General features: G+C 70.4%; 53 protein-coding genes (2 of these 53 only partly in view). 14 read left to right on the top strand and 39 right to left on the bottom strand.

From position 1 onward, the window contains the following. On the top strand, positions 1-628 hold the 3' portion of the coding sequence (locus AB0I12_RS24170) for a disulfide bond formation protein DsbA (RefSeq protein ID WP_359933591.1). Its footprint begins 185 nt before the window's first position; 628 of the gene's 813 nt are visible here — the last part of the coding sequence; its start codon lies beyond the left edge, outside the window; its stop codon occupies positions 626-628. Beyond that, positions 625-1266: a maleylpyruvate isomerase family mycothiol-dependent enzyme gene (locus tag AB0I12_RS24165; RefSeq protein ID WP_359933589.1), complete on the top strand. Its 642-nt coding sequence runs from the start codon at positions 625-627 to the stop codon at positions 1264-1266. The genes AB0I12_RS24170 and AB0I12_RS24165 overlap by 4 nt, the downstream gene beginning before the upstream one ends. A gap of 71 nt (positions 1267-1337) precedes the next feature. On the opposite strand, the gene AB0I12_RS24160 is transcribed toward AB0I12_RS24165, so the two are convergent. After that, entirely contained in the window at positions 1338-2858 is a 1521-nt protein-coding gene (locus AB0I12_RS24160) for an alkaline phosphatase D family protein (protein WP_359933587.1), read from the bottom strand. 132 nt (positions 2859-2990) lie between these two features. Here AB0I12_RS24160 and AB0I12_RS24155 point away from each other — a divergent pair, with 132 nt between their 5' ends. After that, positions 2991-3851 carry a hypothetical protein gene (locus tag AB0I12_RS24155; RefSeq protein ID WP_359933586.1) on the top strand — a complete coding sequence of 287 codons (861 nt, stop codon included), beginning with the start codon at positions 2991-2993 and terminating at the stop codon, positions 3849-3851. Here the strand turns inward: AB0I12_RS24155 and AB0I12_RS24150 are convergent. The 3 genes from AB0I12_RS24150 to dapA are packed head-to-tail and all read right to left on the bottom strand — an operon-like array spanning position 3811 to position 7494. Further along, on the bottom strand, positions 3811-4842 hold the full coding sequence (locus AB0I12_RS24150; RefSeq protein WP_359933584.1) for a LacI family DNA-binding transcriptional regulator: 1032 nt from the start codon (positions 4840-4842) through the stop codon (positions 3811-3813). The two genes, AB0I12_RS24155 and AB0I12_RS24150, sit on opposite strands and share 41 nt — an antisense overlap. A gap of 46 nt (positions 4843-4888) precedes the next feature. Further along, positions 4889-6583 (bottom strand): ribonuclease J, encoded by a 1695-nt coding sequence (locus tag AB0I12_RS24145; protein ID WP_359933582.1) that lies wholly within the window; start codon positions 6581-6583, stop codon positions 4889-4891. Continuing rightward, a complete protein-coding gene (dapA, locus tag AB0I12_RS24140) occupies positions 6580-7494 on the bottom strand; it encodes a 4-hydroxy-tetrahydrodipicolinate synthase (RefSeq protein WP_359933580.1) in 915 nt (304 codons plus the stop codon). Before dapA ends, AB0I12_RS24145 begins: the two co-directional genes overlap by 4 nt. 248 nt (positions 7495-7742) lie before the next feature. On the opposite strand from dapA, the gene AB0I12_RS24135 reads away from it, so the two are divergent. Beyond that, positions 7743-8249, top strand: a complete 507-nt coding sequence (locus AB0I12_RS24135; protein WP_359933578.1) for a hypothetical protein — start codon at positions 7743-7745, stop codon at positions 8247-8249. 2 nt (positions 8250-8251) lie between these two features. On the opposite strand, the gene AB0I12_RS24130 is transcribed toward AB0I12_RS24135, so the two are convergent. Further along, positions 8252-9064, bottom strand: a complete 813-nt coding sequence (locus AB0I12_RS24130; RefSeq protein ID WP_359933576.1) for a metal-dependent hydrolase — start codon at positions 9062-9064, stop codon at positions 8252-8254. A gap of 177 nt (positions 9065-9241) precedes the next feature. Here AB0I12_RS24130 and argG point away from each other — a divergent pair, with 177 nt between their 5' ends. Continuing rightward, positions 9242-10675: an argininosuccinate synthase gene (gene argG, locus AB0I12_RS24125; protein WP_355690058.1), complete on the top strand. Its 1434-nt coding sequence runs from the start codon at positions 9242-9244 to the stop codon at positions 10673-10675. Positions 10676-10784: 109 nt separating this feature from the next. Here argG and AB0I12_RS24120 read toward each other — a convergent pair whose 3' ends face one another. The 6 genes from AB0I12_RS24120 to paaA are packed head-to-tail and all read right to left on the bottom strand — an operon-like array spanning position 10785 to position 14923. Continuing rightward, positions 10785-11399, bottom strand: a complete 615-nt coding sequence (locus tag AB0I12_RS24120; protein ID WP_359933574.1) for a hypothetical protein — start codon at positions 11397-11399, stop codon at positions 10785-10787. A 26-nt stretch (positions 11400-11425) separates the two neighbouring features. After that, complete coding sequence (paaE, locus tag AB0I12_RS24115; RefSeq protein WP_359933572.1) at positions 11426-12511, bottom strand: 1,2-phenylacetyl-CoA epoxidase subunit PaaE; 1086 nt, start codon at positions 12509-12511, stop codon at positions 11426-11428. Next, a complete protein-coding gene (gene paaD, locus AB0I12_RS24110; RefSeq protein WP_359933570.1) occupies positions 12512-12991 on the bottom strand; it encodes a 1,2-phenylacetyl-CoA epoxidase subunit PaaD in 480 nt (159 codons plus the stop codon). It abuts the gene before it with no gap. Further along, complete coding sequence (gene paaC, locus AB0I12_RS24105) at positions 12985-13719, bottom strand: 1,2-phenylacetyl-CoA epoxidase subunit PaaC (protein WP_359933568.1); 735 nt, start codon at positions 13717-13719, stop codon at positions 12985-12987. Before paaC ends, paaD begins: the two co-directional genes overlap by 7 nt. Next, positions 13716-13997, bottom strand: a complete 282-nt coding sequence (gene paaB, locus AB0I12_RS24100; protein ID WP_359933566.1) for a 1,2-phenylacetyl-CoA epoxidase subunit PaaB — start codon at positions 13995-13997, stop codon at positions 13716-13718. Before paaB ends, paaC begins: the two co-directional genes overlap by 4 nt. Next, positions 13994-14923, bottom strand: coding sequence for a 1,2-phenylacetyl-CoA epoxidase subunit PaaA (gene paaA, locus AB0I12_RS24095; RefSeq protein WP_359933564.1), 930 nt, complete (start codon positions 14921-14923; stop codon positions 13994-13996). Before paaA ends, paaB begins: the two co-directional genes overlap by 4 nt. Before the next feature lie 165 nt (positions 14924-15088). Here paaA and AB0I12_RS24090 point away from each other — a divergent pair, with 165 nt between their 5' ends. From AB0I12_RS24090 to AB0I12_RS24075, 4 genes are all read left to right on the top strand, one after another. Further along, complete coding sequence (locus tag AB0I12_RS24090) at positions 15089-16276, top strand: DUF418 domain-containing protein (protein ID WP_359933562.1); 1188 nt, start codon at positions 15089-15091, stop codon at positions 16274-16276. 18 nt (positions 16277-16294) lie between these two features. Beyond that, a complete protein-coding gene (locus AB0I12_RS24085) occupies positions 16295-16897 on the top strand; it encodes a GNAT family N-acetyltransferase (protein ID WP_359933560.1) in 603 nt (200 codons plus the stop codon). Positions 16898-16903: 6 nt separating this feature from the next. After that, on the top strand, positions 16904-17461 hold the full coding sequence (locus AB0I12_RS24080) for a winged helix-turn-helix domain-containing protein (protein ID WP_359933558.1): 558 nt from the start codon (positions 16904-16906) through the stop codon (positions 17459-17461). A gap of 104 nt (positions 17462-17565) precedes the next feature. Next, on the top strand, positions 17566-19272 hold the full coding sequence (locus AB0I12_RS24075; RefSeq protein WP_359933556.1) for an alpha/beta hydrolase: 1707 nt from the start codon (positions 17566-17568) through the stop codon (positions 19270-19272). 370 nt (positions 19273-19642) lie between these two features. On the opposite strand, the gene AB0I12_RS24070 is transcribed toward AB0I12_RS24075, so the two are convergent. From AB0I12_RS24070 to AB0I12_RS24010, 13 genes are all read right to left on the bottom strand, one after another. Beyond that, the gene (locus AB0I12_RS24070) at positions 19643-22141 is read right to left on the bottom strand and encodes a tetratricopeptide repeat protein (RefSeq protein WP_359933554.1); all 2499 of its coding nucleotides are present in this window, start codon (positions 22139-22141) and stop codon (positions 19643-19645) included. Between the two features lie 123 nt (positions 22142-22264). Beyond that, positions 22265-22708: a hypothetical protein gene (locus AB0I12_RS24065; RefSeq protein ID WP_359933552.1), complete on the bottom strand. Its 444-nt coding sequence runs from the start codon at positions 22706-22708 to the stop codon at positions 22265-22267. A 1-nt stretch (position 22709) separates the two neighbouring features. Then, positions 22710-23456: a 4-hydroxy-tetrahydrodipicolinate reductase gene (gene dapB, locus AB0I12_RS24060; RefSeq protein WP_359933550.1), complete on the bottom strand. Its 747-nt coding sequence runs from the start codon at positions 23454-23456 to the stop codon at positions 22710-22712. A gap of 48 nt (positions 23457-23504) precedes the next feature. Then, positions 23505-25325 carry a hypothetical protein gene (locus tag AB0I12_RS24055; protein ID WP_359933548.1) on the bottom strand — a complete coding sequence of 607 codons (1821 nt, stop codon included), beginning with the start codon at positions 25323-25325 and terminating at the stop codon, positions 23505-23507. Positions 25326-25361: 36 nt separating this feature from the next. After that, a complete protein-coding gene (locus AB0I12_RS24050; RefSeq protein ID WP_359933546.1) occupies positions 25362-26354 on the bottom strand; it encodes a dipeptide ABC transporter ATP-binding protein in 993 nt (330 codons plus the stop codon). Next, positions 26351-27352: an ABC transporter ATP-binding protein gene (locus AB0I12_RS24045; RefSeq protein ID WP_359933544.1), complete on the bottom strand. Its 1002-nt coding sequence runs from the start codon at positions 27350-27352 to the stop codon at positions 26351-26353. The genes AB0I12_RS24050 and AB0I12_RS24045 overlap by 4 nt, the downstream gene beginning before the upstream one ends. Further along, positions 27349-28245: an ABC transporter permease gene (locus tag AB0I12_RS24040; protein ID WP_359933542.1), complete on the bottom strand. Its 897-nt coding sequence runs from the start codon at positions 28243-28245 to the stop codon at positions 27349-27351. Before AB0I12_RS24040 ends, AB0I12_RS24045 begins: the two co-directional genes overlap by 4 nt. Next, entirely contained in the window at positions 28238-29164 is a 927-nt protein-coding gene (locus tag AB0I12_RS24035) for an ABC transporter permease (RefSeq protein ID WP_359933540.1), read from the bottom strand. Before AB0I12_RS24035 ends, AB0I12_RS24040 begins: the two co-directional genes overlap by 8 nt. Next, complete coding sequence (locus AB0I12_RS24030) at positions 29161-30744, bottom strand: ABC transporter substrate-binding protein (protein ID WP_359933538.1); 1584 nt, start codon at positions 30742-30744, stop codon at positions 29161-29163. Before AB0I12_RS24030 ends, AB0I12_RS24035 begins: the two co-directional genes overlap by 4 nt. 284 nt (positions 30745-31028) lie before the next feature. After that, complete coding sequence (locus AB0I12_RS24025) at positions 31029-32792, bottom strand: ABC transporter ATP-binding protein (protein WP_359933536.1); 1764 nt, start codon at positions 32790-32792, stop codon at positions 31029-31031. Continuing rightward, positions 32789-34555 (bottom strand): ABC transporter ATP-binding protein, encoded by a 1767-nt coding sequence (locus tag AB0I12_RS24020; protein ID WP_359933534.1) that lies wholly within the window; start codon positions 34553-34555, stop codon positions 32789-32791. Before AB0I12_RS24020 ends, AB0I12_RS24025 begins: the two co-directional genes overlap by 4 nt. A 52-nt stretch (positions 34556-34607) precedes the next feature. Next, positions 34608-36311 carry an ABC transporter ATP-binding protein gene (locus AB0I12_RS24015; protein WP_359933532.1) on the bottom strand — a complete coding sequence of 568 codons (1704 nt, stop codon included), beginning with the start codon at positions 36309-36311 and terminating at the stop codon, positions 34608-34610. A 150-nt stretch (positions 36312-36461) separates the two neighbouring features. After that, positions 36462-37073, bottom strand: coding sequence for a helix-turn-helix domain-containing protein (locus AB0I12_RS24010; protein ID WP_359933530.1), 612 nt, complete (start codon positions 37071-37073; stop codon positions 36462-36464). A 77-nt stretch (positions 37074-37150) separates the two neighbouring features. Between AB0I12_RS24010 and AB0I12_RS24005 the strand changes: the two genes are divergently transcribed. After that, positions 37151-37786, top strand: a complete 636-nt coding sequence (locus tag AB0I12_RS24005; RefSeq protein WP_359933528.1) for a hypothetical protein — start codon at positions 37151-37153, stop codon at positions 37784-37786. After that, positions 37783-38931, top strand: coding sequence for a cytochrome P450 (locus AB0I12_RS24000; protein ID WP_359933526.1), 1149 nt, complete (start codon positions 37783-37785; stop codon positions 38929-38931). Before AB0I12_RS24005 ends, AB0I12_RS24000 begins: the two co-directional genes overlap by 4 nt. On the opposite strand, the gene AB0I12_RS23995 is transcribed toward AB0I12_RS24000, so the two are convergent. The 4 genes from AB0I12_RS23995 to AB0I12_RS23980 form a co-directional block, all read right to left on the bottom strand. Then, positions 38921-40234 carry a pitrilysin family protein gene (locus AB0I12_RS23995; RefSeq protein WP_359933524.1) on the bottom strand — a complete coding sequence of 438 codons (1314 nt, stop codon included), beginning with the start codon at positions 40232-40234 and terminating at the stop codon, positions 38921-38923. The genes AB0I12_RS24000 and AB0I12_RS23995 overlap by 11 nt on opposite strands. After that, the gene (locus tag AB0I12_RS23990; RefSeq protein ID WP_359933789.1) at positions 40231-42444 is read right to left on the bottom strand and encodes a polyribonucleotide nucleotidyltransferase; all 2214 of its coding nucleotides are present in this window, start codon (positions 42442-42444) and stop codon (positions 40231-40233) included. Before AB0I12_RS23990 ends, AB0I12_RS23995 begins: the two co-directional genes overlap by 4 nt. A 272-nt stretch (positions 42445-42716) precedes the next feature. After that, positions 42717-42995: a 30S ribosomal protein S15 gene (gene rpsO, locus AB0I12_RS23985; protein ID WP_359933522.1), complete on the bottom strand. Its 279-nt coding sequence runs from the start codon at positions 42993-42995 to the stop codon at positions 42717-42719. A gap of 113 nt (positions 42996-43108) precedes the next feature. Next, a complete protein-coding gene (locus AB0I12_RS23980; protein ID WP_359933520.1) occupies positions 43109-44077 on the bottom strand; it encodes a bifunctional riboflavin kinase/FAD synthetase in 969 nt (322 codons plus the stop codon). Between the two features lie 122 nt (positions 44078-44199). Between AB0I12_RS23980 and AB0I12_RS23975 the strand changes: the two genes are divergently transcribed. Beyond that, positions 44200-45213, top strand: coding sequence for an SGNH/GDSL hydrolase family protein (locus AB0I12_RS23975; protein ID WP_359933518.1), 1014 nt, complete (start codon positions 44200-44202; stop codon positions 45211-45213). 40 nt (positions 45214-45253) lie between these two features. On the opposite strand, the gene AB0I12_RS23970 is transcribed toward AB0I12_RS23975, so the two are convergent. From AB0I12_RS23970 to rimP, 9 genes are all read right to left on the bottom strand, one after another. Continuing rightward, a complete protein-coding gene (locus AB0I12_RS23970) occupies positions 45254-46150 on the bottom strand; it encodes an NAD-dependent protein deacetylase (RefSeq protein ID WP_359933516.1) in 897 nt (298 codons plus the stop codon). Positions 46151-46172: 22 nt separating this feature from the next. After that, the gene (locus tag AB0I12_RS23965; protein ID WP_359933515.1) at positions 46173-47030 is read right to left on the bottom strand and encodes an LLM class flavin-dependent oxidoreductase; all 858 of its coding nucleotides are present in this window, start codon (positions 47028-47030) and stop codon (positions 46173-46175) included. Positions 47031-47041: 11 nt separating this feature from the next. After that, a complete protein-coding gene (locus AB0I12_RS23960; protein ID WP_359933513.1) occupies positions 47042-47812 on the bottom strand; it encodes a class I SAM-dependent methyltransferase in 771 nt (256 codons plus the stop codon). A gap of 21 nt (positions 47813-47833) precedes the next feature. After that, entirely contained in the window at positions 47834-48724 is an 891-nt protein-coding gene (gene truB, locus AB0I12_RS23955) for a tRNA pseudouridine(55) synthase TruB (protein WP_359933511.1), read from the bottom strand. 8 nt (positions 48725-48732) lie between these two features. Then, positions 48733-49170, bottom strand: coding sequence for a 30S ribosome-binding factor RbfA (gene rbfA, locus AB0I12_RS23950; RefSeq protein ID WP_355480019.1), 438 nt, complete (start codon positions 49168-49170; stop codon positions 48733-48735). Positions 49171-49277: 107 nt separating this feature from the next. Further along, positions 49278-52442 carry a translation initiation factor IF-2 gene (infB, locus tag AB0I12_RS23945; protein WP_359933509.1) on the bottom strand — a complete coding sequence of 1055 codons (3165 nt, stop codon included), beginning with the start codon at positions 52440-52442 and terminating at the stop codon, positions 49278-49280. A 181-nt stretch (positions 52443-52623) separates the two neighbouring features. Continuing rightward, a complete protein-coding gene (locus AB0I12_RS23940) occupies positions 52624-52908 on the bottom strand; it encodes a YlxR family protein (protein ID WP_359933507.1) in 285 nt (94 codons plus the stop codon). 44 nt (positions 52909-52952) lie between these two features. Continuing rightward, complete coding sequence (nusA, locus tag AB0I12_RS23935; RefSeq protein ID WP_359933505.1) at positions 52953-53945, bottom strand: transcription termination factor NusA; 993 nt, start codon at positions 53943-53945, stop codon at positions 52953-52955. Position 53946: 1 nt separating this feature from the next. Next, entirely contained in the window at positions 53947-54468 is a 522-nt protein-coding gene (gene rimP, locus AB0I12_RS23930) for a ribosome maturation factor RimP (RefSeq protein WP_359933503.1), read from the bottom strand. A gap of 153 nt (positions 54469-54621) precedes the next feature. Here rimP and AB0I12_RS23925 point away from each other — a divergent pair, with 153 nt between their 5' ends. Both AB0I12_RS23925 and AB0I12_RS23920 read left to right on the top strand, forming a co-directional pair. Then, positions 54622-55173: a cell division protein FtsK gene (locus AB0I12_RS23925; RefSeq protein WP_359933501.1), complete on the top strand. Its 552-nt coding sequence runs from the start codon at positions 54622-54624 to the stop codon at positions 55171-55173. After that, positions 55170-55583 carry a ferritin-like domain-containing protein gene (locus AB0I12_RS23920; protein WP_359933499.1) on the top strand — a complete coding sequence of 138 codons (414 nt, stop codon included), beginning with the start codon at positions 55170-55172 and terminating at the stop codon, positions 55581-55583. Before AB0I12_RS23925 ends, AB0I12_RS23920 begins: the two co-directional genes overlap by 4 nt. A 189-nt stretch (positions 55584-55772) precedes the next feature. Here the strand turns inward: AB0I12_RS23920 and AB0I12_RS23915 are convergent, their stop codons facing one another. Both AB0I12_RS23915 and hisH read right to left on the bottom strand, forming a co-directional pair. Next, positions 55773-57164, bottom strand: a complete 1392-nt coding sequence (locus AB0I12_RS23915) for an alkaline phosphatase PhoX (RefSeq protein WP_359933497.1) — start codon at positions 57162-57164, stop codon at positions 55773-55775. A gap of 92 nt (positions 57165-57256) precedes the next feature. Then, positions 57257-57368 carry the final stretch of an imidazole glycerol phosphate synthase subunit HisH gene (gene hisH, locus AB0I12_RS23910; RefSeq protein ID WP_359933495.1) on the bottom strand. 530 nt of this gene lie beyond the right edge of the window, so only the last 112 of its 642 coding nucleotides appear in the window; the start codon falls outside the window, past its right edge; it ends in the stop codon at positions 57257-57259.

The following is a 57368-nucleotide window of genomic DNA, read 5'->3' as shown; positions in this document are numbered from 1 at the left end:
CCTGTACGTCGATCCCGTCTGCCCGTACACGTGGGTCGTGGCGTGCTGGCTCCGCGAAGTCGCCCAGCGCCGTACCCTCGATCTCCATTACCACGTGATGAGCCTGCTGATGCTCAACGAGCACCGCGCCGTCGACGAGACCTACCGCGCCAAACTCGGCGAGATGACCGGTCCGTCGAGAGTCGCGACCGCGGTGGTCGCACACTGCGGACCAGACGCCTTCCGGGCCTGGCACAGCGCGTTCGGCGAGCGGATCTTCGACCACTGGCGTTATCCGTCGACCGCCGAGTACCGGGCCGCCTCGACCGAGGCGCTCGTCGCCGCCGGGCTGCCGGTCACGCTCGCCGACGCGGCCGATTCCGCGACGTACGACGCGGCGCTGCGCCGCAGCCACGACGAAGGCACCCTGCCGGTCGGCATCGACGGCGGCACACCCGTCCTGCACCTCGACGGGGCCGCGTTCTTCGGGCCTGTTCTCAACGCGGTCCCCCGCGGCGACGACGCCGTACGCCTGTTCGACGGCATTCGCCTGCTCACCGGCTGCCGCGACTTCTTCGAACTCAAGCGGACCCGCACCAGCCCGCCGGACGTGCGCTACCGGCCCACCGACGGAAAGGCGCGGTCATGAACGACGACGAACTCTGGGCCGCGATCGACACGCAAAGAGCCCGTACAGCCGACCTGCTCGCGACACTGACCGCCGACGACTGGGCGCACCGCTCGCTCTGCGAGGGGTGGACCGTCCGCGACGTCGCCGGCCACTTGACCCTGCAGCAGATGACGCTCGGCGCCGCCCTCCGCCTCGCACTCAAGCATCCCGGCATTCACAGCATGAACTGGATCATCCAGGCCTCCGGACGCGACCAGGCAGCGCTGCCGACCGAGCGGATCATCGGCGAGATCCGCGGCATGATCGGCTCCCGCAGGCACAACTTCGGCGTCACTCCGCGGGAGACACTCATCGACATCGTCGTCCACGGGCAAGACATCGCCATACCCGTCGGCCGGTCGCTCCCGGTCCCGCCGCACGTCGCTGCCACGGCGGCCACGCGCGTCTGGGAATGCCGCGGCAGCCGGATGTCGAGGGTCTTCAAGTCGCTGCCGTACGACGGACTCCGTTTGGTTGCCGACGACATCGACTGGAGCGTCGGCGACGGGCCGGAGCTGCGCGGCCCGATGCTGTCGTTGCTCCTGCTGCTCACCGGGCGCCGCGTCGTCCTGCCGCAACTCGACGGTCCGGGCGCGGAGGTCCTGCACGGCGTGTGACGTCGTACCCGCCGGCCCCGGTGGGCGGCATCCCGCACAAGCGCCGGAGCCGGTGGGTACGACTGGCCTTCTCAGGCCGGGGTGATGTCCTTGGTCCAGAGAACCTTGCCGAACAGGTTGCGCAGCGAGACCGTGAACACGCCGGTCCGCGGGTCGATCGACGTGTGACCGAAGAACTGGTTGCCGCCGGCCGGCGACTGGTTCGCGAAGTCGGCCGCCTTCGAGAACACGACCTCCGGCCCGAAGGTGCTGTCCAGGGCGTTCGGACCGAAGGTGCCGGCGTTGATCGGACCGGCCACGATCTCCCAGAACGAGTCGAAGTCGGTGAACGCCGCCCGCGACGGGTCGTAGTGGTGCGCCGCGCAGTAGTGCACGTCGGCGGTCAGCCAGATCGCGTTGCGGACCTTGCGCTTCTTGAACTGGCTCAGCACCCAGGCGATCTCGTGCTCGCGGCCGCCGGGCGCGCCGGGCAGGCCGTTCGCGACCGCCTCGATCAGGTTTCCGTCCGGCACCAGCAGACCGAGCGGCATGTCGCTGGCGATCACCTTCCAGGTCGCCCGCGACGCCGCCACCTCACGCACCAGCCAGGCGGCCTGCTCGGCACCGAGCATCGCCACCGGCCCGGCGGTCGACGGCACCGGGTTCGCGCCGCGGTACGTACGCATGTCCAGGCAGAACACGTCGAGCAGCGGACCGTAGCTCACCTTGCGGTAGATCCGGTCCCGGCCCGCGGCGTGCTCCATCGGCAGGTACTCGAGGAACGCCTTCTTCGCCCGCGCCGCGAGCACGTCGACGCGCCGCTCGGTGTAGCGGTCGTCGGTGAGGATCTCCCCCGGATACCAGTTGTTCAGCGTCTCGTGGTCGTCCCACTGCGCGATCAGCGGTACGTCGGCGTACAGCGAGCGCACGTTGCCGTCGAGCAGGTTGTACTTGTACCGGCCGCGGTATTCGGCGAGCGTCTCGGCGACCTTCGCGACCTCCTCGGTCACCACGTTCCGCCAGACGGTGCCGTCGGCAACTTTCAGCTCGGCCTGGATCGGGCCGTCGGCGTAGATGTTGTCGCCGGAGTGCAGGAAGAAGTCCGGCCGGGTGTCGTGCATCGCCTTGTACGCGACCATGCCGCCGAGGTCCGGGTTGATGCCGTACCCCTGCCCCGCGGTGTCGCCGGTGAACACGAACGACACCGGCCGGTTCCGGCCCGGCGTACCGAACGAGCCATCGAGCGTCTGCCCGATCCGGCCGTTCTCGTCCTCGAAGCCGATCCGGTAGTCGTAGCGCTGACCGGGGCGCAGGCCACGCAACGGCAGCCGCGCGGTGAAGTCCTCGGCGGCGTCCGTCTTCGGGCCGCGCAGGCAGATCGCCTTGTCGAAGCGGCCGTGGCTGGTCAGCTGGACGACCAGCCGGCCCGGGCGGTCGGAACGCGACCACACGACGGCCGAGTTCGGCGTCACGTCGGCGCTCGCGACACCCGAGGGCAGCGCGGCGCGGTCAGGGCGGACGAGATTCGGTGCCGCGGACGCGACGCCCGGCAGGGCCAACGACGCACCGGCGACGGAAGATGCGGCCAAGAGCTGGCGGCGACTCAGTTTCATGTCCCGAAGGTGCGCTCCACGAGTGACCGCCGGGTGACAGCCTGGCCAACTCCACGGCAAATCACCCACCGGCCGCGATCGCAGGCCCGCGGACCGCAACGACCAGACCGCGCGGATCCGTAGGCTGCAGGCATGTGGTGGGGTCTGCTGTGTGCGCTGGCAGCCGCGGTCGCCTACGGCGTGGCCTCGGTGCTGCAGGCTGCCGCTGCCAGGTCGGACACCTCCGAGAACATCAGCACCCACGGACTGGTCCGGATCGTCGCGCAGTGGCGGTTCCTGGCCGGCATCGCCCTGGACGCCGTCGGCTTCGCCCTGCAGTTGGCTGCACTGCAGGTTCTCCCGCTGTTCCTCGTCCAGTCCGCGCTCGCGGCCAGTCTGGCGGTGACCGCGCTCGCGGCCTGGCCCCTGGGCGTCCGGCTGGGCCGCGTCGAATGGGCCGCCGTCGGGGCGGTCTGTGTCGGGCTGGGATTGCTGGGGATCTCGGCCAGCACCGAGGGCAACGCCACGGTCGGCCGCGGGTTCGAGATTGCGCTCGCCGGACTGGTGATCCTGCTCGCCGTCGCCAGGGTCGCGAGCCGACTGGTCCCGCGGCGGCTCCGCGCCGCCGTGCTGGGCCTGATCGCCGGACTGGGCTTCGGCGTGGTCGCCATCTGCGGCCGGATCATTCCCAGCCTGCGCCCGGCGGACCTGCTCACCGAGCCGGCCACGTACATCGCGATCGTCAGCGGTGCGATGGCCATGCTCGGGTACGCCGCCGCGCTGCAGAGCGGCGGGGTGACAACCGCGACCGCGATGCTCGTCGTCGGCGAGACGTTCTTCCCGGCGATCGTCGGGCTGCTCGTGCTGGGCGATCGGCCGCGGCCCGGCTACGAGGCCGTGGCCGCGTGCGGCTTCGTGCTCGCGGTCGCCGCCGCGCTGGTGCTGGCCCGGTTCGGCGAACCCGGGCAGGTGGTCACCGCGGAGGCGGGATCTCCCCCGAGCCACGGATCGTGAGCTTGACCGGGACACGGACCGTGCGGCCGGGGCGGTGCGGTTCCGGGAGACGCTCGGTCATCAGCTGGATCGCCGTCCGGGCCATCACGTCGGCCGACTGTGCGACCGCCGTCAGGCCGGGGCTGAGCAGGTCGCCGAGCTGCAGGTCGTCGAACGACACCAGCGCCACCTTGTCGCGGCGGCCGGCCAGACCGCGCAGGACCTCCGCGGTCGTCATGTTGTTCGCCGAGAGCAGCGCGGTGGCCGGCTCGGGGCGGTCGAGGACGGCCGACAGCGTGATGCCGATGCCTTCGGTGGTCGGCTCGGACAGGTGGACGAGGTCCTCGTCGACACCGATCCCGTGCCGGGCCATCGCCGCCCGATAGGCCACCACCCGCTCCCGGGCGGTGAAGATCCGCTCGTCGTCGCCAAGGTACGCGATCCGCCGGTGGCCCTGCCGGACCAGGTGGTCGATCGCCTGGTCGATACCGCCCGCATTGTCGGCGAGCACGGCGTCCGCCTCGATGCCGTGCGCGGGCCGGTCGATCGTGACGACCGCCATCCCGGCGTCGACGTGCGGAGCGAGGTAGTCCTGGGTCTCCCCGATCGGCGCCATGATCAGCGCGTCCGGGCGCCGGGCGACGAACTCCAGGCAGACGTCGCGCTCCCGCTCCGGGTCCTCGTCGGTCAGGCCGATCATGACGACCGAGCCGGACGAGCGCGCCCACAGCTCGACCGCGCGGCCGAGCGAGGCGAAGAACGGGTCGCCGATGTCGCGGATCACCACGGCGATCGTGCCGGTCTTGCCGCGGCGCAGCATCCGGGCCGACTCGTTCGGCGTGTAGTTCAGCTCCTTGATCGCCGCCTGGACCTTGGCGGTCAGCTCCGGGCTGACGTTCGGCTCCTCGTTCACCACCCGGGACACGGTCTTCAGTGCGACCCCGGCCCGGGCGGCGACCTCCTTCATCGTGGGCCGGCGCTGGCCCGTCCCGTTCACCCCGCTGACACTCATCGCCGGCCCACCTTCCTCTGCTCGCGGAGCAGGTTACACCGGGTGATCAGCTTTCGACCACGACCGGAATGATCATCGGGCGTCGGCGGTGGGTGTCGCTGACCCATTTGCCGACCACCCGGCGGATCACCTGCTGCAGCTGGTACATGTCGTCGACGCCGCTGCCGATCGCCTTCTCGATCTCGGCCTCGATCTTCGGCTTCAGGTCGTCGAACACGGTGTCGTCCTCGGCGAATCCGCGGGCCTGGATCTCCGGCCCGGCGGTCAGCTTGCCGGTCACCGAGTCCATCACCGCGATCACCGAGATGAAGCCCTCGTCGCCGAGGATCCGGCGGTCCTTGAGCGAGGTCTCGGTGATGTCGCCGACGGTCGAGCCGTCCACGAACACGTACCCGCAGTCGACCTTGCCGGCCACCATGGCCTTGCGGTCGATGAGGTCGACCACCACGCCGTCCTCGACGACGACCACGTTCTCCCGCGGTACGCCGGTCTGCACGGCGAGATCCGCGTTCGCGTGCAGGTGCCGGACCTCGCCGTGCACCGGCATCACGTTGCGCGGCTTCACGATGTTGTAGCAGTACAGCAGCTCGCCCGCGCTCGCGTGCCCGGACACGTGCACCAGCGCGTTGCCCTTGTGGATCACGTTCGCACCGTGCCGGATCAGGCCGTTGATCACCCGGTACACCGAGTTCTCGTTGCCCGGGATCAGCGACGAGGCGAGGACGACGGTGTCGCCCGGCTGCAGGTGGACGACGTTGTGGTCGTTGGCGGCGATCCGGGACAGCGCCGACATCGGCTCGCCCTGCGAACCGGTCGACACCAGCACCACCTGCTCGGGCGGGTAGTTGTCCAGGTCGCGCATGTCGATCAGCGTGTCGCCGGGCACGGTCAGGAACCCGAGGTCGCGGGCCACGCCCATGTTGCGGACCATCGAGCGGCCGACGTACGCGACCTTGCGGCGGTGCTTCACGGCGGCGTCCATGACCTGCTGGACGCGGTGCACGTGGGAGGCGAAACAGGCCACGATGATGCGCTGGTTCTTCGCCTTGGTGAAGACCCGGTCCAGCACCGGCGCGATGTCGCGCTCGTGCGTGGTGAAGCCGGGCACCTCGGAGTTCGTGGAGTCGACCATGAACAGGTCGACGCCCTCCTCGCCGAGCCGGGCGAACGCCCGCAGGTCGGTGATCCGGTTGTCGAGCGGCAGTTGGTCCATCTTGAAGTCGCCGGTGTGCAGCACGGTGCCGGCCGGCGTCTTGATCGCGACCGCGAGCGCGTCCGGGATCGAGTGGTTGACCGCGACGAACTCGCAGACGAACGGCCCGATCTGCAGCTTCTCGCCCTCGACCACGGTCTGCTGCGGCACGTTGCGGTGCCGGTGCTCCTTCAGCTTGCCCTCGAGCAGCGCGAGCGTGAGCTGCGACCCCACCACCGGGATGTCGCCCCGCTCACGCAGCAGGTAGGGCAACCCGCCGATGTGGTCCTCGTGGCCGTGCGTCAGGACCACCGCGACGACGTCGTCGAGGCGGTCCCGGATCGGCTCGAAGTCCGGCAGGATCAGGTCCACGCCGGGCTGGTTCTCGTCCGGGAAGAGTACGCCGCAGTCGACGATCAGCAGCTTGCCGTCGTACTCGAACACGGTCATGTTCCGGCCGACCTCGCCGAGGCCGCCGAGCGGGATGACCCGCAAAGCGCCCGGAGCGAGAGGTCCGGGCGCGGCGAGATCTGGATGGGGATGGCTCATGCAATCAGTCCTGCCGTCTTGAGGTCGGTGGTGAGCCAGTCCACTTGCTCGGCGGTCGCCTCAACCAACGGCAACCGGAGGGTCGCGTGCTCGATGACGCCGGCCAGCTTGAGCGCGGCCTTCACCATGATGGCGCCCTGGGTCCTGGTCATGATCGCCTCGACGGCGGGCACCAGCCGTCGCTCGATCTGTTGTGCTGTTCCGAGATCGCCGGCGACCACGGCGTCGATCAGCTGCCGGTACTCCCGGCTTGCCACGTGCGCCACGACACTCGCGATGCCGACCGCGCCGACCGCCATCGTGGCGAGATTCAGCTCGTCGGCACCGCAGTAGTAGAACAGATCGGTGTTCGCCAGCACCTTGGTGGTCCCCGCGAGGTCGCCCTTGGCGTCCTTCACCGCGACGATCCGCGGGTGCTCGGCGAGCGCGATCAGGGTCTCGGTCTTGATCTCGACCCCGGCCCGGGCGGGGATGTCGTACAGCATGTTCGGCAGGCCGGTGGCGTCGGCGACCGCGGTGAAGTGCGCGCGCAGCCCGTCCTGCGGAGGCTTGTTGTAGTACGGCGTGACGACGAGCAGGCCGTCCGCGCCGGCGGCCTCGGCCTGCTGCGCACACGCGATGGTGTGCGCGGTGTCGTTGGTCCCGACGCCGGCCACGAGCTTGATGCCGTCACCGACGGCCTCGCGGACCGCCTGGATGATCCGGACCTTCTCCTCGTCGGAGGTGGTCGGCGCCTCGCCGGTGGTGCCGTTCAGCACCAGGGCGTCGTTGCCGCCGTCCACGAGGTGCCTGGCGACCTTCTGGGCGGCGTCGAGATCGAGTGACCCGTCGGGGCGGAACGGCGTGATCATCGCGGTCGTCAGCCGGCCGAACGGCGGCACCGACGAGGGCGTGGATTCTGGCGAGGACATGGGCCTCAGATTACCGCTCCCGACCCCTGAAGAAATGGGTAGGCCTGGTGGCTGTCCGCTCGGGGGTCCGGGCAGCCACCAGGCTCACTCGTCCTATCGGGCGCCGCCCGGTAGGCGTTACAGCTTCTGGCAAAAAAGTCCGGAAAAACTTCTGCAAATACTCTCCGTGAGGAAACGTACGCAATGTGTCCGGATTTCGATGCCTTAGGTCCTGTCTGGTGGTCCAGCCAGGGCCTAGTCTCATCCGCGTGTCGACACCTTCTGCTGCCACACCCGCCGCCCGCCAGAGCCTGACGATGGTCTGCGCGACGATGGCCGCGGCGATCCCGCTGATGACGGTCGTGCTGTGGTTCGTGCTCGCGACCGACGGGATCGGCGAGTTCCCGACCGGCTGGCCGGTGCTGGTCGTGCTCGCGGCCGCGGTCGGCGCGTACTCGATCTGCGAACTGGCCGGCTTCCGTACTCCCCCGCTCGCGCACTCGGCCCGGTCGTCGGCCGAGATCGAGGCGGACTCGTGGCGCCGGTTCACCGCGTCGACGTTCACCCGGTTCGCGGTCTGTGAGGCCGTGTTCCTGATCTCCGTCGCGCTGTCGTTCGTCGCCGACAGCTTCTGGGTCGTCCTGATCGGCGCCGCCCTGGCGCTGCCGCTGTTCTTCTGGGAGGCCTGGCCCGGCGAGCGCAACCAGCGCCGGTTCGCCGCGGCGCTCGAGTCCGGCGGCATCCCGTCGTACCTGACTGGCCGGCTCCAGGACTGAGGTCAGGACCGGCCGGCGAGCCAGACGCTCGTCGCGTCGAAGAGCCGCTCGACCGCCTGCAGCCCGCCCGGCAGCAGCAGGACGGCGGCGATGGTCAGGACCGGCACGATCACGGCGTGCTCGAACCAGTGACCGGTCCGGAACCGCAGCGGCTTCGGGAGACGGAGCTCGTACCAGGTCTCGCCGCGGATCGGGAGCGGCCACAACCACGGGCAGCCGGAGCGGGTGAGGCTGTCGCCGAGGCAGTGGACGAACATGCCGAGCGCGACCGCGGCGCCGATCCATCCGCCGATCTGCGTCAGGCCCGTTTGCAGGGCATCGGTCGCCGCGGTGCCGGGCAGGGCCTCGGCGCCGGCGACGGTCCAGCCGGCCGCGGCGAGCACCGCGAAGACGATCCAGTCACCGAGGGCGTCGGCGGCCAGCACGAGGCCGGTCACGGCGACCGCCAGAACGGCCCACTTGCCGCGGTCGCCGAGGCTGGCCGCGAGCATGCCGAGCAGCACCGCCGCGACCAGCGTGTGCGTCGCGTGGCGGTGCTTGCCGGTGCTGTCCTCGTCGCGCGGCCCCTTGGTCACGGCGTAGAGGACGCCCGAGAACGCCCGCACCGCGGCTGAGACGAGCCGGGTCAGTGGACCGAGCAGCCGAGAGGCGCTCGCGCCCGGATGGTCGAGGTCCGGCACCAGGGCGTACCCGGCCGTGGCCGCCGCGAACGGCACCACCTCGGCCACCGTGGTCAACCCGACCAGCGGCGCCACCGCCAGCCCGGCACACCACCCCGACAACGCATGCGACCGCCCCATCATCCCGCGCCTCACACCCCTCGACTCGCCTCCATCCTCCCCCACCAGCCCCACCACCCCCATCAGCCACGCAGACCCACCTCGCGCGTGTTTGAGCACCCACCAACCAGATCCGGCGTCGAAATCCGGTTGGTGGGGGCTCAAGGACGGGACCGCTTTGCATAATCATGCAGAGTGATGCATACTTTTCCTGTGTCCAAGGTGCTTACTTCTTTGCCGGTCGGTGAGCGGGTCGGGATTGCCTTCTCGGGTGGTCTCGACACGTCGGTTGCGGTTGCGTGGATGCGGGACAAGGGTGCGATCCCGTGCACGTACACCGCTGATCTCGGGCAGTACGACGAGCCCGACATCGCGTCCGTGCCCGGCCGTGCGACGGCCTACGGCGCGGAGATCACCCAGCTGGTGGACTGCCGCGCGGCGCTCGTCGAGGAAGGTCTCGCGGCGCTCGCCTGCGGCGCGTTCCACATCCGGTCGGGCGGGCGGACCTACTTCAACACCACCCCGATCGGGCGGGCGGTGACCGGCACCCTGCTGGTCAAGGCGATGCTCGACGACGACGTCCAGATCTGGGGCGACGGCTCGACGTTCAAGGGCAACGACATCGAGCGGTTCTACCGCTACGGCCTGCTCGCGAACCCGCAGCTGCGGATCTACAAGCCGTGGCTGGACGCGCAGTTCGTGCACGAGCTGGGCGGCCGGAAGGAGATGTCGGAGTGGCTGGTCGCGCACGGCCTGCCCTACCGGGACAGCACCGAGAAGGCCTACTCCACCGACGCGAACATCTGGGGCGCCACCCACGAGGCGAAGACCCTCGAGCACCTCGACACCGGGGTGGAGACGGTGGACCCGATCATGGGCGTCGCGCACTGGGACCCCACAGTGGAGATCCCCGCCGAGGACGTCACGATCGGGTTCGTGCAGGGCCGGCCGGTGACGATCAACGGCAAGGAGTTCGGTTCCGCGGTCGACCTGGTGCTGGAGGCGAACGCGATCGGCGGCCGGCACGGGCTCGGCATGTCGGACCAGATCGAGAACCGGGTCATCGAGGCGAAGAGCCGGGGCATCTACGAGGCGCCCGGGATGGCGCTGCTGCACGCGGCGTACGAGCGGCTGGTGAACGCGATCCACAACGAGGACACGCTGGCCAGCTACCACACCGAGGGCCGCAAGCTCGGCCGGCTGATGTACGAGGGCCGCTGGCTCGACCCGCAGTCGCTGATGATCCGGGAGTCGCTGCAGCGCTGGGTCGGTACGGCGGTCACCGGCGAGGTCACGCTGCGGCTGCGGCGGGGCGAGGACTACTCGATCCTCGACACCACCGGTCCCGCGCTCAGCTACCACCCGGACAAGCTGTCGATGGAGCGGATCGAGGACTCGGCGTTCGGCCCGGTCGACCGGATCGGCCAGCTGACCATGCGGAACCTGGACATCGCGGACTCGCGCTCGAAGCTGGAGCAGTACGCCGGCCTCGGCATGTTCGGCTCCGCGAACCCCGCGCTCGCCTCCTCCACCGAACTGATCGGTGAACTCCCCAGGGGCGGTGCCGAGGCGATCGCCTCCCGCGGCGAGGCCACCGAGGAGGACGAGCTCCTCGACCGGGCCGCGATGGAGTCGGGCACCGACTGAGATCTTCAGTCGCGGGCCGCGGTTAACGGCATCCAGCGAGATGCGACCGCGGCCCTCGACTGGGCCGGACGGGTCCGGTCCGCCGGCGGCGTCGGCCGGGCGGGGCCGGTCAGCCGCGCCCGTGGCCGCGTGTGCTCCTGGCCCGATCGGCCGGCCTGGCGGCCGCGCCGTCGCCGGATTCGGAGCGAACTTCGGTGCCGGTGCCGGTGCCGGTTCTGGGCGACGGCGGCGTCATCCCGGCGCCCGCCTGCCGCCGGATGTCCTCCACCTGCAGGAAACGCGCGCGGTTGATCGCGCCACCCAGCACCATGCCCGCGCGGCCGGCCGCGTCCTGCGCCAGCTTCTCGTACTGTCCTCGGAGCACGCGATCGGCTCCCCGCCCGGCGAGGTCACCGAGCCGCCCGTCGGCGGTCCGGACACTCAGCTGCGAGACCGCCTGCGCCGTCACCGGCGCGGCCTGCTGGGCAGCCGCCGACCGCTCCTCCGCCGGTAGCGCATCGAAGTGCGTGCCCGAGTTCATGCGCGCCTCGACGGCCGTCTGCAGACGGTGGCCGGGAGCCGCCGCGGACATCTGTTCCGCGATCTCGGCCGCCGGGCGGTCGGCAGGCCCGAACTCCTCCGCGACCGTGTGCAGAAAGGCCGGACGCAGCGAGTTCTCGACGTCCGCGATGTACTGGCGTTCCTCGGCAGTGATCGGACGAGGCGCGGGAAAAGGTTCGGACATGCCGCGGAGTGAACCAGGCCGCGGGGTCAGGCGTCGAAGTCGAGCGTCACCTGGGGTGTAGTCGGGTGGGACTGGCAGGTGAGGACGTAGCCGGCGCGGATCTCGTCGGGCTCCAGCGCCCAGTTGGTGTCCATCCGGACGTTGCCGTCGAGGACCTTGGCGCGGCAGGTGCCGCAGACGCCGCCCTTGCAGGCGAACGGGGCGTCGGACCGTACGGCGAGCGTCGCGTCCAGCACCGCCTTGGAGTGCTCCCCCAGCGCGAACGTCGACCGGCGACCGTCCAGGATCACGGTGACCTGCGCTGCGTCCTCGTCGGCGGTCGATTCCTCGACGGGTGCCTTGGGCGCCTCGTCGCCGACGTGGAAGAGCTCGGCGTGGACGTGCTCGCGCGCGACGCCCTCGGCCAGCAGCAGGTCCTGGGCGCCGACGACCATCGCGTACGGGCCGCAGAGGAACCACTCGTCGACAGAGTCCAGCGGGAGGATCGTCGCGAACATCCGTTGCAGCCGATCGGCGTCGATCCGTCCGCTGAACAGTTCCACCTCGGTCGTCTCGCGCGACAGCACGTGCACGAGGTGGAAGCGCTCGGCGTACCGGTCCTTGAGGTCGGCCAGCTCGTCGGCGAACATCACCGATCCCGCGGTGCGGTTGCCGTACAGCAGCGTGACGCGGCTCGACGGCTCGATCGAGAGCACCGTCGCGACCAGCGACAGCACGGGCGTGATGCCGCTGCCGGCGGCGACGAACGCGTAGTGCTTGGCGTTCGCGGCGTCGAACGTCGTACCGAACCGGCCGAGCGGGGTCATCACCTCGAGCTCGTCGCCGGCCTTCAGGTCGTTGGCGGCGTACGCCGAGAACTCGCCGCCGGGGATCCGCTTCACGCCGATCCGCAGCACGCCCGATCCCGCGGGCGAGCAGATCGAGTAGCTGCGGCGGACCTCTTCCCCGGTCCGGCGGATCGTCAGGTGCTGGCCTGCGGCGAACTCGTACTCGTCCGCGAGCTCGGGCGGCACGGCGAAGGTGATCGCCACCGAGTCGTCGGTGATCGCCTCGATCGCGGCCACCTTGAGCGGATGGAAGGTCGCGCGGCGGCGGGGGGCGACGGTCGTCATCTAGATCGCCTTGAAGTGATCGAAGGGTTCCTTGCAGCTGTTGCAGCGCCACAGGGACTTGCAGGAGGTGGAGCCGAAGCGGCTCAGCTCCGTCGTGTCCGGCGAGCCGCACAGCGGGCAGCGCACGGTCAGCGCGAGCGCCACCGGTCCGCCGACGGCTCGACGACCGGTCGGCGGGGCGATGCCGTACTCGGTGAGTTTGGCCTTGCCGGTCTCGGTCATCCAGTCGGTGGTCCAGGCCGGCGACAACACGGTCTCGACGCGGCCGTCGACGTTCAGCGAGCGGAGCGTGAGCTCGACCTCATGACGGATCAGGTCCATCGCCGGGCAGCCGGAGTACGTGGGGGTGATGGTCACCACGACCTCGTCGCCCTCGTGCCGGATGCCGCGCAGGACGCCGAGGTCGTCGATCGTGAGGACCGGCACCTCCGGATCGGTGACCTCGCCGACCGCTTCGAGGATCGTCTCGTCGGTCACCATGTCGCACCTGGATGGGATCTCGCGATGTGCTGGAGTTCGGCAAGGAGGTAGCCCATGTGTTCGGTATGGCGGCCTTCGCGACCGCCGGTGTGCTGATAAGACGACGACGGTCGCTCACAGGTCGACTGGTCGATGACGGCCAGGACTCGATCGGTCCAGGCGTCCTGCAGAGTCGAGGGATCGACGGCTACGTCCAGCCGCTGCACCAGCGCGTCCGACTCGAACATCTCGGCGGTGTACGGCCACAGCGCGTCAAGGGCTGCCTGCATGCGGCGGTGGCTCTCGTCGGTCCCGTCGCCCAGGCGTAGCACCCACTGCGTGGCGTGGTCGACGTGGTACGCGACCTCCTTGACCGCCTTCCCCGCGACACCGGCGAGCGTCTCGTCGGCGCACGACCGCAGCTCGTCGTACAGGAGGTGCTGGTACGTCGCGAAGTACAGCAGCCGCGCCATCGCGTGCGCGAAGTCGCCGTTCGGCAGCTCGCACAGCTGCAGGTTGCGGAACTCGCGCTCGTCGCGGAAGTACGCCAGCTCGTCCTCGGTGCGGCCGTCCAGCGAACCGGCGTACTGCAGCAGTGAACGGGCCTGCCCCAGCTGGTCCAGCCCGATGTTGCCGAGCGCAACGTCCTCCTCGAGCTGCGGCGCGGCCGCGATCCACTCGGCGGTGCGCTGCGCCGCGATCAGCGCGTCGTCGCCGAGGCGGAGCGTATAGACGAACAGGTCGCTCACAGGTGCTCGACACCTTCCGGGACCTCGTAGAAGGTCGGGTGCCGGTACACCTTGTCGCCGGCCGGGTCGAAGAACTCGTCCTTCTCGTCCGGGCTGGACGCGGTGAGGTCGGACGCCCGCACCACCCAGATCGAGACGCCTTCCTGGCGGCGCGTGTACACGTCCCGCGCGTTCCGCAACGCCATCGTCGCGTCGGGGGCGTGCAAGCTACCGACATGCGTGTGCGACAGCCCGCGGCGCGACCGCACGAACACCTCCCACAACGGCTCGACGCTCATGCCGCGGCCTCCTTACGAGCAGCCTGCTTTGCCGCGTACGCCGCGGCGGCTTCACGCACCCACGCGCCGTCCTCGTGCGCCTTGACCCGCTTGGCCAGCCGCTGCCGGTTGCACGGACCGTTGCCCTTGACAACTTCGTACAGCTCCGCATAGTCCGGCTCGGTGAAGGTGTAGTGACCCGACGCCTCGTCGTACGTCAGGCCGTCGTCGGGCACCCGCAGCCCGAGGACGTCGGCCTGCGGGACGGTCATGTCGACGAACCGCTGCCGCAGCTCGTCGTTGCTGTGCCGCTTGATCCCCCACGCCATCGACTGCTCCGAGTGCGTCGACGCGGCGTCCGGCGGGCCGAACATCATCAGCGACGGCCACCACCAGCGGTTCAGGGCGTCCTGCGCCATCGCCTTCTGCGCCTCGGTTCCCTGCGACAGCGTGTGCAGGATCTCGAAGCCTTGCCGCTGGTGGAACGACTCCTCCTTGCAGACCCGCACCATCGCCCGCGCGTACGGACCGTACGAGCAGCGGCACAGCGGCACCTGGTTGACGATCGCGGCGCCGTCCACCAGCCACCCGATCGCGCCGATGTCGGCCCAGGTCAGCGTCGGGTAGTTGAAGATGCTGGAGTACTTCTGCTTGCCGCTGTGCAGCAGGTCGAGCAGGTCCGCGCGGTCCACGCCGAGCGTCTCCGCGGCGGCGTACAGGTAGAGCCCGTGGCCGGCCTCGTCCTGCACCTTCGCCATCAGGATCGCCTTGCGGCGCAGCGACGGCGCGCGACTGATCCAGTTGCCCTCCGGCTGCATGCCGATGATCTCGGAGTGCGCGTGCTGCGCGATCTGCCGGATCAGGGTCTTGCGGTACCCGTCCGGCATCGCGTCCCGCGGCTCGATCCGGCCGTCGGCGTCGATGGTCGCCTGGAAGCTGTCGTCCATACCCTCAGCATATGTGACACTTTTTCTTGGAATCAACAACAGGTGTCACAAAGGTGGTGCTGGACCTACCCCGGGAAGTGGGTCTGACGCACTGGGGAAGAGCGGTCACGGACAGCGAGGATTCTGGCATCCGTTCAAGGGCTAAACAGTTTCCCGGAGGACCCCGTGACCACCACACTCACCCCGGCCGTCGACCACCGCGGGCCCGTCACCGGCCGCGAGCGAGCACTCGCGCCGGACCTGATCCGCGGCGCGATGCTGCTGCTGATCGGCCTCGCGAACAGCGCCAACTTCGCGTTCGCCGGCCAGCCCGGCGTGGAGAGCGCGCCCCACGGCTTCGAACGCGTGCTGAACTTCCTCAAGCTCACCTTCGTCGACGCCCGGGCGTACCCGGTGTTCGCCGTGATGTTCGGCTACGGGCTGGTGCAGCTCGCCCGCCGGCAGCGGTCCTCGGGGGCCGGCACCGGCGCCGTACGCCGGATCCTGCTGAAGCGCAACGCCTGGCTGATCGCGTTCGGCCTCGCGCACGCGTCACTGCTGTACTTCGGCGACTTCCTCGGCGCCTACGGCGTCGTCGGCATCGCCAGCACGCTGTTCCTGCTCAACCGCGGCGACAAGTTCCACCGGATCGCCCTCGGCATCTGGGCGCTGATGGCGGTCGAGGTCCTTGTCGTCGGAGCCATGGCTGTGCTCGCGGTCGTCGACAGTTCAGGTCCCGCCCACGCGCTGACCAACTCGCCGAACCCGTCGCTGGACGCGTCGTCGTACCTGGGCAGCTTGGTCGACCGGCTGCACGAGTACCCGCTGCACATGGCCAGCGTGCTGCCCTTCATCGTGATCGTCTGGCTCGGTATCTGGGCCGCTCGCAAGCAGCTGCTGGAGAACCCGGCCGCACACAAGACCCTGCTGACGCGCGTCGCCGTCTGCTGCCTCGGGCTGACCTTCGTCGGCGGGCTGCCGCTCGCGCTGGTCGGCGCCGGCTGGCTGCACGTCGACCAGAACGCGGTGGACGCGCTCAGTCTGCTGTCCCACGTGTCCGGCATGTTCGGCGGTCCGGGGTACGTCGCGCTGTTCGGTCTGCTCGTCATGCGGCTCCGCAAGCAGTCGCTTCCGGTCCGGGCGATCTCGGCGCTCGGCCAGCGTTCGCTGTCCGGTTACCTGTTCCAGTCGGTGTCGTGGATGGTTCTGCTGGCACCCTTCACGCTGGACCTGGACCTCTTCGGGAGTACGGCGTACACCGCGGCGCTGGTCGCGATCGGCGTCTGGATCGTCTCGGTCGCCGGGGCGTACGCGATGAGCCTGCGTTCGTACCGCGGGCCGGCCGAGACCCTGCTGCGGCGGCTCGTGTACTGACTTGCGAGGATTGCGCTCATGAGTGATTTCGGCGTACCGGAACCCGCCAACCTCTCGGATCTGTCCGCCGAGACGCCCGTGGCCGAGACCAGCGTGCGGCTGGCGCTGCCCGCGGAGGCCAACGCGATCGGCGAGATCCAGGTCGCGGCCTGGCGTACGTCGTACGCCGGGCTGCTGCCTGCCGATGTCCTCGCCGAACTCAACCCGGCGCAGTTCGCGGCCCAGTGGCGGGCCGCGCTGGTCGCCCCGGGCGAGGCACGCAACCGGGTGATGGTCGCGCTGGCCGGCCGCACCCTGGTCGGCTTCGCGGCCATCACGCCGTCCGACGACCCGGACGCCGACCCGCAGCGCGACGCACTGATCGCCGAGCTCGCCGTCGACCCGGAGGCCACGCGCGCCGGCCACGGTTCCCGGCTGCTCAACGCCGTCGTCGACACGATCCGCGCCGACGGCTTCCAGCGGGTCACCGTCTGGGTCAACTCCACCGACGACGTCCTCCGGGCGTTCTACACCGAAGCCGGCTGGGCCCCTGACGGCGCCCACCGCGAACTCGACCTTTATGGCGACGAGTCGGTCCGGATCAAGCAGATCCGCCTCCACACCGATCCCGGAACGGAGTAGCCGCTCATGCGGGTCGAAGTCAACGACGTCGGCGACATGGTCCTCACCGAGGCGGCCGCCCTGCGCGCTCTCGCGCACCCGGTGCGCCTCGCGCTGATGGACCGGCTGACCCGCCGTACGGCGACCGTCGCGGAGCTGGCCGAGCAGGTCGGGGTCGGATCCGCCGAAGCCCAGGGACATGTCGAAGGCCTCGCCGAAGTGGGCCTGCTCGTCGCCGACGGCGACGGGTGGCGGGCGGTCGGGCGCGGCGTGTTCTTCGAGGTGCCGGAATCCGGGCCCGAGGAGGTCCAGCTGGCCGCGCGCGAGCTGAGCAACGCGATGCTGCTGAACTACGAGCAGGTGCCGCGGGACTGGGTCGAGCAGACCGAGCCGAAGCTCGAGCTGGACTGGGCCCGGGCGGCAGGCCTGTTCAACGCCGGTATGACGGTCACCGCGGACGAGCTGCGGACCATCCAGGAAGACCTGGAGACGATGCTCAAGCCGTACCTGAACCGCGCCGAGCAGCCCGAGGGCAGCCGGCGGATCCGGATGCTCGCGTACTTCCTGCCGTCGTCCGGCGCATAGCAGGCCGCCGATCGGCGACGAGCCGGGGGTGGTGCTCGACGACTGTCAGCGGGCATGACAGATTGTCACGGACCGATCACGCATGGCCATCCGCTGGAGTCCGTATGAAGTACCTTCCCCTGGCCGTCGGCCTAGGGCTGTCCGTTGCCGCTGTTCTCGTCGTGCCGGGGTCGGGAGCGACCGCCTCCATGCAATCGGGGCAAGCGGAGACCGTCGTCGACCGACCGCATCCGGTTGCGAACAAGTACCTCGACCAGAAACCGCACTGGTACCTGTGCGGCGAACCCGAGATGCGGACCTACTGCGCGAAGATCACCGTCCCGCGCGATTGGGCCAACCAGTACTCCGGCAACGATCTCCAGATCGCGGTCAGCAAGGTCGCGCCTGCCAAGGGCAAGCCGAGCCGTGTGGTGTTCGGCAACCCGGGCGGGCCGGGCGGCGCGGGCCTCGGGATGGCGCCGTACCTCGCGAGCCAGGCGCCGCTCGCCAAGGACCACCTCGCCGTCGGCTTCGATCCGCGCGGCACCGGCGGCAGCTCGAACGTCAGCTGCGACGGGGCGCCCGGCTACACGATGGACGCCCGCGACCGCGACCCCGCGAACCGCGACCTGATCGCCGAGGCGTCGGCGATGGCGCACACGTACTGCGACCGCCAGTCCCGCGGCCTGCTCCCGTACATCACGACGGCCCAGACCGTGCAGGACATCGACCTGATCCGGCAGCTGCTCGGCTACGACAAGATCGACTACCTCGGGTACTCCGGCGGCACCTGGCTCGGCGCGTACTACCAGACGTACTTCCCCGAGCACGTCGGCCGCTTCGTGCTGGACTCGAACACCGACTTCACCAAGACGTGGCTCGACACGTTCGTCAGCCAGCCGCAGGCCTTCGAGCGCCGCTTCCGCGAGGACTTCGCGCCCTGGGCCGCCAAGTACGACGACCAGCTGCACCTCGGCTCGTCACCGGGCGCGGTCATCCGGCTGTACGAACGGTTGCGGCGGACGTTGAAGGAACGGCCCGCGACCGAGGAGTTCCTGGACGGCGCGGTGAACGTCACCTATGACGAGAACGTCCTCGACCAGATGGTGTCCGGGGACATGTACTCGAAACTCGACTTCCATTCCCTCGCGGCCGACCTGTTGTTCCTCACCGACCTTTCCGCGGCCCAGGCGAAAGGCGGTCCGCGGGCCGCGCAACGCCACGTCGACGCGCTCTCGCCGGCCCGCCAGCGGCAACTCGTGAAACGCGCCGGCCGGGAAGCCGTCGGCCTGCGGATGCTCGGTGCGGACGACGCCGAGGACGCCACCTTCACCGCGATCACGTGCAACGACACGGTCTGGCCGCAAGGCCGCGAGTACGGCGAGCAACTCGCCGCCCGGCTCGGTCCGCACTTCCCGCTGGTCGGCTGGACGATGACCCAGAACCCCTGCTTCTACTGGGACCGGCCGAACCTGACGATGCCGACGCCCACCGGGAAAGGCCTGCCCACGACGCTGATGGTGCAGTCGGTGCACGACCCGGCGACCAGTTACAGCCTGGCCGCCTCCGCCCACAGCCGGTACGCCGGCTCGCGGCTGCTGACCGTCACGGGCGAGGGCGACCACGGCGTGTACGGCGGCGTGAACCGCTGCGCGGACCGGATCGTCAACACGTTCCTCACCACCGGTGTCGCGCCGGCCAAGGACGTTTCCTGTGCTGGTGAAGGGATTCCGGCCCCCGAGACCGCGGAACCCGGTTTCGACGACGGCAGCGGCGCCCCGCTGCGGAAGATCGCGGGATTCACCAAGGCGATTTCCGGATATCTGCCGTAACGAGCGTTTGACAGCCGCCAGAATTGATCTACGGACCGGCAGTTCGCGGTCACCGTCGGCGAATTCCGGCGGAGGCGTTCGTTGTCAGGACAAATTTGTCAGGGCGATGTCAGGGCTCCGTCCCTGTGCGACACAGCGTGATAACGACAACATTGAGTCAGCGCGGAGGAACCGGGCGTCGACTGGGAGGGCTCGACGACGGTGACCATCGCCGACGTGGCTTCGGCCGGCTGTGAGGTGGGGGGACTGCCTGGGGGGTCAGACAGAGACACAGCCGGTCGGGTCACGTATTCGCGATCCGTGCCACCAGATCCCTCGCGGGGCACCGTCGATCCCCCAGGTCGTGGTGTCTCGCGAGGCACCATCGGTCTCAGAGCGGATCCCGGGTCCGAGCGGCCGATGGAGCCCCGGGCGGCGGGTACCCGTCCGCGACCGCGGCCAACGGCGCCGCGCGGCCGGCCGACCAGGCGGCCCGGAAGGCCCGCCGCTCGAGGGATGCTTCGACGGCGGCTCGCGTCGCCTCACGATCGGCCTTCTCGATCACGGGCACCGGCGCGCCGATGACGTCGCGCACCCCGTCGGCGGCGCCGAGCAGGAAGGCGGCGTACTCGCTGCGTTCGCGTTGCTGGGCGACGGCGGCGAGCTCCTCGAGGACGCTGGCCGAGCGCCACCGGTCGCCCAGGTCGCGATGTTCGGCGAGGCTCTCGTCGAGCAGGTGGACGGCGCGTTCGGTCAGGCCGCGCCGGCGCTCGATGATGCCGAGCAGGTTCATCGACCAGGCGACGCCCTCGCGGTAGCCGAGCCGTTGCGACAGCGCGAGGCTCTCCTGCAGCAGGTCCTCCGCCTCGACGAGCTCACCGCCGTACTGCGCGATCGCGCCGAGACTGATCAGCGACCAGGCGAGTCCTTCGCCGTCGCCGACTACCCGGAAGCTGTCGCGGGCCCGCCGGCACCGGCGTTCCCCGATCTCGAGGTCGCCACGCAGCCAGGCCACGAACCCGAGGTGGTTGTGCGCCCAGGCCATGCCGCCGCGGTCCCCGAGACTCTCGTACAGGTCGTAGCTCTCGCAGTGCAGGTCCTCGGCCGCCTCGTAGTCCCCGCGTTCGCGCGCGACCCCGCCGAGGCGCTGCAGCACCAACGCCGTACCGGCCGGGTCCTCGAGCTCCTTGTACTGCCGCAGGGCCGTCTGCAGTCGCGCGGTTGCGGCGTCGTACTCGCATTGGAGGAACGCCAGCGTCCCCGCGCCCAGGTTAGCCTTCGCGCAGACCGCCGACAGGTCCGCGATCTGTTCGGGCGGCACCGAGTCACCGAGTTGCAGAGCGCGCTCGAGCCACTGACTGCCCTCGGCGTAATGGCCGCGCAGGTAGCAGAACAGCCACAGGCCACCGGCCAGGCGCAGTGCCTCGGTGGCCGCTCCGGTCCGCAGCGCCCAGGTCATCGCGGCGCGCAGGTTCGAGAGCTCGCCTTCCAGCCGCTCGAGCCACTCCCCCTGGTCCGGTCCGCGCAGATGGCTCTCGGACTCCTCGGCCAGCTCCACGTAGTACCGGGCGTGCCGCGCGGCAGCCTCGTCCGTCTCGCCGGACGCCCGGAGCTGATCGGCCGCGAACTCCCGGATCACCCCGAGCATGTAGTACCGGGCGACGCCGCCGCGCCGAACCACCCGGATCAGGGATTTGTCCGCCAGCCGGCCGATGAGGTCGAGGGCCTCGACCCGGGTGGCGCCGCCGGGCATGACCGCGGCGGCCGCGCCGAGCGTCCAGCCGCCCGCGAACACCGACAACTGGGCGAACGCGTCCCGCTCGGTCCGGGTGAGCAGCGCGTGACTCCACTCGATCGCGCCGTACATCGACTGCTGGCGCGGCGAAGCGGTCGGCGAGCCGCCGGCCAGGATGCTGAACGACGTCTCGAGCTCGGTCGCCAGCTCCTCGATCGTCATCACGTTCATCCGCGCCGCGGCCAGCTCGATCGCCAGCGGCATGCCCTCCAGGCGGCGTACGACGCGCGCGACCTGGTCGAGCTGGCCGGTCGGGTCATAGCCACGTGCCGTCGCGCGCTCGACGAACAGCCGCACGGCCTCCGAGGACGCCAACTGGTCCGCGTCGTGCGGCAGCGACAACGCCGGTACGACGTACACGCTCTCGCCCGGCAGCCGGAGCAGCTCGCGGCTGGACGCGAGGATCGACAGATTCGGGCAGTGCTCGAGCAGGGTTGCGCAGATCCGGCCGACCGTCGCGACCTGGTGCGAACAGTTGTCGAACACGAGGAGCATCGTGCTCCGGCCGATCTGCTCGGCGATCTCCTCGACCAGCCGGCTGCTCTCCAGCAGATGCATGCCGACCGAGGTCGCCGCCGTCGGCGCCACGGCCGCGGAGTCGGTCACCGAGGCGAGCGGCACCCAGCAGACGCCGTCCGGGAAGTTGTCCGCCACCCGGCCGGCGAGCGCCAGCGTGAGCCGCGTCTTGCCGACCCCGCCGGGCCCGGTCAAGGTGAGCAAACGAGTGATTCGCTGCCCCAGCATGCGTGTCGTCGCGGTCAGCTCGGTCGTCCGCCCGATCAGTTCGCTGATCGGCGCCGGCGGTTGCCGCAGCGGCAGCCGTGCGGTGTCGGCCTCCTGGCGCGCGGCCGCGGTCAGCGCCGCGACGTCCGCATCACCGAGCCGCAGCGCGTCCGCGAGCAGGCGCAGCGTGTGCGCCCGCGGCGCACGTCGCCTCCCCCGCTCCAATGCCGCGATCGCGTCGACGCTCAGACCGGCGAGCTCCGCCAGCTTCTCCTGCGACAGCCCGGCCTCCCGCCGATGCCGTCGCAGCAGGCCACCGAACCCAGCCCCCTGCACGTCGTCCGAGCCACGGCGAGACCCGTCTGATGGCACAGGACGGCTCCACCCAGTCTCCGACCCTTTACGTGGCGGCTGCCACGTACCTTCCTGAAAATATCCCGTTCCGCACCCGGTTGTCAGTCATCTCGGGACGTTCACAGCGAACTCCCGGGTAACTCACGAGGTCCGGTCGTGGTGCGCGATCGCCGTTCGCATCGCCTCGCGGGCCCGCTTCCGGTCCCCCGCGGCGTCGTACGCGGTGGACAGCCGGAACCACACACGCCAGTCGTCGGGGGCCGCTTCCGCCTCCGCCTGGTACCGCCCGAAGGCCTCGTCCGCGGCGGCCCGGTCGACCCGGCCGGACGGCCGCCGGGGCAGGTCGTCGACCGGCAGGCCACCGGCCGCCTCCAACTCGCGCGCCAGCACCTCGGTCCGCCGGCCGAACTGGATCTCGCGCCACACCAGGTAGGCGCCGACGACCGGAATGACCAGCACCGCGAGACCTAGTACGACGGCCACCGGCGTACCGACCTTGACCAGCAGAACGCCACGCCAGCCGATCAGTACGGCGTACGCGACGAACACAACCGCCAGGACGAAGGCGGTCTGCTTGGCTCTCATCTCAGGAGAGGTCGAGGAAGTGCTCGAGGCCGACGGTGAGGCCGGGTGCGCCGCCGATCCGCCGGACGCCGAGGAGCACGCCGGCCATGAACGAGACGCGGGCCATCGAGTCGTGCCGGATCGTCAGCGTCTCGCCCTCGTCGCCGAACAGCACCTCCTGGTGCGCGATCAGGCCGCGCAGCCGGACGCCGTGCACCCGGATCCCGGCGACGTCCGCGCCGCGGGCGCCGTCGAGCGCCGTCGTGGTCGCGTCCGGGATCGGCGCGGAGCCGGCCTCGCGGCGCGCGTCGGCGATCAGCTCCGCCGTCCGGCGCGCCGTGCCGGACGGGGCGTCGACCTTGTCCGGGTGGTGCAACTCGACGATCTCGACGGACTCGTAGTACGGCGCGGCCTTCGCGGCGAACTGCATCATCAGCACGGCGCCGATCGAGAAGTTCGGCGCGATCAGCACACCGGTCCCCGGCGCCTTCTCCAACTGCCCGCGCAGGGCGGCGAGCCGGTCGTCGTCGAAGCCGGTGGTGCCGACGACGGCGTGGATGCCGTGCTCGATGCACCAGGCCAGGTTGTCCATCACGACCTCGGGACGGGTGAAGTCGACCACCACCTCGGCGCCGGCCGCGGTCAGCGCGTCGAGCGCGTCGCCCTGGTCGAGCTGCGCGACCAGCTCACAGTCGGCGGCCTCCTCGACCGCGAGGCACGTCTGAGCGCCCATCCTGCCCTTGGCCCCCAGGACACCGACCTTGATCATGCGCACCCTTCCTGTCCGAGATCCTGTCCGATCGTCGGGAACAGGATGTCATCCGGCGGAGCGGCCGCCCCGCTCGGCCTTCGGAATCCACACCTGCAGGCCGATCGTGTCGTGCGCGGGCGCCAGCTGCTCGTACTCGGCGCGGAAGTCCAGCCCGCAGGCGCGCAGGGCGTCGATCTCAACGTCCGAGATCGCCCGGTTCAGCACGACGAGCGGCGCCCTGGACGGACGGTCCGCGCGGCAGACCTCTTCGATGCCGGCGGCGGTGCGGGCGCGTTCCTTCGGCGCGATCCAGGCCTCACCGAGCGGGCGGCCGCCGAGCATCAGGACCAGTCCGGCCATCTTGTCGAAGGCGAGCACCGGCCGCCCGGGCGGATCGGTGTACGGCTTCAGCTCCGCGGCCAGGCGGCTGAAGTTCTCCTCCGCCGCCGGTGACAGGTAGACGCCGTCGAGCGCGGGGATCGTCGAGGCCGCGGTCAGCTGCGAGTGGCCGACCGAGCGGTACGGGTAACGGAACAGGCCCGTGTACGCGATCGTCGAGGTCGCGACGAGCGCCCCGACGAGGACGAGCCCGAGCGTCAGCCGCGCCACGATCGGCGTGGCCCAGATGCCGGTGAGGACCGCGATCATCACCGCGGCCCAGGCGGCGAACGCGTTGAAGCCGATCGTGTAGAGCGGCGTGTTCGTGCCGAACGCCTGCACGAGCGGCAGCAGGACGAGCAGCGCGAGGATCACCCAGGTCCGGGTGTTCTCGCGGCTCAGCAGGGAGCGCGGCGTGACGCCGGCGCGGCCCGCGATCACGGCGCCCGCAGCCGCAACGACAGCCACCAGTACGGCGGCCAGCAGCGTCTCGGCGTACATCGGGATGTGCTGGGAGCCGCCCAATGCGCCGTCCGCGACGGCGACGCGTCGTACCGAGAAGCTCAAGGCGACCAAGGCGAGGACCGCGGCGGCGGTCCGGAGCCAACGCCAGCGGGCGATCGTGGCGACCGCGACTGCGATCAGCAGCAGGCCGTGCGCGACGAGCGTCCGGCCGATCAGGGTGATCGTGCTCGACCAGTACAGGTGCAGCAACTCGGGCGGCGTGTACGACGTACCGGCGATGAACTTGTTGACGTCGAGAATCCCCGGCACGGCGACGTCCAGGCGGACCACGAAGAGCTGGACGACCAGCGCCGCCAGCCCCAGCCCGCCGAGGGCGAAAAGGACGCCACGGGCAACGGATCGCCCGCCTTGACCGGCCAGTACGACCACCGCGGTGATCACGATCAGCCCGATCATGACGACCGAGGTCCACTTGGCCAGCACCATCACGCCGATCACCAGTCCGGCGACGACGAAGATCCAGAACGGCACCGGCGTACCGCGATCGACCGCGGTCGCCATCCACAGCACGCACGACACCAGCATCAGCGCGCCGAGCAGCACGACATCGTTGTACCCGGGCGACTGCGGGATCCAGCTGTAACACATCCCGCCCGCGGCGAGCACCACCGCCGTCCCCGCGGCCTCCCACAGCCGGGTGGGCGGCGCACCGGGCCGTCGGCCGCGCAGCCAGCGCATGAAGCTGTAGCCGAAGACGAGGTGGACGGTGACCACGGTGAACAGCCTGAAGAAGCGCAGCTTGACGATGTCGTACCCGAACCACTCGAACACCGGGCCGTACACGTACTGCACACCGGTCAGCGCCAGCGGGTTACTGTCCCACCACCGGTACGAGAGCAGGTAGTAGCCCTCGTCGGTGATGTCGAACCCTTCGTTGGCGGCCCGGCCCGCGGTGAGAATCCACCACGCGGCCAGCCCGCCGGCCACCGCGATCACCCCGGCAAGCAGCACGAACCGTCTGCCTGCCGAGGGAACCGTACTCACGGCCGCCACCCTAGGCCATCACTCCAGACCTATCGCTCACGCGTGCGAGTAGGCGGTCTGCGCTTCCTCCGCGAAGTGGCAGGAGACGGTCTGACCGGATCTGATCTCCCGCAGCTCGGGTACGTCGGTGCTGCACTTGGCCTCGGCCCGCAGGCAGCGGGTGTGGAACCGGCAGCCGGACGGCGGCATGACCGGTGACGGCGGGTCACCGGCCAGCACGATCCGCTTCCGGCCCTGCCGCGCCAGACCGGGCTCCGCCGACAGCAGCGCCTGTGTGTACGGGTGCGCCGGCACGTCGTACACCTGCTGGTGGCCGCCCAGCTCCGCGACCTTGCCGAGGTACATCACCGCGACCCGATCCGAGACGTGCCGGACCACGGACAGGTCGTGGGCGACGAAGATGATGCTCAGGCCGAGCTCCCGCTGCAGCCGCATCAACAGGTTCACCACCTGCGCCTGCACGGACAGGTCCAGCGCCGACACCGGCTCGTCGCACAGCAGGACGTCGGGGCTCAGCGCGATGGCCCGCGCGATCCCGATCCGCTGCCGCTGACCGCCGGAGAACTGGTGCGGGAACTTGGTCGCGTCCTCCGGCCGCAGCCCGACCAGCTCGAGCAGCTCGCGGACCCGGACCCGGAGGTCGACGCCCTTGCCGACGTCCGGGTGCACCTCGAACGGCTCGGCGACGATCTCGCCGACCCGCATCCGCGGGTTCAGGCTGGAGTACGGGTCTTGGAACACCACCTGGACGTTGCGTCGCCAGCGCCGCAGCTCGCGGCCGCGGAGCTTGCTCACGTCCACTCCGCCGTACTCGATCCGGCCCGCGGTCGGCTTCTCGAGCGCGGCGAGCAGCCGCACGAGCGTCGACTTCCCGCAGCCGGACTCGCCGACGATGCCCAGTGACTCGCCCTTGCGCAGCGTCAGGTCGACGCCGTCGACGGCACGGACGACGGTCTTGGCGCCGAGGTTGAGCGCCGGGCTGATGTCGTAGTGCTTCACGACATTCGTTGCCACCAGTAACTCGTTCACACGGCCTCCTTGGCGGCGATCGTGGTCCGGCGCAGGCATGCGGCATCCCGCCCCGGCGCCACGGTCAGCAACGGCGGCACCTCGGCGGCGCAGTCGTCGACCGCGATCGGGCACCGGGCCCGGAACGCGCACCCGGACGGCATCGCCCGCAGCGACGGCGGGGTCCCCGGGATCGTCGGCAGCTCGCGGCCCTTCAGGTCGGCCGACGGCATCGAGCCGAGCAGCCCTTCGGTGTACGGGTGCACGGGGTGGTCGAGCGCCTCCGCCGTCGCGGCCCGCTCGACCACGTGGCCGGCGTACATCACCACGACGTTGTCGGCGACGTCCGAGACCACGCCGAGGTCGTGGGTGATCAGCACCACGCCCATGTCCCGCTCGGCCTGCAGCTCCGCGATCAGCTCCAGGATCTGCGCCTGCACGGTGACGTCGAGCGCGGTGGTCGGCTCGTCGGCGATCAGGACGTCGGGATCGAGCGCGAGCGCCATCGCCAGCATCACCCGCTGCCGCATCCCGCCGGAGAACTCGTGCGGGTAGTCCCGCACCCGTTTCGCCGCGGCCGGAATCCGCACCTGGTCGAGCATCTCGGCGGCCCGCTTCATCGCGTCCCGCTTCGACATCCCGCGGTGCACCCGGTAGCACTCGGCGATCTGGGTCCCGACCGACTGCACCGGGTTCAGCGCCGACAGCGAGTCCTGGAACACCATCGTGATCCGGTCCCCGACGATCCGGCGCCGTTCGGCCGTGGTCATCGAGATCAGGTCCACACCGCGGTACTCCGCGGTCCCGGACACGATCCGGCCGGGCGGCATCTCCAGGATCCCGGTCAGCGCCTGGGTCGAGACGCTCTTGCCGGACCCCGACTCGCCGAGGATCGCCAGCGTCTCCCCCGCCCGCACCTGCCAGGACACCCCGTCCACGGCCCGCACCGGACCGCGCGGCGTATCGAACTCCACCGACAGGTCGTCGACCTTGAGCAGTACTTCGCCTGTCGTCGTCATCGCATCAACTTCGGGTCGAGGGCGTCCCGGATCGAGTCGCCGATGATCATGAACGAGATCGTCATCGTGGAGATGAACAACGCCGGCCAGATGAACAGGTGCGGGGTGTCGCGGTACGACGCCGCGACGCCGAACTGCGAGCCCCACGAGATCGACGGCGGTTGCAGCCCGACCCCGAGGAACGTCAGCGCGGCCTCGAGCCCGACCATGCCGCCGATGCCGAGCGTGGTCATCGCCAGCAGCGGCGCCATCGCGTTCGGGAACACGTGCTTGCGCAGGATCCGGACCGGCGACACCCCGATCGAGCGGGCCGCGAGCACGTACTCGCGGTTGCGGACCGAGAACACCGTGGCCCGCATCAGCCGCATCCCGCCCGGCCAGCCGATCAGCAGGATGACGCCGACGATGATCCAGATGCTGCGGTCCGCGACCGAGTTCAGGATCACGATCAGCACCACGATGCCCGGGATCGAGAACAGTACGTCGGCGGTCCGCGAGATCAGCCCGTCCACGAAGCCCGGGAAGTACCCGGCCAGCAGGCCGAGCGAGCCGGCCAGCAGGAACACGCCGAAACTCGCGCAGATACTGACCAGCACCGACGGCCGCGCGCCGTAGACGACGTTCGCGAAGTAGTCGCAGCCCTGGATGTCGAAGCCGAAGGGGTGCCCGGGGCCGCTGCCCTGGCGACTCTTCCCGAGCTCACAGAACCGGGGATCGACGGAGGTGAACAGCTTCGGCACCGCCGCCATCGCGAAGAACACCACCAGCAGCAGGCTGCACAGGACGAACTGCGGCTTGCGCAGCAGTGCCCGCAGCAATTCGCGGTTGGACAGGGTACGACCGTCGCCGAGCTCCTGGGCTTCGGCACCGACCACTGCTTGCACATCAGACATTGCGCACCCTCGGATCCAGGACGCCGTACAGGAGGTCGACCAGCAGGTTGATCAGGATGAACGAGATGAACGCGAGCGTGGACAGCAGCACCACGACACCGCCCTCCTTCAGCTTGATCGCCTGGAACATGAACTGGCCGAGCCCGGGCAGGTTGAAGATGCTCTCGGTGATGATCGCGCCGCCGAACATCCCGGCCAGGTCGAGCCCGATGAACGTCACCACCGGCAGCAGCGCGTTCGGCAGGATGTGCCGCCACAGCACCCGCTGCTCGCCGAGGCCCTTGGCCCGCGCGGTCTTCACGAAGTCCGCGTTCACCGTCTCCACGATCGAGGTCCGCAGCAGCCGGGCCAGCCCGGCGAAGCCGAGCACGCCGATCACCAGCGCGGGCAGCAGGTACGAGCGCGGGAACCCTTCGAGCACACCGGACACCGGGAACCACTTCAGTTCGACGCCGAACAGGTACTGCGCGGCGAAGTACGCCACCAGCCCGGGCACCGCGAGCAGCACGAGCGTTGTCAGCAGCAACGACCGGTCGATCCAGCCGTTGCGCTTGAAACCGGCGTAGATCCCGAAGAACAGCCCCAGCGTCCACTGGACGGCGTTCGCCAGCAGCGTCAGCTTCAGCGTCACCGGGATCCGCAGCCGGAGCTGGGCGGCGATGTCCGCGCCCGCGAACGTCGTACCGAAGTGGCCGGTGAGGATGTCCTTCATGCTCAGCAGGTACTGGACGATGAACGGGTCGTCCAGGTGGTACTGCGCCCGCTTGGCGGCCAGCACCGCGGCCGGGATCGGCTTGTCGCCGGCCAGTTCCCGCAGGGGGTCCCCGGGCATCGCGAAGACGAGCGCGAAGACCCCCAGCGTCACCAGCACACCGATCGGCACGGCCGCCACCGCCCGCCGCAGGACGAACCGGATCACTTGAAAGTTGCCCAGAGCGCCGAGACGCCGACGTACTTCGAGACGCGCGGCTCGATCTTCGCCGAGTGCAGGTACGCGTTCGACTTGGTGTACAGCGGGATCAGCGGCATGTCCTCGAGTGCGATGTCCTCGGCCTGCTGGTACAGCTTGATCGCCTTGTCCGGGTCCGGCTCGGCGTCGCCCTTGGCCAGGACGGCGTCCAGCGCCGGGTTGGTGTACATCGCGAAGTTCGCGTCGCCGTTGGACTTGAACATCGGCGTCAGGTAGTCCTCGATCGACGGGTAGTCGTGACCCCAGCCGCTGAACCGCAGACCGTCGAGCTTGTGGTTGTTGGCGAGTTCGGTGATCTCCGAGCTCTGCTTACCGGTGTACTTCACCTCGAGGCCGAGGTTCTGCCGGAGCATGTTGCCGATCGCCTCGGCGAAGATCTGGCCGGTCGCCGACGTGGTGCTGTAGTTGATGTTCAGCGGGCCGGAGAAGCCGCCTGCCTCCTGCAGCAGCTGCTTGGCCTTTCCGGCGTCGAAATCGCAGTACTTGCAGGCGTTGTCGCGGTAGCCGGCCATGTCCGGAGCGACCAGGCCCTTGGCCGGCTCGGACAGCCCGACCAGGTCGGCGAACGCCTTGCGGTCGATCGCCTCGGAGATCGCGTGCCGCAGCTTCGGGTTCTTGAACCGCGCGTCCCAGGCCGGGATCACCAGGTAGTTCGCACCCGAGCTGACGCTGGTCACCCACTGGTCCGGGGCGTCGGTCTTGAAGCTCTTCACCTTGGTCGACGGCACGTCGACGAAGTCGAGGTTGCCGGCCAGGAACTCGTTGTACGCGGTGTCCGCGTTCGGGATGAACCGGTAGGTGATCTCGTCGGCCTGCGGGACCAGGGCGCCCTTGTAGCCGTCCCACTTGGCCAGCTTGAGGTCGTCACCGGGGTTCCAGTCCGCCGCGAGCTTGTACGGGCCGTTGCCGATCGGCTTGCGCTTGTAGGCGTCCGGGTTCTTGCGGACCTCTTCGGGCAGCGGCGCGAGGCCGAGGTACTGCAGCGTCAGGCCGAACTGCGAGAACGGCACCTTGAGCTTGACCGAGAACGTCAGGTCGTCGATCTGCTTCAGGCCGCTCATCGTCTTGACCGCGGTCGGCTTCGGGGTCGCACCGTCGGGCGTCGGCGGGTTGAGCGCGTCGTACCCGTCGACCTTGGAGAAGAACCCGTTGTTCTTCCAGGCGTTCGAGCCCATCGCGGTCATGTTCCAGCTGTCCACGTAGTCCTTCGCGGTCAGCGGCTGGCCGTTCTGGAAGGTGTTGCCGGGCTTCAGCTTGATCGTCCAGGTCTGGCTGTTCTTGTCCGGCGTGACCGAGTCGGCCATCACGTTCTGCAGCTTGCCGGTCTCCGGATCGGTGGTCACCAGCGGCGCGAAGATCGCCATCGAGACGCCGATGCCCGCGGTGCCGTTGTCGTTCAACGGGTTGATCAACTCCGGCGGGTCGGCGGCGATCGCGATGACCTCGCTCTTGCTGCCGGAGCTGCCGCCTGAGCCGCTGCTCTTCGCGTCACCACACGAGGCGAGCACCAGCGCCAAGCCGAGTGCCACCCCCACTACCCCACTCAGACGTCGCACGGTCGAACCAACTTCCTCGGCGGGAGGGCCGTTTAGGCGGGCGGAACAAGCGCCATGGTGGCTGGTCGAAACTGCGCATGTCAACGTTGTCAGGCGCAAAGCGGCGGCGCGTAACGTAGGCGTTACTTTGCCAAGACCTCAGATGACCAGCGGTCGCTTCCGGAGCGAGCCCTCACTTAATCAGATCAGTCCGCCGGAGTCATCTGATGACAGGTCAGATTTGTGCGAAACTCGTCACTGCGCACAGTTGCGCAGTGTCAGCGGTAACCGGCCGCTTGCAGTCGGTAAAGCTCGGCATACGTACCGCCGTACGCCAGCAGCTCCTCGTGCGTGCCACGTTCGACCACGCGGCCGCGCTCCAGGACGACGATGAGATCCGCCGACCGCACCGTGGAGAAGCGATGTGAGATCAGCAGGGTGATGCGCCCGTCGGCACGTCCCGCGCGCGCCTCGGCGGCCAACCGGTCGAACAGCGCTGCCTCGGTCTGCGGATCCAGCGACGCGCTCGGCTCGTCCATGATCATCAGCAGCGGCGCGGGCCGGACGAGCGCGCGGGCGATCGCCAGCTTCTGCCATTGCCCGCCGGACAGTTCGACACCGTCGGCCCACGACGTCCCCAAGGGGGTGTCGGCACCGTGCGGCAACGCGTCGACGAAGGTCGCGTCGGCCTTGACGAGCGCGGACCGGACCTGCTCGGGCGACTCGGACAACCCGCCGACCGCGACCGCTTCGCCGGCCGTGAGCTGATAGCGGACGAAGTCCTGGAAGCCGGCGCTCACCCGCTGCCGGTACTGCTCGAGGTCGAACGCGGCGAGATCGGCGCCGTCGACGAGGATCTCCCCCGCGGCGGGCCGATACATCCCGGTGAGGAGCTTGACGAGCGTCGACTTGCCCGCGCCGTTCTCGCCGACGATTGCGACCGTCCGGCCCGCGGGCAGGAACAGGTCCACATCCTGAACGGCTGGGCGGTCGTCGGAGCCGTAGCCGAAGGTCACCTGGCGCAGCTCGATCCCGTTCGCCAGGCGGTCGGGGACGGGCGCCGTGCCCGGTTCCTGCCGGGCCTGCGCGCTGAGCCAGAAGTAGTGCTCGGCCGTCGTGCGCACGCGCAGTACGGTGCCTGCCAGGTCCAGGACGCGGTTCGCCGCGCTCACCACGGCACCGGCGAGGGCGAGCGCCAGGGCCACATCGCCGGGAGTGACCCGTCCGGCCATCGCCTCGCGCAGGATGATCACCAGCGCGACGACGTACGCGAGCGGGAACACCGCCCAGCCGGCGGCCCCGACCGCGACCGACCGGAACAGCGCCGCTCGGGCGATCCGGTTGGCCGCGCCGGCCGCCTCATGGTGACGACGCAGCAGTTCCTCGCTCAGCGACGCGACATGAATCTCCTGCGCCGACGACGGTGCGACCGACACCATGAAGAGTTGCTGCGCGAGCCGTCGGTGCGGAGCCGCTTCCAGCTCCGACCGTCGACGGATGCTTTCGGCCCGGCGGCTTAACCACAGCGAAGGAATCGCGACCAGGGGCAGCAAGGCCAAAACCGGTTTCAGCTGTGCCAGCAGGACGGTGCTGATCACCAACTGGGTGACGACGAACAGACCGATGAACGGCATCGTGACGCTGTCCGCGAGCTCCGCCGCCTCTCGCCGCAGCGACTGCAGGCGGTCCAGGAACTCGGGCCGCTCGAAGTGATGGATCTGCGGCGCGCTCGTGGCCAGCCCGAGTACGCGGCGCTCGGCGACGAAGCTGGATCGTTCGCGCATCCGGATCGTCGCCCACCGGTACCCGATCGGTGCCGTCAGCACGAAGGTCAGCGCGAAGGCCACCGCGACACCGCCGGCGATCACCTGCCGCGGTTCGCCCGCGAGGACGCCGTCGACCAACGGCCGGACGCCGAGCGCGACCAGCAACGGGCTGACGAAACTCGACATCGTCAGCATGGTGTAGAGCGTGAACAGCCCCGGCCCGATCTCCCACCCGAGGCCGGCCAGCAGGCGGGCGGTGGCGATCCAGGACCTCATGCCAGGTCCTCGAAACGGGCCGCCTGCAGCCGGAACAGGTGTGCGTAGGTCCCGTCGAGCTCGAGCAACTCGTCGTGCGATCCCTGCTCGACGATCCGGCCCTCGTCGAGGACGACGATCGACGACGCCTGCCGCACGGTGGAGAACCGGTGCGAGATCACGATCGTCGTCAGCCCGGCCGTCAGGTCGAGGAACCGCCGGTACAGCTCCGCCTCCGACCGGGCGTCCAGGTGCGCGGCCGGCTCGTCCAGCACCAGCACGGACGCTCCCTGCTCCACGGCGTACAGCGCTCGCGCCAGCCCCAGCCGCTGCCACTCGCCGCCGGAGAGCTCGACCCCGCCGTCGAACTCGGCCGAGAGCACCGTTTGCCAGCCATTCGGCAATGCCTCGACGACGCTCGTCGCGCCGGCCCGGTCGAGGGCCGTGTCCGGCGCGGCGGCGGCGCGGCCGAACCGGACGTTGTCGTACGCCGACATCGGGAGCCGCAGCGGATGCTGGAACACCACCGCCAGCCTGCGCCGCCAGTCGTTGACGTCGAGTTCCGGCAGCTCTGTCTCGTCGATCGCGATCGTTCCGCGCGTCGGTTCGTACAAGCCGCAGAGCAGCTTGACGAGGCTGGTCTTGCCTGCGCCGTTCGCGCCGACGACCGCGAGCGACTGCCCCGCCGGGATCACCAGGTCGAGGTCGCGCAGCACCTGCCGGTTGCTGCCCGGATAGCTGAAAGACACGCCACGGAAGGCGATCCCGCGGGCCGGCATCCCTGTCGCCGGCCGCGTTCCGGCCGCGGCCGGGTGCGTTGAAGACGCGACCGCCCGCAGCGCCGCGTCGTACCGCTCGAGTGTCGCCAGCGCGAGCTCGGTCTGCAGGCCGGACCACGACGATTGCTGGATGCCGCCGAGGGCGACCAGGAACGTCTGCACGTACGTCGCCGTCGCGCCGGCCGGGACGCGCCCGGCCACCGCCTCCCGGACCACGAGCACGATGCCGCCCAGGACGACGACGCCGAGCACCGCGGTCGCGATCAGCGGACGCCGGCCGGACGGGCTCAGCACGCCCCGCATCGTCGCGGTCCAGGTCTCCCCGTGCCGGCCCACGACGAAGTCCGGCAATCCGAACACGCGGATCTCCTTCGCGGCGGCCGGTGTGGTGCCGAGGTCGTCGAAGTACCGCATCCGGCGCGCCGACTCGGACGCGCCGTAGTGATGCCCGGCCTCGGTGCGGGACGCGACCCGGTCCTCGTACGCCGCCCAGACGCCGGCCACCAGCAGACCCACGCCGAGCCACCACCGGTACCCGGCAAGGACGATGCCCGAAGCAAGCAAGACGATCCGGCCGGTGGCCAGACCGCCGATCGTGCTCGCCAGCCGGCCGGGGCGCGCCCAGTCGGCGCGCAACGTGTCGCGCCCGACCTCCACCAGCGCGGCCGTCGCCGGATCCTCCAGGTGCCGTACGCCGCCGGGCACGGACACCGCCCGCATCAGGTCGTGCTGCAGCACCGCGTCGACCTGTTCTCCGAGCGCGGTCGCCGACGCACGCTGCAGGGTGCCCGCGATCCATTGCAGCAACAGGCATCCGGCGCCGACGAGGGCCCAGGTCGTCGCTCGGGAGCTGTCCGCGTCGGCGACGCCCGCGACGACCTGCCCGATCGCCACCACGGTGCCGATCGGCGCCGCCGCCGACAGCGCGATCATTGCGACCGTCACCACGAACAGCCCGCGCCCCGACCGCCAGGCCACAGACACGAACCCCCGAAATCCGGTCACCGGCCCCAGTCAACTACGGTCAGGCGATGTGGACCACGGCAATTCCAGAGGTTCACCGAGTGCCCGCCACCTCTCCTTGAGCCGCGAAGAGGCGGGCGAAGCGGCCGTCGGGGCGGTTCATCAGGTCGTCGTACGTGCCTTGCTGCACCACTGTGCCGGCGTCGATGACGTAGATGCGGTCCATCTCTCGCAGCGTCCAGGCGCGGTGTGACACCACGATCGTGATCCGGCCGGCGCTGGTACGGCGCAGCTCGGCGAAGATGTCGCGCTCCGCCTCGGCGTCGATCGCGGACGTCGGCTCGTCGAGGATCCACACGCCCGCCGCACGCAACCGGATCCGGGCCAGCGCGAGCCGCTGCCATTGGCCGCCGGAGATCCCGGTGCCACCCCACTGCTGCCCGAGCTGGGTGTCCAACGGCCACTCCGCGGCGAAGGTGCCGGACAGCGCCGCCCGGACATCCTGATCGCCGACGGTGTGCGGCGCGCCGAGGCCGACCGCGTCCCGCAGGGTGAACTCGAAGCGCCCGAACTCCTGTACCAGCAGGCCGAAGTGCGCCAGCCGCTCGTCCTCGGACAGCGCGGCGGCATCCGCCCCGTCGATCAGCACCCGGCCACGGTCGGGACGCAACGCACCGACGAGCAGGTTGATCGCCGTCGACTTGCCGGCGCCGTTCACACCGACGAGCGCGACCAGTTCGCCCCGGCGCGCCTCGAGGCAGACGTCGCGAAGCGTCGGCTCGACCGCGCCCGGGTAGCCGAAGGTGACGTTGTCCAAGGCAACGGAATCGACGGTCCTGACCACCGCGCGACGCCGCCGGTCCGGGATGCTCCGGACGAACCACCGGTAGATCGCGGCCTGCGGCGCCGCGGTGACGATGCTGCCGAACGCGTACCCGCACTGGCGGATCGCGTTCAGCCCGGTGATCGTCCCGGCCACAGCGGCGGCCGCCGCTCCCCCACTCGCACCACCGACCACCAGCGCGATCAGCGCTCCGCCGAACAGCACGACCGTCGCCAGCGCCGCGGCCAGCTCGAGCAGCATCGCCGTACGGATCATCCGGTCGAGGATCCAGGTCGCCTTCGCACGGCCGTCGGCGACCAGTTCGGCCACCTTCCAGCCAGAGCCGAGCACAGCCAGCTCGGTCCCCGGACGCTGCTGGATGAGCTGCTCGGTCGCGTACGCCGCCTTGCGCTCGTACGCACCCACCTGCGGCCAGCCTCTCGACTCCATCCGCGAGATCAGCGTGAACGCGAAGACCGTCGGGAAGAGCGCCGCGAGCACCAGCACCCCGGACAGCAGGTTGATCGACGAGATCGCCACACACAGCACGACCGACGTGGCCGCCGCGCTGAGCACCTGGACCGGCTTCCCGGCGACATCGCTCATCGGATGGGTCGCCGTGTGACTGGCTTCCAAGTCGCGCACCACCTCGGGCTCGGCCAGCCGGCTCGGGCTCAGCCGGGACGCCGCTGTGGTCAGCTCGACCCGCAGAGCCAGCCGCAATCGCAGCATCATCCGCTGCCCGGCGCCGTTCGACACCTGCGTCAGCGGGTACATCGACCCGACCACGACGGTCAGTCCGAGCAACGGCCCCCACGGGTCGTCCGCCTCGATCAGGTCCCGGATCAGTGCGACCTGTGCGCCCGGCAGGATCGCCAGGAGCAGCTGGAGAACCGAGTACAGCGCGAGCCATCCCGGAGTGATCCGGACGGCGTCGGCAACCGATTCACGGGCAGTACGAAACGCCTCGAGCACGACGATCCTCTTCCACGCAGAGCAGGCCGGAGCCGCGCCGGTCGGCGCCGCTCACGTCGGCCGTCAAATGCGTGTCATCCCAGCAAGCGAGCCCAGCCCGTGCATCAAGGGATCCAGTGGCAGATCACGTGTGACGTATCGGGTTTCAACCTAGCTGGCCGGCAGCAGCTGTGTCACCAGTGCATCCGCGGTCCAGGCCTCCCACCGGGCCGGCTCCCAGCCACGGCGTGCCGTCAGGAAGTGGTACAGCTCAGGGCTGAGCAACGCGAGCGTGACGTCGATCGCCGTCGCACTGTCCTCCCGCAGCGGGGTCTTGGCGGCCAGCGCGGTGACGAACCGCTCCATGACCACGGCCCGCTGGGCGTTGTTGGTCTCCCACAGCTCGTGGATCTCGGGGTCGGCGGTCGCGGCGTGCGCGACGACCTGAAGTACCGGCGCGACCCGTTCGTAGATCTCGCGGGCCAGCCTGGCCTGCTCGCGCAACTGAGCCTCCGGGTCCGGCTCGTCGAGCGCGGCCCGCACCCGGGGACGCTCGAGCGTCGGCACCGGCTCGTCGTCGCCGGCGACCGCGACGTCCAGGAGCTCGCTCAGCAGGGCCCGCTTGGTGCCGAACGTGAAGTACAGCGACTGCACCGACATCCCTGCCTCGTCGGCGATCGCCTGCATCGACGTCGCGGCATACCCGCGGCGGGCGAACAGCACCTGCGCCGCCTCCCGCATCCGCTGCCGGTTCGCCTGGGTCTTGTCCGCTCGTCGCGCCATGGAGAGCAGCATAGCAATTGACTAGAGCACAGCTCTAATGGTTCGCTAGTGACTCACTCTAATGAAATGAGGCGTCCATGACCGAGACCCTTCCGGCACCGACCGGCGTGCGCCGCCAGCTGCGCACCACCGCTCGGCTCACCGCGTTCGCGGGCGGGCCGATCTTCTGGCTCGGGACAGTGCTCCACCCCGCCCGCGACGGCTGGAGCATCGCGGCGGTCGGCGAGCGCTACGGGCTCACGCACGACATCCAGGCCCTCGGCCTCGGGCTGCAGGTCGTCTGCCTCGCGAGCATGATTGCGCTGGGCAACCAGCTGGCCCAGCGCCGGGACCTCCGCGCCTGGTACGCCGCCCTGGCCGGCACCCTGTTCTGGTTCGCGCTGATCATCTTCGACGGCTCGCACAACCCGGTGCGCGCGGAGTACACGCCGAGCGTGGTGCACCAACCGGCCGATCTCGACACCCCCGCCGCGCTGATCGTGTTCCCGGCGCTGCTCGTCTTCCCGCTGGGCTACGTCTGGCTGGGGCGGATCCTGGCCCGGCACGGTCTGCGGGTGGCAGGTGTACTGCTCGGCGCCGGAGCCACCGCGTACACGCTCGGCGGCCTCTTCATTTTCACGTCCGGTCCGCGGTTCGGCCCGATCCAGCTCTTCGAGGTCGCCGGCGCGACGCTGTACGCCGTCGGCTACGTCCTGCTCGGACGGCGGGCATGAACGCGACCGAGATCCTCCAGGAGCTGCTCTCCCCCGCCGGCCGGGCCGATCCCTTCCCGCTGTACGCCGCGGTGCACCGCCTGGGCCCGGTGCTGCCGGTGACCGACGACGTGTTCCTGGTCGCGGGATACGCCGCGACCGACGAGGTACTGCGGAATCCTGCCTTCGAGATCCCGTCCGAGCCTTCGGACCAGCCCGCGCTGCAGCTGATGCAGCGATCGATCCTACGGGCGAACCCACCGGATCACGGGCGGATGCGGTCGCTGATCGCGCAGGTCTTCACGCCGCGCCGGGTCGCCACGCTGCGACCCGCGATCGAGGCGGCGGTCGACGGCCTGCTCGACGATCTGCTCGACGACCTTCAGGCCGAGGTCGATTTCATGGACCGGTTCGCGTTCCAACTCCCGGTCACGGTCATCTGCGAGCTGCTCGGCGTACCGCCGGACGACCGGCATCGCTTCCGGCCGCTTGCCTCCGACCTGACGGCTGCGCTGGAGCTCACCGATGCGTCCGATGCCTCCGCCGACGCGGCGGCGCGAGAGTTGGGCGAGTACTTCGCCGGCCGGATCCGCGATCCCGGCGCCGACGGTCTGGTCAGCGCACTGGTCGCTGCCAGGGACGCAGGCGACGGGCGGCTGTCGGACGAGGAGCTACTCGCTAACCTGATCCTGTTGCTGGTGGCGGGCTTCGAGACCACCACGGACCTGCTCGGCAACGGCCTCGCGATCCTGCTCCGGGAGCCGAGCCTCGTACCGGACGAAGCGTTCGTCGAGGAAGTGCTGCGCTACAACTCGCCCGTGCAGGTCACGACCCGCACCGCCCGCATCGACGCGGAGATCTCCGGCACCGCCATCCCCGCGGGCGCCGGTCTCGTCCTCCTGCTCGGCGCGGCCAACCGCGACCCCGAGCGATTCCCGCAGCCCGACAGGTTCGACCCGTCGCGCACCGGCAACAAGCCGTTGAGCTTCGGGGCCGGTGCGCACATCTGCCTCGGCAACAGCCTGGCCAGGCTCGAAGCCACGATTGCGTTCGGCCGCCTGCGCGAACGGTTCGCCGGCATCACGCCGGCCGGCGAACCGGCCCGTCGTGATCGTCTGGTCCTGCGCGGCTACCAGTCCTTGCCGGTACGCCTGGTCAGAGCGTGAAAGCGGTGGTGTCTTCCTGGAAGGGGCCCATGACGGTCAGGGCGGGAGCGCCCTTGTAGAGGTCGGCGGCGAGTTGGCTGACGTCGTCCAGGGTGACCGAGTCGATCCGGTGCAGGATCTCGTCGACGGTGTGGAGTTCGCCGTAGACCAGCTCGGCCTTGGCGATCCGGGTCATCTTCGCGCCGGTGTCCTCCAGGCCCATCACCACCGAGCCGCGCATCTGACCCTTGCCGCGGAGCAGCTCGTCGGGCGTGATGTTGCCGCTGGCAATCGACTCGAGCTCGCCGCGGATCACGTCCAGGACCTCGGGCGCCTTCTTCGGCAGGCAGCCCGCGTACACGCCGACCATGCCCGAGTCGGCATACGCCGAACCGAACGTGAACACCGAGTACGCCAGGCCGCGCTTCTCCCGCACCTCCTGGAACAGCCGCGACGACATGCCGCCGCCGACGATGCCGTGCAGGACACCGGCGATGTAGCGGCGTTCGTCGCTGCGCACCAGCCCGGGCATCCCGAGCACCAGGTGCGCCTGCTCGACGTCGCGGTGGTGCACCCGCACCCCGCCGTACGTCGGCACGCGCCGCGTGGCACCTCGCCGTACGGCGACGGGCTCGGCCTCGGCGGTCACCCAGTGCCGCTCGAACGCCTTCCGGACCAGCCGGACGACGTCCGCGTGGTCGACGTTGCCGGCCACCGAGACGACGATGTTGGACGGCTTGTAGCGGCGCCGGTACCAGCCCACGACCTGCTGGCGGGACAGCCCGGCGACCGATTCCGGCGTCCCGGTGATCGAGCGGCCCAGCGGGGACCTGCCCCACAGCTGCTCCGCGAACAGGTCGTGGATGTGGTCCGACGTCTCGTCGGCATGCATCGCGATCTCTTCGTCGATGACGTCGCGCTCACTCTCGACGTCCGCGCCGGTGAGGGTGGCGGACGTGATCATGTCGCAGACCACGTCGACCGCGAGCGGCAGGTCGGAGTCCAGCACCCGCGCGTAGTAGCAGGTGTACTCCTTGCCGGTGAACGCGTTCATCTCGCCGCCGACCGCGTCGATCGCGGCGGAGATCTCCAGCGCGTCGCGGCGCTCGGTGCCCTTGAACAGCAGGTGTTCGAGGAAGTGCGTCGCGCCGGCCAGCTGCTCCGGCTCGTCACGGGAGCCGACCCCGACCCACAGGCCGAAGGTGACCGAGCGGAAGCCCGGCACGGACTGGGACAGCACGCGAAGCCCGGAGGGCAGGACGGTCCGTTTCACCGGACCGCCCGCCTCCGGGCTCAGCAGCGTGCTGGTGATCGCTCGAGTCACTCGGCGGACTCGGCGTCCTTCTTCTTGTCGTCCTCACCCTCGATGACGGGGATCAGCGACAGCTTGCCGCGGTCGTCGATCTCGGCGATCTCGACCTGCAGCTTCTGCCCGACCGACAGCACGTCCTCGACGGCCTCGACCCGCTTGCCACCGGCCAGCGGACGCAGCTTCGAGATGTGCAGCAGGCCGTCCTTGCCCGGCAGCAGGCTGATGAACGCACCGAAGTTGGTCGTCTTCACGACCGTGCCCAGGTAGCGCTCGCCCTTCTCCGGCATGGTCGGGTTCGCGATCGCGTTGATCGCGGCCCGGGCGGCCTCGGCCGACGGGCCGTCGGTCGCGCCGATGTACACGGTGCCGTCGTCCTCGATCGAGATGTCGGCGCCGGTGTCCTCGGTGATCTGGTTGATCATCTTGCCCTTCGGGCCGATGACCTCGCCGATCTTGTCGACCGGGACCTTCACCGAGATGACCCGCGGCGCGAACTCGCTCATCTCACCCGGCGCGTCGATGGCCTTGGCCATCACGTCCAGGATCGTCAGGCGGGCGTCCTTGGCCTGGGTCAGCGCGCCGGCCAGCACGCTCGCCGGGATGCCGTCCAGCTTGGTGTCCAGCTGCAGGGCGGTGACGAAGTCCTTGGTACCGGCGACCTTGAAGTCCATGTCGCCGAACGCGTCCTCCGCGCCCAGGATGTCGGTCAGCGCGACGTACTGCGTCTCGCCGTCGATCTCACCGGAGATCAGGCCCATCGCGATACCGGCGACCGGGGCCTTCAGCGGCACACCGGCGGACAGCAGCGACAGCGTCGAGGCGCAGACCGAACCCATCGAGGTGGACCCGTTCGAGCCGAGCGCCTCGGAGACCTGGCGCAGCGCGTACGGGAAGTCCTCGCGGGACGGCAGCACCGGCACCAGGGCCCGCTCCGCCAGCGCGCCGTGACCGATCTCGCGGCGCTTCGGCGAACCCACCCGGCCGGTCTCACCGGTCGAGTACGGCGGGAAGTTGTAGTTGTGCATGTAGCGCTTGCGGGTCTCCGGGGAGAGCGTGTCCAGCTGCTGCTCCATCCGGAGCATGTTCAGCGTGGTGACACCCATGATCTGGGTCTCGCCGCGCTCGAACAGCGCCGAACCGTGCACCCGCGGCAGCACCCGCACCTGCGCCTTGAGCGGCCGGATGTCGGCCAGCCCGCGGCCGTCGATGCGGACCTTGTCCTTGAGCACGCGCTGCCGCACCAGCTTCTTGGTCAGCGAGCGGAAGGCTGCGGACAGCTCCTTCTCGCGGCCCTCGAAGTCGGCGGCCAGCTTGTCCACCGTGGCGGCCTTGACCGCGTCGGTGGCGTCCTCACGCTCGTGCTTGCCGGCGATGGTCAGCGCCTGCGCCAGCTCCTCGCTCGCGGCGGCCTCGACCGCGGCGAACGCGTCATCGGCGTACTCCGGGAAGACCGGGAACTCGCCGGTCGGCTTCGCGGCCCGCGCGGCCAGGTCGGCCTGCGCCTCGACCAGCGTCTTGATGAACGCCTTGGAGGCCTCGAGGCCCTCGGCCACGATCTCCTCGGTCGGCGCCTGGACACCGGCGGCGACCTTCTCGAAGGTGCCCGGGGTCGACTCGGCCTCGACCATCATGATCGCGACGTCACCGGACTCGGTCACCCGGCCGGCGACCACCATGTCGAAGACCGCGTCCTCGAGCTCGGTGTGGGTCGGGAACGCCACCCACTGGCCCTCGATCAGCGCCACGCGGACGCCGCCGATCGGGCCGGAGAACGGCAGGCCGGCGAGCTGCGTCGACATCGAGGCCGCGTTGATCGCGAGCACGTCGTACAGCTTGTCCGGGTTCAGCGCCAGGACCGTGATGACGACCTGGATCTCGTTGCGCAGGCCGGAGACGAACGACGGCCGCAGCGGGCGGTCGATCAGCCGGCAGGTCAGGATGGCCTCTTCCGAGGGCCGGCCCTCGCGGCGGAAGAACGAGCCCGGGATGCGCCCGGCGGCGTACATCCGCTCCTCGACGTCGACCGTCAGCGGGAAGAAGTCGAACTGGTCCTTGGGCTTCTTGCTGGCCGTGGTGGCCGAGAGCACCATCGTGTCGCCGTCGAGGTACGCCGCGGCGGAGCCGGCGGCCTGCTGGGCCAGACGGCCCGTCTCGAAGCGGATGGTGCGCGTGCCGAAGCTGCCGTTGTCGAGCACGGCCTCGGCGAATTCGGTGCCCTCCATGGGCGTACCGGTGGATCCCGTCACGGGATACCCCTCTCTCACAGTGTGACGACTGCGAGGCGCGAGCTTCCGGGGTGCCGGTCTTCGATCGAGGCCCGCGGGTGCCTGTTGTGCATCCACCCGAAAGCCACTACCGAGGACCGGTCGTCCTCCCGCCACGCGCTTCGCGTCGCCTCGTACGTCTTGCTGTATCCGTATTCAGTTGTGCCACGCCGGGGCGTGGATACGCCAGGAGCGGCCACCCAGGTTTCGGGGGGCCGCTCCTCGCGACGTCATCGGCGAAGGCCGAGCCGCTCGATCAGGGATCGGTAGCGGTTGATGTCCTTCTTCGCCAGGTAGTTCAGCAGCCGGCGGCGCTGACCGACGAGCAGCAGCAGGCCACGACGGCTGTGGTGGTCGTGCTTGTGCTCCTTCAGGTGCTCGGTCAGGTGGCTGATCCGGTAGGTCAGCAGCGCGACCTGGACCTCGGGGGAACCGGTGTCACCCTCGGTCAGGGCGTACTCGCCCATGATCTTCTTCTTCGTAGCAGCGTCAACAGCTGACACAGGCATCCTCTCGATTTCCGTTGCGCGGCGCACCGGGGCATTCTTCACCCGAGCACTCTCGATCCGCGGCCGTTCAGACGGCAGCAGCCAGCGTATCAGTCCGTGGACTGCTCCCCTAATCAGCCCGGACCGGTGCTGAGCAGGCGGCGCGCGCCGTCGACGTCGGCCTTCATCTGGACGAGCAGCTCGTCGATGCTGTCGAAACGGATCTGGGTGCCGCGCAGCCGGGCGACGAAATCGATCGCGACCGTGGCGCCGTACAGCTCCAGGTCGTCGCGGTCGAGCACGTACGACTCCACCCGCCGGTCGACGCCGTCGAAGGTCGGATTGCTGCCGACGCTGATCGCCGCGGGCAGCGGATCCGGGTACGCCGGGGCGCCCGGCGCCGGCGTGAGCACGGTCAGCCACCCGGCATACACACCGTCCTGCGGGACCGCGGCGCCCGGGTCGGCCGGGATGTTCGCGGTCGGGTAGCCGAGCTCACGACCGCGCTTGTCGCCCTCGACCACGACGCCGGTGACCCGCAGCGGGCGGCCGAGCGCCTCGGCGGCGGCCTCCACGTCGCCGTCGGCGAGCTTCTGCCGCACATACGTCGACGACCACGGCTGCTGGACGCCCGCGAGGCTCAGCCCGTCGACCTCGAAGCCGTACTGCGCTCCTGCCTGGAGGAGCGTGTCGACGTGACCGGCCGCCTTGTGCCCGAACCGGAAGTTCTCACCGACCACGATCGCCTTGGCGCGCAGCGCGGTCACCAGCGTGCGCTCGATGAACTCCTCCGGCGTCCAGTGCGAGACCTCCTTGGTGAACGGGAGGATCAGCACCGCGTCCGCACCCGCCTCGCCGAGCAACTCGGCGCGCCGGGCGGGATCGGTGAGCATCAGCGGCGCGCGGTCGGGCCGGATCACCTGCATCGGGTGCGGGTCGAAGGTCATCGCGACCACCGGCAGGCCGCCCAGCTCGGCCGCCCGCGCGTGGGCGTGCGCGAGCACCTCCTGGTGACCCCGGTGCACGCCGTCGAAGTTGCCGATGGTGACGACCGACGGCCCGAAGTCCGGGCTCACCTCGTCCAATCCGTGCCAGACAAGCATGAGAGCAGGATTCCATGCCCCGGGACGATCGCTTTCACCAGGTCCACGATCACCCCTTGTAATCGGGCAGTGACTCAACTTAGGGTGGGCGGCGCACTGGTGGGCCCTGCTGGGGAGGTCTCGTGAAGCTACGCCGTCTGGTCGCCGCCTGCGCGGCACTCACGCTGGTGGTCGGCCTGCCCGCGGCCGGCGCCACCCAGGCCACCGCGACGCCGCGGTTCACGAAGTACGTCGCGCTCGGCGACTCGTACACGTCGGCCCCGTTCGTCCTGCTGGCCGACCTGCTGTCGCTCGGCTGCGCCCGCTCGTACAGCAACTACCCGAAGATGCTCGCGGCGGCGCTCGGCGTGTGGCGGTTCACCGACGTGAGCTGCGGCGGCGCCGACACCACGAACATGACCCAGCCGCAGAGCACGGTCCTCGGCACCGCGGCGCCCCAGTTCGACGCGCTGACGCCGGACACCGACCTGGTGACGCTCGGGATCGGCGGCAACGACTTCGGCGTCTTCGGCGACATCATCGGCACCTGCCCCGGGCTGCGGGCCTCGGACCCGGCCGGCGCTCCCTGCAAGGCGCACTTCACGGTCGACGGCGTCGACACGCTGCGGGCGAAGATCACGCAGACGCAGACCCGGATCGCGATCGTCGTCCAGGGCATCCGGGCCCGGGCGCCGCAGGCGACGATCGTGCTGGTCGGGTACCCGAAGATCGCGCCGGAGCACGGCACCTGCCCGTCGATCCTGCCGTTCGCGGACGGCGACTACGCGTACCTGTACTCGATCGAGCAGGCGCTGAACGCGGCCGTCGCCGGTGCCGCCGCGGCCGGCGGCGCGACGTACGTCGACACCTTCACGCCGTCCACCGGGCACGACGCGTGCGCGCCGGACGGGCAGGCCTGGATCCAGGGCAAGGACATCAACCTGCTGCGGGCGCTGAACTACCACCCGCGCTACGAGGGCGAGGCCGGGATGGCCTCCCTCACCTACAAGACGCTGACCGGCCAGGCGCCGGTCGTGACCGCAGCCGAGCAGTCCGCCTGGGCGGCCAAGGCCCGTGCCCTGGCGAAGCAGGCCGCTGCCTCCCCTCAGGCCCTCGAGGTCTCCACGAACCGCGTACGGACCAGCGCGCAACGCTGACCCTTTCCAATCCGTACCGCGGACCACGGGCCGGGCCACCTCACGCGTGGCTCGGCCCGGTGGTTTCCTCCAGCAGTTCCCCCAGTGCCCTCCCGAGCGGCAGGTTCACCCTGCAGGTCGCGTACGGGTCGCCGCGGGTCAGGCCCTGGTTGATGATCAGCACCGGCGTCCCCGACTTGGCGGCGTGCCGGACGAAGCGGAACCCGGACATCACCGTGAGCGAGGACCCGAGGACCAGGACGGCGTTCGCGTCGTCGATCAGCCGGTAGCAGCGCTCGACGCGGCTCTTCGGGACGTTCTCGCCGAAGAAGACCACATCGGGTTTCACGGTGCCGCCGCAGACCGTGCACGGGACGACGGTGAACGTGCGGACGACGTCCTCGGGCAGCTCGACGTCGCCGTCGGGGTTGATCCGGGTCGCCTCGGCCGTGAACGCCTGGTTGGCCACCCGGAGGCGGCGGTCGAGGACCTCGCGCGCCGACGTCGTACCGCAGTCCAGGCAGATCACGCGGTCGAGGTTGCCGTGCAGCTCGACGACGTCGCGGGCGCCGGCCGCCTGGTGCAGGCCGTCGACGTTCTGGGTGATGATGCCGCTCAGGTACCCGCGGGCCTGGAGGGCGGCGACGGCGCGGTGGCCGTCGTTCGGCGCGGCGCGGGCGATGGTGCGCCAGCCGAGGTGGCTGCGCGCCCAGTACCGCTGCCGGGCGGCCTCGGTCGCGGTGAAGTCGCCGTACGTCATCGGGGTGTGCGTGCGCAGGCTCCCGGTCTCACCGCGGTAGTCCGGTATCCCCGACTCGGTCGAGATCCCGGCGCCGCTCAGGACGACGACCCGCCCGGCGGCCACGATGTCCGCGACCGGGCCGACATCCGTCCGGCCCGGCTCCAACGCCAGCACGTCCGGGCCCGGGGCCCACTCCAACGTCGGACGAGAACGCACCTGTCCAGCCTACGTTGCGAAGTCAGTCGACGCGGGGCGGACCGGCCTCGAGCCGGCGCTCGGCGGCCGCGCGGACCTCGGCCGGGTCCATCGAGGACCAGTCCGCGTCGATCCACCAGGTCGCGCCCGCGTCGGCCCACGGGCGGACCGCGGCGGCCGGATCCGCGTCGTCGGCGGAGGTGGAGCCTTCGGCAACGATCTCGTACCCGTCCATGGTCAGGCCGTGGCTCGCACGCTCGCGGCGGATCCACTCGACGCCTTCGGCCAGGAGCGCCGGTGACCACTCGCCGCGCTCCTGGCCCGGCGCCACGACGTAGGCGGGCAGCCAGCCGTCCTGGAGCGCGGCCCGGCGCATCGACTTCGGCCGCGGCCAGGCACCGACCACCCAGGTCGGGATCCGCGGCTGCTGGACCGGCGGCGGCGGTGCGGGCGGCATCAGCTCGGCGACCTTCGCCGAGCGGTAGTGCCGGCCGGTGAACTCGAACGGCTGGTCCCGCCACAGGTGCTGCAGCATCTCCAGCGACTCGTCCATCAGCTCAGCCCGGACCTTGCGCCCCGGGTCGTCCTCGAACAGCCAGAACCGCTCGTCGCCCGACACGCCCAGCCCGACGGCGAGGATCACCCGGCCGCCGCTCAGGTTGTCGACCGTCGACGTCTGTCCCGCCACGTCCCACGGCTTGCGGCGCGGCAGCGGCGTGAGCATCGTCCCCAGCCTGATCCGCTCCGTCGTCATCGCCGCGGCGCCGAGCATCACCCAGGCGTCGATACCCCAGATCGACTCCCACACGAAGAACCCGTCCCAGCCGTGCTCCTCGGCGAGCACCGCCAGGTCGGCCGCGTCCCGCGCATCGCCGTACGCCATCACGAACCCGTATTTCATGCCACCGCACGCTAGCCTGGCGCACCGACAGATTTCGTCGCGTGCAGCAGGCGGGTGGTGACCTGGCGGGTGCTGAGCAGGTGGGACAGCTTGCGGCCCTGCTCCTCGGAGTCGCGCCAGGCTTGGTCCTTCCGGTGCTGCTTCCGCAGCATTTCGTCCACCTGGTCCGCCTTCAGGACCCACTCGGTGGGCGTCGTTCCGTTCGGCGCCTCGGTCGACTCCCGCAGGGTCAGCCCTGCCCCGGCGATCAGGTCCCGCACCTCGTCCGCCCCCGGAAACTCGTTCCCCATCGGTACGGCGCTGTGCAACGCAGGATCCGCCACCAGCACGGTCATCCCGAGCGAGCCGCCCGGCCGCAGCACCCGCGCGATCTCGTGCAGCAAAGCCCGCTTCTCGTGCACCGTGCACAGCACCCCGACGCACCAGGCCACGTCGAACTGCCCGTCGCCGAACGGCAGCGCCTGGCCGCGCGCCCGGACCGCGTCCCACCCGAACATCCGCCGCGCCGCCCGGCAGGCCGCCTCCATCGGCTCGACCAGCGCGGCCCGGGCGCCGTACGTCTCCGCGACCCAGGCGGCCGCTCCGCCCACCCCCGCGCCGACATCGACCAGCGCCGTCTCAGGACCCACGCCACAGGCCTGAGCCAGCCAATCCAGCAACGCCGGGTCCCCGCTCCCCCGGCAGCCCGCGACGATCGCGTACTCCGGCCCGAGCTCGTCGACGACGTCAGCGGTCCACTCGGCCACCACGCCGAACTCGGCCGTCAGCTCCTCGTCGCCCATACCTCCCGGTACCCAGGAGGATCAGCTGACGAAGACCGCCGTCGGCTTGGCGAGCGGGCCGTGCGGCTCGTACAGGGCGAGGAACGTGCCGTCGGGGGCGAACATCGCGGTCTGACCGGCCTCCAGGTCGAGGCCCGGCAGCGGACGGCCGGTGCGGATCGCCGCGGTCTGCGTCTCGTCGGCGTCGAACCGCGGGAAGGTGCCGGCGGCAACGTCCGCGATCGGCAGCCAGTCGAACGACTTCGCCAGCGACTCCAGCGAATGCGCGGCGGCCAGGCCGAACGAACCGACCCGGGTACGCCGCAGCGCGGTCAGGTGACCGCCCACGCCGAGGTCCGTGCCCAGGTCCCGCGCGAGCGCGCGGATGTACGTCCCGCTGGAGCAGTCCACCGACACGTCGACGTCGATCCCGTCCGGGGCGACCCGCACGTCCAGCACGTCGTACCGCGAGATGGTCACGGCGCGCGCCTTGAGCGCGACCTCCTCGCCCGCCCGCACCCGCTCGTACGCCCGCTTCCCGTCGACCTTGATCGCGGACACCTTCGACGGCACCTGCGAGATCTCCCCGCGGTACGCCGCGACGGCCGTCGAGATCGCCTCGGCCGTCACGCCGTCGACCGCCGCGGTGGTGAGAATCTCGCCCTCGGCGTCGTCGGTCGTCGTGGTGGCGCCGAGCCGGATCGTCGCGTCGTAGGACTTGTCGGCGAGTTGCAGGTGGCCGAGCAGCCGGGTCGCGCGGTTCAGGCCGACGACCAGGACGCCGGTCGCCATCGGGTCCAGCGTGCCGGCGTGGCCGACCTTCCGGGTGCCCGCCAGCCGGCGGATCCGGGCGACGACGGTGTGCGAGGTCATCCCGGCCGGCTTGTCGACGACCACGATCCCGTCCGACGCCGCCGTGAACTCAGAGCTCAACGCCGGCCTCAGTCCTGCTCGTCCTCGTCGTCGTCCTTGTGCTTGTACGGGTCGGCGTCACCGGCCGGCTTCGCACCCGCGGCGGCCTTGGCCACCTCGGCGTCGGCCATCCGGGCCTTCTCGAGCAGCTCCTCGATGTGCCCCGCGGTCTCCGGGACGGCGTCCAGGAAGAACGCCACGCTCGGCGTGTGCCGCAGCCCGAGCGCCTTGCCGACCTCGCTGCGGATCAGGCCGCGCGCCGACTCCAGCGCGGCCGCGGTGTTCGCCCGCGCCTGCTCGTCGCCGTACACCGTGTAGAAGATGCTGGCCTCGCGCAGGTCACCGGTCAGCCGGGCGTCGGTGACCGTGACGAACCCGAGCCGCGGGTCCTTGACCCGGCGCTCCAGCAGCTCCGCGACGAGCACCTGGATCCGGTCGGCCAGCTGCTTCGCCCTTGCTTCACCCATCAGGGCTCACTCCCTCATTCATGAACAACGTCCGGAGAGACCGCAGTCTCTCCGGACGCTACTCCTCGGTGACCCGCGCCGGGTCACCGCCTACTGTCATTGCACTGTCAGCTGCGCGGCTTCTCGCGGAGCTCGAACGCCTCGACGACGTCGCCGATCTTGATGTCGTTGAAGTTGTTGATCGTCAGACCGCACTCGAAGCCCTCGCGGACCTCGGACGCGTCGTCCTTGAACCTCTTCAGCGACGACAGCTCGGTGTTGTCGAGGACGACCGAGCCGTCCCGGATCAACCGGACCTTCGCGTTGCGCTTGAGCAGGCCGCTGGTCACCCAGCAACCGGCGATGTTGCCCACCTTCGAGGAGCGGAAGATCTCGCGGATCTCCGCCTGGCCGAGGGTGACCTCCTCGTAGATCGGCTTCAGCATGCCCTTCAGCGCGGCCTCGATGTCGTCGATCGCCGAGTAGATGACCGAGTAGTACCGGACATCCACGCCCTCGCGCTCGGCCAGGTCACCGGCCTTGCCCGCCGGCCGCACGTTGAAGCCGATGATGACGGCGTTCGACGCGATGGCCAGGTTGACGTCGTTCTCGTTGATCGCACCGACACCGCGGTCGATGATCCGCAGGTTGACCTCGTCGCCGACCTCGATCCGGACCAGGGCGTCTTCCAGCGCCTCGACCGAACCGGACACGTCGCCCTTGAGGATCAGCAGCAGCTCCTGGGCCTCGCCCTTCTCCATCGAGGCCATGAAGTCCTCGAGGGTCCGGCGGACGCGACGCTTGGCGTTGGCGGCCGCCCGGGCGCGGGCTTCCCGCTTCTCGGCGATCTGCCGCGCGCGGCGGTCGTCGTCGACCACCAGGAACTTGTCACCCGCTCCCGGCACCGCGGTCAGACCGAGCACCAGGACCGGACGCGACGGGGTCGCCTCCTCGACGTTGTTGCCGTGCTCGTCGAGCATGGCCCGGACCCGGCCGTACGCCGGGCCGACCACCATCGAGTCGCCGACCCGGAGCGTGCCGCGCTGCACGAGCACGGTCGCCACCGGACCACGGCCCTTGTCGAGGTTCGCCTCGATCGCGATGCCCTCGGCGTGCATGTGCGGGTTGGCCCGCAGGTCCAGCGCCGCGTCCGCGGTCAGCACGACGCCCTCGAGCAGGCCGTCGATGTTGATCCGGGACTTCGCCGAGACGTCGACGAACATCGTGTCGCCGCCGTACTCCTCGGGCACCAGGCCGTACTCGGTCAGCTGACCGCGCACCTTGGCCGGGTCCGCCGCCGGGACGTCGATCTTGTTCACCGCGACCACGATCGGGACACCCGCCGCACGGGCGTGGTTCAGCGCCTCGATCGTCTGCGGCATCACGCCGTCGTCGGCCGCGACCACCAGGATGACGATGTCGGTGGCCTGCGCACCACGGGCACGCATGGCGGTGAACGCCTCGTGACCCGGGGTGTCGACGAAGGTGATCGCCCGCTGCTCGCCGTCGACCTCGGTGGTCACCTGGTACGCACCGATGTGCTGGGTGATACCGCCGGCCTCGTCGGCCACGACGTTCGCCATCCGGATCGCGTCCAGCAGCTTCGTCTTACCGTGGTCGACGTGACCCATGACGGTCACCACCGGCGGCCGCGGAGCCAGGTCGCCCTCGTCGCCCTCGTCGTTGCCGAACTCGATGTCGAAGGACTGCAGCAGCTCGCGGTCCTCGTCCTCCGGCGAGACGATCTGGACGTCGTAGTTCAGCTCGGTGCCGAGCAGCTCGAGCGTCTCCTCGTTCACCGACTGGGTCGCGGTCACCATCTCACCGAGGTGGAACAGCACCTGGACCAGCGACGCCGGGTCGACGCCGACCTTCTCGGCGAAGTCCGTCAGGGACGCGCCGCGAGGCAGCTTCACGACCTCGCCGTCACCGTGCTTGACGCGCACGCCGCCGACGGCCGGAGCCTGCATGTTGTCGAATTCCTGGCGCTTGGCCCGCTTCGACTTGCGCCCACGCCGCGCCGGACCGCCCGGACGCCCGAAGGCGCCCTGCGTGCCGCCACGGCCGCGGTTGCCCGGACCCGGACGGCCACCGCCGCCACCGGGCGGGCCGCTGGGGCCGCCGCCACCCGGACGGAAGCCGCCGCCACCGCCGCCGCCACCGCTGCGCGGACCGGCACCCGGACCGCCGCCGGGACGACCGCGACCGCCACCGCCGGGACCGCCGGGACCGCCGGAGCCGCCACCGGGACGACCGGTGAACGTGCCGGCCGAGGACTTCGGCATCATCGCCGGGTTCGGACGCGGGGCGCCCGGCACACCACCCGAACGCGGGCGGTCGCTGCCGCCGCGCTCGCCGCCACGCTCACCGCCACGACCCTGCGGCGGCCGCGGAGCCATCCCGGCCGGGCTCGGAGCGCCCTGCCGGTCGCCGCCGCCACCACCCGGGCCGGGGCGCGGTCCACCGCGCTGCATGCCCTGGGTCGAGCTGAACGGGTTGTTGCCCGGACGCGGAGCACCCGGACGCGGGCCGCCGCCACCCTGGCCGCCCGAACGGGGCGCACCGGGACGCGGGGCACCCGGACGGGGCGCACCCGGACGCGGACCGGCACCCGGACCGCCCGAACCACCCGGACGCGGGCCGGAACCCTGGCCGCCCGGACGCGGGGTCGCACCCGGCGCGGCCGGACGCGGACCCGGACGGGCCGCGGAGTCGCCGCCGGTCCGGCGCGGAGCCGGCGCCGGGGCCGGAGCCGCCTGCGCGGCCGGAGCCTCGAACGACGGGGCCGCCGGGGTCTCCGCCTTCGCCGCCGGAGCGGACTCGGCCGGAGCGGACGCGGCCGGAGCCTGCTCCACCGGAGCGGTCTCCTGGCGCGGACCCGGCTTCGGGCCCGGACGCGGACCCGGCTTGGCACCCGGGGCCGAAGCGGACTTGACCGGCGCGGCCTCGGCCGCGGGCGCCTCGACGGCCGGAGCCGGCTCGGTGCGCACCTCAGCGGCCGGCGCGGGGCGCTCGGCCGGAGCCTTCGGGGTCGCCGGCTGGGCCGGCTTCGGCGCCGGCGCGACCGGTGCGGTCGCCTGCGGCGCGGCAGACGTGCTCGCGGCGGCCTTCTTGGCCGCGCGCTTCTTCGGCGGGTTCTTCTCGAACTCCTCCGCCAACCGCCGAACGACAGGTGCCTCGATGGTCGAGGATGCCGATCGGACGAACTCGCCCATGTCGTTCAGTCTGGTCAGAACGACCTTGCTGGTAACTCCGAGCTCCTTCGCGAGCTCGTAGACCCGGACCTTTGCCACTACTCTCCCTCTGGTCCGAGCCTGGGCGCGGACCGTTAGTTGACGTACGTGCTCATCGCTTTGCACTCATCGGTAGACACTCATCGAGTGGTCATGAGTCGATGACCCGCCTTCATGTCGGTCACGGACGATCCGGTCGGACCGCCGCGGACGGCCTGCCGGCCGCCATTTGCACTGCTTCTTACTTATCACGCTGCGCGACGTGGTCCCGCAGCCCGGTCACGTCGAGCGGCCCCGGGACCCGGAAGGCCCGTGGGAACGCCTTGCGCCGGACGGCGAGGTCGAAGCACTCGGTCGTGGGGTGCAGGTGCGCCCCGCGTCCGGGTGCCCGGTGCCCGGGATCCGGAAGGACGAGTCCTCCGGAAACCGTCATCCGCAGCAGGTCAGCCGGACCGGATCGCTTCCGGCACCCGATGCAGGTGCGCTCCCGAGGCTTGCCTGGGCGCGCGTCTGCCGTCTCTGTCACTTGTTTCCTGGGTGTGGTTGCGACTCAGTCGACCGACCGAGAGATCAGTCTACCTTCTCGCTCCCGGCAGTCACATCGGTATCCGGGCGGATGTCGATCCGCCAGCCGGTGAGACGGGCGGCCAGGCGGGCGTTCTGCCCCTCCTTGCCGATCGCGAGCGACAACTGGTAGTCGGGCACGACGACGCGCGCCGCACGGGCAGCGGCGTCGACCACCTCTACAGACGTAACCTGCGCCGGGGACAGCGCATTCCCGACGAACGTCGCCGGATCGTCGCTGTGGTCGATGATGTCGATCTTCTCACCGTGCAGCTCGTGCATGATGTTGCGCACCCGCTGACCCATCGGCCCGATGCAGGCGCCCTTGCCGTTCACCGACGGGTTCAGCGTCCGGACCGCGATCTTGGTCCGGTGACCAGCCTCACGGGCGATCGCGGTGATCTCGACGGTGCCGTCGGCGATCTCCGGGACCTCCAGCGCGAACAGCTTCTTCACCAGGTTCGGGTGGGTGCGGCTGACGGTGATCTGCGGGCCCTTGAAGCCCTTCCGGACACCGACGACGTACACCCGCAGGCGCGAGCCGTGCTCGTACTTCTCCCCCGGCACCTGCTCGGGCGCCGGCAGCACGGCCTCGATCTTGCCGAGGTCGACCATCACCGAGCGCGGGTCACGGCCCTGCTGGACGACGCCGGAGACGATGTCGCCCTCCTTGCCGGAGAACTCGCCGTACCGGACCTCGTCCTCGGCGTCGCGCAGCCGCTGCAGGATGATCTGCTTGGCCGTGGTGGCCGCGATCCGGCCGAAGTCGGCCGGGGTGTCGTCGTACTCCCGGGCCAGGGTGCCGTCCTCGGCGAGCTCACGGGCGAAGACGGTCACGTGCCCGGTCTTGCGGTCCAGCTCGGCGCGGGCGTGCTGCTGCGCGCCCTCGGTGCGGTGGTATGCGACGAGCAGCGCCTGCTCGATCGCCTCGACGACCACGTCCAGGGAGATGTCCTTCTCCCGTTCCAGCGACCGCAGCACGGCCATGTCGATGTCCATGTCAGTTCTCCTCCACCGTGCCGTCGGCAGGTGTTTCTGGTTCGTCGTTGCCGGCAGCCCGGTTGAACTCGATCTGGACCTTGGCCTTGGCCACGTCGGCGTACGCGACGCTCTGCCGTTTGCCGTCGACGTCCAGTTCGGCCGCCTCGTCGGAGACGGACTTGATCCGGCCTGTCACTTTGCCGCCCGCGGTCAGCGTGACCGCGACCAGCCGGCCGGTGTTGCGGCGCCAGTGCCGGGGCAGGGTGAGCGGGCGGTCGACGCCGGGGCTGGAGACCTCCAGCGTGTAGGCGCCCTCGCCCATGATGTCGTCGGCGTCGAGCGCCTTGGAGACGGCCCGGGTGACCTCGGCGACGTCGTCGAGACTGATGCCGCCGTCCCGGTCGACCAGGACGCGCAGCAGGCGGCGGCGCCCGGCCGGGGTGATGTCCGCGGCCTCCAGGTCGCAGCCGAACTGCTCGACGATCGGCCGCAGGAAGTTCTCGAGGCTCGTGGTGTCCGTGTGGTCAGTCCGTCGGCTCACAGTTTGACCTGCCTCTCTCTCCAGTTGTGCACCCGTTGCCGCCCCGGCGGTCGCGCCAAGGGCAGTAGCCCACCATATCCGGCCCGCCCTCCGATCCCGGTCACCGCCTCGTCCCCGGCCGGTCGTGGGCGCGCGACCGGGTATCGTTCCGCCGTGCCCGATCGCCGCCTGAGCCGACGTACCGTCGTCGTGACCGCCGCCCTCGTCCCGGGCGCGGTCGCGCTGAGCGGTTGCAAGGACGACCCTGCCGCAGGGGCCGGTACGCCGGGTGCCGTGAACGGCAAGCCGTCCACGTCGCGGGCGCCGGCCGAGGAGACACCCGCCGTCGATCCCGCGGTCGTCGCGGCACTCAGCGGTGCGGCGACCCTGGTGACTCAATTGTCCCAGCTCTACGCAACCGCCGCCCGCAGGTTCCCCGCGCTGCGGGCCCAGCTCGCCGCCGGGGCGAAGTACCACGTGAGCCACCTGGCAAAACTCAAGGAGACCCAGGGCGTGGCCGCGCAGGCGACGAAGACCGCGGTCCCGGCGAGTTCGCAGGCCGCGCTGGCCGCGATCGCCAAGCAGGAGAAGGCCGCCGCCGTCGCCCACGCGGCAGCCGCGGCCAAGCTGTCCGGCGCGCCGGCGCGCCTTCTGGCCGAGATCGCCGCCGCCGAGACCCAACTCGGCACGACCCTGGCCCCCGCCAAGAAGAAGGACAACGCGTGAAGCAGGTCGAAGCCCTCCAGGCGGCCCTCGCGGGTGAGCATGCGGCGCTGTACGGCGTCGGCGTGGCCGGGGGCAAGCTGAGCGGTGCCCGGTTCCGCGCGGCGAATGACACGTTCGAGAGTCACCGTGACAACCGCGACCGCCTGAGCGCGCTGCTGGTCGCCGCCGGTGAGACCCCGGTCGCGGCCGAACCGGCGTACGACCTTCCCCTGGCGGTCAACACCGCCGCCACCGCGAGCGCGCTGATCCTGATCATCGAGCGCCGGATCGCGGCGGTGTACGGCGACCTCGTGGAGGCCGCCGAACAACCGGCCGTCCGGGCATTCGCGATCGAGAGCCTGCTCGCGGTCGCCGCCAGCCAACTCACCTGGGGCGGCGCGCCGGTCGCCTTCCCCGGCGCGACCCCCTAGCCCGGCCCGAACCGCGCCCAGCGCCACTACCTACCGCCCAACCGCACCATCGAACGCGAGGGCTCTCCACGCGTGTTGGGGGTTCTCCGGTGGTATACGAGCGAAGAACCCCCAACGGGGACGGATATCCCCTCGTGTGACTGGACTGCAGGCGGCAGGACACAGGTGGGCGGGTGGGGTGGGGGGCAGTTAGCGGCGCCGGCGCCAGGGGCCGGTGATGGCGTACGTGATGCCGGGGTTGTAGACGTTGAAGAACATCGTCCGGCCGTCGGCGGAGAAGCCGACACCGGACAGTTCGCCGTACTCCGGCTCCTCCGGGGTGCCGTTGTTGACCCGGTTGCGGGCGAACTTGAAGACCTCGCCGTCCTCCGTGGTGCCGAGGATGTGCTGCTCGCCGAGGCCGTCCTCGCACATCATCAGCCCGCCGTACGGCGACATCGTGATGTTGTCCGGGGCGTCGAACTCGGGGTCGTCGGAGCCCGGCTTCGGGCGGGTGAAGATCACCTCGAGACGGAGCGTCCGCTTGCGGGGGTCCAGCTTCCAGACCTGGCCGTCGTGGTCGACCTTCGGGCCGAGCTCGGTCCGCGCGAACGACGACACGAAATACACGCAGCGGTCCAGATCGCCCCACCAGCAGCCCTCGAGCTTGTAGCCGCCGGTGATCGGCTTGGCGTAGTCCTGCGCGCGGACCGACTCGGTCTTCGCCAGCGGATCCGGCACCGTCACCCACTGGACGTCGTGGAACTCCGCACCCGCCTCCTGGACCACCGACAGGTCCGGCAGGCCCGGGATGTGCATCGCCTGCAGCTCGCCGCCGGCCCGCAGCGAACCCCAGCCGCCGCGCGGCCGGTTCGGCAGGAAGCGGTAGAAGCCGCCGAGCGGGGCGACGAACGCGTCCTCGGTCTCGTAGACGATCCCGGTCCGCGGGTCGATCGCGACCGCCTCGTGCTGGAAGCGACCCATCGCGGTCAGCGCGAACGGACTGACGTTGCGGCGGTCGTCGTACGGATCGACCTCGAAGATGAAGCCGTGGTCCTTCGTGTAGCCGCTCTGACCGGCCTTCAGCTCGGTCTCCTCGCAGGTCAGCCAGGTACGCCAGGGCGTGGGACCGCCGGAGCAGTTGATCGCCGTACCGCCGAGGCTGACGAACTCCTTGGAGGCCGCGTTGTGCCGGTCGACCGCCAGCGTGCTGGTGCCGCCGGCGGCGGCCGGGTCGTACGTCCGCTCGGCCGGCGCGACGACCTTGATCTTCGAGGTCGGGCTGCACTCGTGATTGCGGACCAGACGAGAGCCGCCGTCGCGGTCCGGGAACACGCCCATACCGTCGAAGCGGCTCGGTGTCGGGAGTCCGTCCGGCCGGACGGTGCCCTCGCGGGACAGGATCTTGTAGCTGAACCCGCGCGGCAGGTCGAGCATGCCGTCCGGGTCCTCGATCAGCGGGCCGTAGCCGATCTTCGGGCCGGACGTACCAAGTGCCGGCTGCGCCGTGTACAGCGCGTCGACCGAACCGGCCACACTGACCGCGACACCTGCCGCGGCCGCACGGCCGACGAACTGACGCCTGGACAAAGAACTGGTCATGGGGCGGTCTCCCTAGCTCGACGACAAGCAGTGGTGACCAGTGAACGTACGGTAAACAACAACCGAACGGCAAGTGAACGCGTGTCACTCATTCACAGCGAGCGGACCCAGTTCTCCAGCAGTGTCGCGCCGGCGTCGCCGGACTTCTCCGGGTGGAACTGGGTGGCCGACAGCGGGCCGTTCTCGACCGCGGCGACGAACCTG

The sequence above is a fragment of the Kribbella sp. NPDC050459 genome (assembly GCF_040655315.1).
In the GTDB taxonomy this organism is placed as follows: Bacteria; Actinomycetota; Actinomycetes; order Propionibacteriales; family Kribbellaceae; genus Kribbella.
This window is presented reverse-complemented; position numbering and strand designations above follow the sequence as displayed.

Coding starts and splice junctions, on each gene's coding strand:
- AB0I12_RS24165 (WP_359933589.1), top strand. CDS start 625: ATGAACGACGACGAACTCTGGGCCGCGATCGACACGCAAAGAGCCCGT.
- AB0I12_RS24160 (WP_359933587.1), bottom strand. CDS start 2,858: ATGAAACTGAGTCGCCGCCAGCTCTTGGCCGCATCTTCCGTCGCCGGT.
- AB0I12_RS24155 (WP_359933586.1), top strand. CDS start 2,991: ATGTGGTGGGGTCTGCTGTGTGCGCTGGCAGCCGCGGTCGCCTACGGC.
- AB0I12_RS24150 (WP_359933584.1), bottom strand. CDS start 4,842: ATGAGTGTCAGCGGGGTGAACGGGACGGGCCAGCGCCGGCCCACGATG.
- AB0I12_RS24145 (WP_359933582.1), bottom strand. CDS start 6,583: ATGAGCCATCCCCATCCAGATCTCGCCGCGCCCGGACCTCTCGCTCCG.
- dapA (WP_359933580.1), bottom strand. CDS start 7,494: ATGTCCTCGCCAGAATCCACGCCCTCGTCGGTGCCGCCGTTCGGCCGG.
- AB0I12_RS24120 (WP_359933574.1), bottom strand. CDS start 11,399: ATGTCCGAACCTTTTCCCGCGCCTCGTCCGATCACTGCCGAGGAACGC.
- paaE (WP_359933572.1), bottom strand. CDS start 12,511: ATGACGACCGTCGCCCCCCGCCGCCGCGCGACCTTCCATCCGCTCAAG.
- paaD (WP_359933570.1), bottom strand. CDS start 12,991: ATGGTGACCGACGAGACGATCCTCGAAGCGGTCGGCGAGGTCACCGAT.
- paaB (WP_359933566.1), bottom strand. CDS start 13,997: ATGAGCGTCGAGCCGTTGTGGGAGGTGTTCGTGCGGTCGCGCCGCGGG.
- paaA (WP_359933564.1), bottom strand. CDS start 14,923: ATGGACGACAGCTTCCAGGCGACCATCGACGCCGACGGCCGGATCGAG.
- AB0I12_RS24085 (WP_359933560.1), top strand. CDS start 16,295: ATGAGTGATTTCGGCGTACCGGAACCCGCCAACCTCTCGGATCTGTCC.
- AB0I12_RS24080 (WP_359933558.1), top strand. CDS start 16,904: ATGCGGGTCGAAGTCAACGACGTCGGCGACATGGTCCTCACCGAGGCG.
- AB0I12_RS24075 (WP_359933556.1), top strand. CDS start 17,566: ATGAAGTACCTTCCCCTGGCCGTCGGCCTAGGGCTGTCCGTTGCCGCT.
- AB0I12_RS24065 (WP_359933552.1), bottom strand. CDS start 22,708: ATGAGAGCCAAGCAGACCGCCTTCGTCCTGGCGGTTGTGTTCGTCGCG.
- dapB (WP_359933550.1), bottom strand. CDS start 23,456: ATGATCAAGGTCGGTGTCCTGGGGGCCAAGGGCAGGATGGGCGCTCAG.
- AB0I12_RS24045 (WP_359933544.1), bottom strand. CDS start 27,352: ATGACGACGACAGGCGAAGTACTGCTCAAGGTCGACGACCTGTCGGTG.
- AB0I12_RS24040 (WP_359933542.1), bottom strand. CDS start 28,245: ATGTCTGATGTGCAAGCAGTGGTCGGTGCCGAAGCCCAGGAGCTCGGC.
- AB0I12_RS24025 (WP_359933536.1), bottom strand. CDS start 32,792: ATGAGGTCCTGGATCGCCACCGCCCGCCTGCTGGCCGGCCTCGGGTGG.
- AB0I12_RS24010 (WP_359933530.1), bottom strand. CDS start 37,073: ATGGCGCGACGAGCGGACAAGACCCAGGCGAACCGGCAGCGGATGCGG.
- AB0I12_RS24005 (WP_359933528.1), top strand. CDS start 37,151: ATGACCGAGACCCTTCCGGCACCGACCGGCGTGCGCCGCCAGCTGCGC.
- AB0I12_RS24000 (WP_359933526.1), top strand. CDS start 37,783: ATGAACGCGACCGAGATCCTCCAGGAGCTGCTCTCCCCCGCCGGCCGG.
- AB0I12_RS23990 (WP_359933789.1), bottom strand. CDS start 42,444: ATGGAGGGCACCGAATTCGCCGAGGCCGTGCTCGACAACGGCAGCTTC.
- rpsO (WP_359933522.1), bottom strand. CDS start 42,995: ATGCCTGTGTCAGCTGTTGACGCTGCTACGAAGAAGAAGATCATGGGC.
- AB0I12_RS23980 (WP_359933520.1), bottom strand. CDS start 44,077: ATGCTTGTCTGGCACGGATTGGACGAGGTGAGCCCGGACTTCGGGCCG.
- AB0I12_RS23965 (WP_359933515.1), bottom strand. CDS start 47,030: ATGAAATACGGGTTCGTGATGGCGTACGGCGATGCGCGGGACGCGGCC.
- AB0I12_RS23960 (WP_359933513.1), bottom strand. CDS start 47,812: ATGGGCGACGAGGAGCTGACGGCCGAGTTCGGCGTGGTGGCCGAGTGG.
- rbfA (WP_355480019.1), bottom strand. CDS start 49,170: ATGGGTGAAGCAAGGGCGAAGCAGCTGGCCGACCGGATCCAGGTGCTC.
- nusA (WP_359933505.1), bottom strand. CDS start 53,945: ATGGACATCGACATGGCCGTGCTGCGGTCGCTGGAACGGGAGAAGGAC.
- AB0I12_RS23915 (WP_359933497.1), bottom strand. CDS start 57,164: ATGACCAGTTCTTTGTCCAGGCGTCAGTTCGTCGGCCGTGCGGCCGCG.